This window comes from Bacillus sp. SJ-10 (assembly GCF_002843505.1).
Lineage (GTDB): Bacteria > Bacillota > Bacilli > Bacillales > Bacillaceae > Bacillus > Bacillus velezensis.
In genome coordinates this window covers 1,504,789-1,561,223 of sequence record NZ_CP025258.1, presented here as the reverse complement: position 1 = coordinate 1,561,223, position 56,435 = coordinate 1,504,789, and the positions used below count along the sequence as shown (strand labels likewise).

At 46.6% G+C, this 56,435-nt stretch carries 62 protein-coding genes, 2 pseudogenes and 1 riboswitch (2 of these 65 only partly in view); of the genes and pseudogenes, 20 read left to right on the top strand and 44 right to left on the bottom strand.

Annotated features, from left to right (window positions below; all coding sequences use genetic code 11):
* Positions 1-445 carry the 5' portion of a pyridoxal-phosphate-dependent aminotransferase family protein gene (locus CXL14_RS07915; RefSeq protein WP_014418808.1) on the bottom strand. The gene continues 809 nt to the left of window position 1, outside the view, so the window shows 445 of its 1,254 coding nt (coding positions 1-445); the start codon lies at positions 443-445; the stop codon falls past the left edge of the window.
* An 18-nt stretch (positions 446-463) separates the two neighbouring features.
* On the bottom strand, positions 464-1,705 hold the full coding sequence (gene allC / locus CXL14_RS07910; protein ID WP_014418809.1) for an allantoate deiminase: 1,242 nt from the start codon (positions 1,703-1,705) through the stop codon (positions 464-466).
* A gap of 195 nt (positions 1,706-1,900) precedes the next feature.
* Between allC and CXL14_RS07905 the strand changes: the two genes are divergently transcribed.
* Complete coding sequence (locus CXL14_RS07905) at positions 1,901-2,770, top strand: endonuclease I family protein (protein WP_014418810.1); 870 nt, start codon at positions 1,901-1,903, stop codon at positions 2,768-2,770.
* Between the two features lie 49 nt (positions 2,771-2,819).
* On the opposite strand, the gene CXL14_RS07900 is transcribed toward CXL14_RS07905, so the two are convergent.
* Positions 2,820-3,926, bottom strand: coding sequence for an ABC transporter ATP-binding protein (locus tag CXL14_RS07900; protein ID WP_014418811.1), 1,107 nt, complete (start codon positions 3,924-3,926; stop codon positions 2,820-2,822).
* 155 nt (positions 3,927-4,081) lie between these two features.
* Here CXL14_RS07900 and CXL14_RS07895 point away from each other — a divergent pair, with 155 nt between their 5' ends.
* The gene (locus tag CXL14_RS07895; RefSeq protein ID WP_014418812.1) at positions 4,082-4,810 is read left to right on the top strand and encodes a transcriptional regulator FrlR; all 729 of its coding nucleotides are present in this window, start codon (positions 4,082-4,084) and stop codon (positions 4,808-4,810) included.
* 24 nt (positions 4,811-4,834) lie between these two features.
* Here the strand turns inward: CXL14_RS07895 and CXL14_RS07890 are convergent, their stop codons facing one another.
* From CXL14_RS07890 to CXL14_RS07870, 5 genes are all read right to left on the bottom strand, one after another.
* Positions 4,835-5,689, bottom strand: coding sequence for a PfkB family carbohydrate kinase (locus CXL14_RS07890; protein WP_007613586.1), 855 nt, complete (start codon positions 5,687-5,689; stop codon positions 4,835-4,837).
* Between the two features lie 13 nt (positions 5,690-5,702).
* Entirely contained in the window at positions 5,703-6,587 is an 885-nt protein-coding gene (locus tag CXL14_RS07885; protein WP_003151895.1) for a carbohydrate ABC transporter permease, read from the bottom strand.
* A 3-nt stretch (positions 6,588-6,590) separates the two neighbouring features.
* Positions 6,591-7,481 (bottom strand): carbohydrate ABC transporter permease, encoded by an 891-nt coding sequence (locus CXL14_RS07880; protein WP_012118373.1) that lies wholly within the window; start codon positions 7,479-7,481, stop codon positions 6,591-6,593.
* A gap of 24 nt (positions 7,482-7,505) precedes the next feature.
* A complete protein-coding gene (locus CXL14_RS07875; RefSeq protein ID WP_025650319.1) occupies positions 7,506-8,771 on the bottom strand; it encodes an ABC transporter substrate-binding protein in 1,266 nt (421 codons plus the stop codon).
* Positions 8,772-8,844: 73 nt separating this feature from the next.
* On the bottom strand, positions 8,845-9,831 hold the full coding sequence (locus tag CXL14_RS07870) for an SIS domain-containing protein (protein WP_014418814.1): 987 nt from the start codon (positions 9,829-9,831) through the stop codon (positions 8,845-8,847).
* A 196-nt stretch (positions 9,832-10,027) separates the two neighbouring features.
* Here CXL14_RS07870 and CXL14_RS07865 point away from each other — a divergent pair, with 196 nt between their 5' ends.
* Positions 10,028-10,954 (top strand): MerR family transcriptional regulator, encoded by a 927-nt coding sequence (locus CXL14_RS07865; protein WP_014418815.1) that lies wholly within the window; start codon positions 10,028-10,030, stop codon positions 10,952-10,954.
* 33 nt (positions 10,955-10,987) lie between these two features.
* On the opposite strand, the gene CXL14_RS07860 is transcribed toward CXL14_RS07865, so the two are convergent.
* The 3 genes and pseudogenes from CXL14_RS07860 to CXL14_RS07850 all read right to left on the bottom strand — a co-directional run bounded on the left by CXL14_RS07860 (position 10,988) and on the right by CXL14_RS07850 (position 13,042).
* On the bottom strand, positions 10,988-11,578 hold the full coding sequence (locus tag CXL14_RS07860) for a sporulation delaying protein family toxin (protein ID WP_007410098.1): 591 nt from the start codon (positions 11,576-11,578) through the stop codon (positions 10,988-10,990).
* An 84-nt stretch (positions 11,579-11,662) separates the two neighbouring features.
* Positions 11,663-12,479 (bottom strand): annotated as a pseudogene (locus tag CXL14_RS07855) (sporulation-delaying protein SdpB family protein); the annotation flags it as partial.
* A gap of 32 nt (positions 12,480-12,511) precedes the next feature.
* A complete protein-coding gene (locus CXL14_RS07850; RefSeq protein ID WP_017418969.1) occupies positions 12,512-13,042 on the bottom strand; it encodes an SdpA family antimicrobial peptide system protein in 531 nt (176 codons plus the stop codon).
* A 122-nt stretch (positions 13,043-13,164) separates the two neighbouring features.
* Between CXL14_RS07850 and CXL14_RS07845 the strand changes: the two genes are divergently transcribed.
* Positions 13,165-13,437: a DUF1648 domain-containing protein gene (locus CXL14_RS07845; RefSeq protein WP_014418818.1), complete on the top strand. Its 273-nt coding sequence runs from the start codon at positions 13,165-13,167 to the stop codon at positions 13,435-13,437.
* Positions 13,438-13,475: 38 nt separating this feature from the next.
* Here the strand turns inward: CXL14_RS07845 and CXL14_RS07840 are convergent, their stop codons facing one another.
* From CXL14_RS07840 to CXL14_RS07825, 4 genes are all read right to left on the bottom strand, one after another.
* On the bottom strand, positions 13,476-13,850 hold the full coding sequence (locus CXL14_RS07840) for a nucleotide excision repair endonuclease (RefSeq protein WP_007410094.1): 375 nt from the start codon (positions 13,848-13,850) through the stop codon (positions 13,476-13,478).
* 66 nt (positions 13,851-13,916) lie between these two features.
* On the bottom strand, positions 13,917-15,032 hold the full coding sequence (locus tag CXL14_RS07835) for an NAD(P)/FAD-dependent oxidoreductase (RefSeq protein WP_014418819.1): 1,116 nt from the start codon (positions 15,030-15,032) through the stop codon (positions 13,917-13,919).
* 382 nt (positions 15,033-15,414) lie between these two features.
* Complete coding sequence (locus CXL14_RS07830) at positions 15,415-16,149, bottom strand: DUF6060 domain-containing protein (protein ID WP_014418820.1); 735 nt, start codon at positions 16,147-16,149, stop codon at positions 15,415-15,417.
* A gap of 70 nt (positions 16,150-16,219) precedes the next feature.
* Positions 16,220-16,720: a hypothetical protein gene (locus CXL14_RS07825; protein WP_014418821.1), complete on the bottom strand. Its 501-nt coding sequence runs from the start codon at positions 16,718-16,720 to the stop codon at positions 16,220-16,222.
* A gap of 128 nt (positions 16,721-16,848) precedes the next feature.
* Here CXL14_RS07825 and CXL14_RS07820 point away from each other — a divergent pair, with 128 nt between their 5' ends.
* Both CXL14_RS07820 and csn read left to right on the top strand, forming a co-directional pair.
* A complete protein-coding gene (locus CXL14_RS07820) occupies positions 16,849-17,313 on the top strand; it encodes a DUF2691 family protein (protein WP_014418822.1) in 465 nt (154 codons plus the stop codon).
* Between the two features lie 132 nt (positions 17,314-17,445).
* Entirely contained in the window at positions 17,446-18,282 is an 837-nt protein-coding gene (csn, locus tag CXL14_RS07815; protein ID WP_003151879.1) for a chitosanase, read from the top strand.
* Between the two features lie 35 nt (positions 18,283-18,317).
* On the opposite strand, the gene sufB is transcribed toward csn, so the two are convergent.
* The 19 genes from sufB to CXL14_RS07720 form a co-directional block, all read right to left on the bottom strand.
* The gene (sufB, locus tag CXL14_RS07810) at positions 18,318-19,715 is read right to left on the bottom strand and encodes a Fe-S cluster assembly protein SufB (RefSeq protein ID WP_007410090.1); all 1,398 of its coding nucleotides are present in this window, start codon (positions 19,713-19,715) and stop codon (positions 18,318-18,320) included.
* A 19-nt stretch (positions 19,716-19,734) separates the two neighbouring features.
* Entirely contained in the window at positions 19,735-20,178 is a 444-nt protein-coding gene (gene sufU / locus CXL14_RS07805; protein WP_003151877.1) for a Fe-S cluster assembly sulfur transfer protein SufU, read from the bottom strand.
* On the bottom strand, positions 20,168-21,388 hold the full coding sequence (gene sufS, locus CXL14_RS07800; RefSeq protein ID WP_014418823.1) for a cysteine desulfurase SufS: 1,221 nt from the start codon (positions 21,386-21,388) through the stop codon (positions 20,168-20,170). The genes sufU and sufS overlap by 11 nt, the downstream gene beginning before the upstream one ends.
* A complete protein-coding gene (gene sufD / locus CXL14_RS07795; RefSeq protein WP_014418824.1) occupies positions 21,388-22,701 on the bottom strand; it encodes a Fe-S cluster assembly protein SufD in 1,314 nt (437 codons plus the stop codon). Before sufD ends, sufS begins: the two co-directional genes overlap by 1 nt.
* 17 nt (positions 22,702-22,718) lie before the next feature.
* The gene (gene sufC / locus CXL14_RS07790; protein WP_003327022.1) at positions 22,719-23,504 is read right to left on the bottom strand and encodes a Fe-S cluster assembly ATPase SufC; all 786 of its coding nucleotides are present in this window, start codon (positions 23,502-23,504) and stop codon (positions 22,719-22,721) included.
* Between the two features lie 176 nt (positions 23,505-23,680).
* Complete coding sequence (locus tag CXL14_RS07785; protein ID WP_003151857.1) at positions 23,681-23,833, bottom strand: YuzK family famiily protein; 153 nt, start codon at positions 23,831-23,833, stop codon at positions 23,681-23,683.
* Between the two features lie 192 nt (positions 23,834-24,025).
* Positions 24,026-24,403: a carboxymuconolactone decarboxylase family protein gene (locus CXL14_RS07780; protein ID WP_029973602.1), complete on the bottom strand. Its 378-nt coding sequence runs from the start codon at positions 24,401-24,403 to the stop codon at positions 24,026-24,028.
* Between the two features lie 92 nt (positions 24,404-24,495).
* Positions 24,496-25,311, bottom strand: a complete 816-nt coding sequence (metQ, locus tag CXL14_RS07775) for a methionine ABC transporter substrate-binding lipoprotein MetQ (RefSeq protein WP_014418825.1) — start codon at positions 25,309-25,311, stop codon at positions 24,496-24,498.
* 13 nt (positions 25,312-25,324) lie between these two features.
* Positions 25,325-25,993, bottom strand: a complete 669-nt coding sequence (locus CXL14_RS07770; RefSeq protein WP_014418826.1) for a methionine ABC transporter permease — start codon at positions 25,991-25,993, stop codon at positions 25,325-25,327.
* The gene (gene metN / locus CXL14_RS07765; protein ID WP_003151850.1) at positions 25,986-27,011 is read right to left on the bottom strand and encodes a methionine ABC transporter ATP-binding protein MetN; all 1,026 of its coding nucleotides are present in this window, start codon (positions 27,009-27,011) and stop codon (positions 25,986-25,988) included. The genes CXL14_RS07770 and metN overlap by 8 nt, the downstream gene beginning before the upstream one ends.
* Positions 27,012-27,116: 105 nt before the next feature.
* Positions 27,117-27,223: riboswitch (SAM riboswitch) on the bottom strand.
* 111 nt (positions 27,224-27,334) lie between these two features.
* Complete coding sequence (locus CXL14_RS07760) at positions 27,335-27,685, bottom strand: SCP2 sterol-binding domain-containing protein (protein WP_007410085.1); 351 nt, start codon at positions 27,683-27,685, stop codon at positions 27,335-27,337.
* 96 nt (positions 27,686-27,781) lie between these two features.
* Entirely contained in the window at positions 27,782-28,102 is a 321-nt protein-coding gene (locus CXL14_RS07755) for a thioredoxin family protein (protein ID WP_003151847.1), read from the bottom strand.
* A 2-nt stretch (positions 28,103-28,104) separates the two neighbouring features.
* Positions 28,105-28,470: a toprim domain-containing protein gene (locus CXL14_RS07750; RefSeq protein WP_007410083.1), complete on the bottom strand. Its 366-nt coding sequence runs from the start codon at positions 28,468-28,470 to the stop codon at positions 28,105-28,107.
* 69 nt (positions 28,471-28,539) lie between these two features.
* Positions 28,540-28,776, bottom strand: a complete 237-nt coding sequence (locus CXL14_RS07745; RefSeq protein WP_003151845.1) for a YusG family protein — start codon at positions 28,774-28,776, stop codon at positions 28,540-28,542.
* A gap of 54 nt (positions 28,777-28,830) precedes the next feature.
* Positions 28,831-29,214 carry a glycine cleavage system protein GcvH gene (gene gcvH / locus CXL14_RS07740; protein ID WP_014418827.1) on the bottom strand — a complete coding sequence of 128 codons (384 nt, stop codon included), beginning with the start codon at positions 29,212-29,214 and terminating at the stop codon, positions 28,831-28,833.
* 59 nt (positions 29,215-29,273) lie between these two features.
* Positions 29,274-29,630 carry an arsenate reductase family protein gene (locus CXL14_RS07735; RefSeq protein ID WP_003151843.1) on the bottom strand — a complete coding sequence of 119 codons (357 nt, stop codon included), beginning with the start codon at positions 29,628-29,630 and terminating at the stop codon, positions 29,274-29,276.
* A 113-nt stretch (positions 29,631-29,743) separates the two neighbouring features.
* On the bottom strand, positions 29,744-31,528 hold the full coding sequence (locus CXL14_RS07730; protein WP_007613612.1) for an acyl-CoA dehydrogenase family protein: 1,785 nt from the start codon (positions 31,526-31,528) through the stop codon (positions 29,744-29,746).
* 19 nt (positions 31,529-31,547) lie between these two features.
* A complete protein-coding gene (locus CXL14_RS07725; protein ID WP_003151841.1) occupies positions 31,548-32,723 on the bottom strand; it encodes an acetyl-CoA C-acetyltransferase in 1,176 nt (391 codons plus the stop codon).
* A gap of 10 nt (positions 32,724-32,733) precedes the next feature.
* Positions 32,734-35,103, bottom strand: a complete 2,370-nt coding sequence (locus CXL14_RS07720) for a 3-hydroxyacyl-CoA dehydrogenase/enoyl-CoA hydratase family protein (RefSeq protein ID WP_014418828.1) — start codon at positions 35,101-35,103, stop codon at positions 32,734-32,736.
* Positions 35,104-35,293: 190 nt separating this feature from the next.
* On the opposite strand from CXL14_RS07720, the gene CXL14_RS07715 reads away from it, so the two are divergent.
* Positions 35,294-35,434 (top strand): YuzL family protein, encoded by a 141-nt coding sequence (locus tag CXL14_RS07715; RefSeq protein WP_003151836.1) that lies wholly within the window; start codon positions 35,294-35,296, stop codon positions 35,432-35,434.
* 29 nt (positions 35,435-35,463) lie between these two features.
* Here the strand turns inward: CXL14_RS07715 and CXL14_RS07710 are convergent, their stop codons facing one another.
* Positions 35,464-36,372: a proline dehydrogenase family protein gene (locus CXL14_RS07710; protein WP_014418829.1), complete on the bottom strand. Its 909-nt coding sequence runs from the start codon at positions 36,370-36,372 to the stop codon at positions 35,464-35,466.
* Positions 36,373-36,461: 89 nt separating this feature from the next.
* Here CXL14_RS07710 and CXL14_RS07705 point away from each other — a divergent pair, with 89 nt between their 5' ends.
* The 4 genes from CXL14_RS07705 (at position 36,462) to CXL14_RS07690 (ending at position 39,279) form a co-directional block, all read left to right on the top strand.
* On the top strand, positions 36,462-36,719 hold the full coding sequence (locus CXL14_RS07705) for a hypothetical protein (protein ID WP_015418171.1): 258 nt from the start codon (positions 36,462-36,464) through the stop codon (positions 36,717-36,719).
* An 11-nt stretch (positions 36,720-36,730) separates the two neighbouring features.
* The gene (locus CXL14_RS07700; protein ID WP_014418831.1) at positions 36,731-37,063 is read left to right on the top strand and encodes a spore coat protein; all 333 of its coding nucleotides are present in this window, start codon (positions 36,731-36,733) and stop codon (positions 37,061-37,063) included.
* 138 nt (positions 37,064-37,201) lie between these two features.
* Positions 37,202-37,663 (top strand): MarR family winged helix-turn-helix transcriptional regulator, encoded by a 462-nt coding sequence (locus tag CXL14_RS07695; RefSeq protein WP_003151828.1) that lies wholly within the window; start codon positions 37,202-37,204, stop codon positions 37,661-37,663.
* A gap of 20 nt (positions 37,664-37,683) precedes the next feature.
* Entirely contained in the window at positions 37,684-39,279 is a 1,596-nt protein-coding gene (locus CXL14_RS07690; RefSeq protein ID WP_007410079.1) for an MDR family MFS transporter, read from the top strand.
* Positions 39,280-39,391: 112 nt separating this feature from the next.
* Here CXL14_RS07690 and CXL14_RS07685 read toward each other — a convergent pair whose 3' ends face one another.
* Positions 39,392-40,279 carry a LysR family transcriptional regulator gene (locus tag CXL14_RS07685; RefSeq protein WP_014418832.1) on the bottom strand — a complete coding sequence of 296 codons (888 nt, stop codon included), beginning with the start codon at positions 40,277-40,279 and terminating at the stop codon, positions 39,392-39,394.
* A gap of 121 nt (positions 40,280-40,400) precedes the next feature.
* Here CXL14_RS07685 and CXL14_RS07680 point away from each other — a divergent pair, with 121 nt between their 5' ends.
* The gene (locus CXL14_RS07680; RefSeq protein WP_014418833.1) at positions 40,401-41,147 is read left to right on the top strand and encodes an acetoacetate decarboxylase; all 747 of its coding nucleotides are present in this window, start codon (positions 40,401-40,403) and stop codon (positions 41,145-41,147) included.
* A 13-nt stretch (positions 41,148-41,160) separates the two neighbouring features.
* Positions 41,161-42,201 (top strand): ketopantoate reductase family protein, encoded by a 1,041-nt coding sequence (locus CXL14_RS07675; RefSeq protein WP_014418834.1) that lies wholly within the window; start codon positions 41,161-41,163, stop codon positions 42,199-42,201.
* Between the two features lie 193 nt (positions 42,202-42,394).
* Here CXL14_RS07675 and CXL14_RS07670 read toward each other — a convergent pair.
* The 4 genes and pseudogenes from CXL14_RS07670 to CXL14_RS07655 all read right to left on the bottom strand — a co-directional run bounded on the left by CXL14_RS07670 (position 42,395) and on the right by CXL14_RS07655 (position 45,982).
* Positions 42,395-42,662: pseudogene (locus CXL14_RS07670) on the bottom strand (YusU family protein).
* A 2-nt stretch (positions 42,663-42,664) separates the two neighbouring features.
* Positions 42,665-43,489, bottom strand: a complete 825-nt coding sequence (locus tag CXL14_RS07665; RefSeq protein ID WP_014418835.1) for an ABC transporter ATP-binding protein — start codon at positions 43,487-43,489, stop codon at positions 42,665-42,667.
* A gap of 155 nt (positions 43,490-43,644) precedes the next feature.
* The gene (locus tag CXL14_RS07660; RefSeq protein ID WP_014418836.1) at positions 43,645-44,082 is read right to left on the bottom strand and encodes a YusW family protein; all 438 of its coding nucleotides are present in this window, start codon (positions 44,080-44,082) and stop codon (positions 43,645-43,647) included.
* A 118-nt stretch (positions 44,083-44,200) separates the two neighbouring features.
* On the bottom strand, positions 44,201-45,982 hold the full coding sequence (locus CXL14_RS07655; RefSeq protein WP_014418837.1) for a M3 family oligoendopeptidase: 1,782 nt from the start codon (positions 45,980-45,982) through the stop codon (positions 44,201-44,203).
* Between the two features lie 132 nt (positions 45,983-46,114).
* On the opposite strand from CXL14_RS07655, the gene CXL14_RS07650 reads away from it, so the two are divergent.
* Together CXL14_RS07650 and CXL14_RS07645 are read left to right on the top strand one after the other, a co-directional pair.
* Complete coding sequence (locus CXL14_RS07650; RefSeq protein WP_014418838.1) at positions 46,115-46,957, top strand: oxidoreductase; 843 nt, start codon at positions 46,115-46,117, stop codon at positions 46,955-46,957.
* 89 nt (positions 46,958-47,046) lie between these two features.
* Positions 47,047-47,511: a Dps family protein gene (locus CXL14_RS07645; RefSeq protein ID WP_007410071.1), complete on the top strand. Its 465-nt coding sequence runs from the start codon at positions 47,047-47,049 to the stop codon at positions 47,509-47,511.
* Positions 47,512-47,557: 46 nt separating this feature from the next.
* Here CXL14_RS07645 and CXL14_RS07640 read toward each other — a convergent pair whose 3' ends face one another.
* The gene (locus CXL14_RS07640; RefSeq protein ID WP_032863908.1) at positions 47,558-48,919 is read right to left on the bottom strand and encodes a S1C family serine protease; all 1,362 of its coding nucleotides are present in this window, start codon (positions 48,917-48,919) and stop codon (positions 47,558-47,560) included.
* A gap of 277 nt (positions 48,920-49,196) precedes the next feature.
* On the opposite strand from CXL14_RS07640, the gene CXL14_RS07635 reads away from it, so the two are divergent.
* Together CXL14_RS07635 and CXL14_RS07630 are read left to right on the top strand one after the other, a co-directional pair.
* On the top strand, positions 49,197-49,874 hold the full coding sequence (locus tag CXL14_RS07635) for a two-component system response regulator CssR (protein WP_014418841.1): 678 nt from the start codon (positions 49,197-49,199) through the stop codon (positions 49,872-49,874).
* On the top strand, positions 49,871-51,226 hold the full coding sequence (locus CXL14_RS07630; RefSeq protein ID WP_014418842.1) for a two-component system sensor histidine kinase CssS: 1,356 nt from the start codon (positions 49,871-49,873) through the stop codon (positions 51,224-51,226). Before CXL14_RS07635 ends, CXL14_RS07630 begins: the two co-directional genes overlap by 4 nt.
* A 27-nt stretch (positions 51,227-51,253) precedes the next feature.
* Here the strand turns inward: CXL14_RS07630 and spxO are convergent, their stop codons facing one another.
* Positions 51,254-51,418: an anti-adapter protein SpxO gene (gene spxO, locus CXL14_RS07625; protein WP_007410067.1), complete on the bottom strand. Its 165-nt coding sequence runs from the start codon at positions 51,416-51,418 to the stop codon at positions 51,254-51,256.
* Positions 51,419-51,596: 178 nt separating this feature from the next.
* On the opposite strand from spxO, the gene CXL14_RS07620 reads away from it, so the two are divergent.
* Entirely contained in the window at positions 51,597-52,472 is an 876-nt protein-coding gene (locus CXL14_RS07620) for a TetR/AcrR family transcriptional regulator (protein ID WP_014418843.1), read from the top strand.
* A 36-nt stretch (positions 52,473-52,508) separates the two neighbouring features.
* Here CXL14_RS07620 and fumC read toward each other — a convergent pair whose 3' ends face one another.
* Positions 52,509-53,897: a class II fumarate hydratase gene (fumC, locus tag CXL14_RS07615; RefSeq protein WP_014418844.1), complete on the bottom strand. Its 1,389-nt coding sequence runs from the start codon at positions 53,895-53,897 to the stop codon at positions 52,509-52,511.
* Positions 53,898-53,964: 67 nt separating this feature from the next.
* Positions 53,965-54,150 (bottom strand): YvzF family protein, encoded by a 186-nt coding sequence (locus tag CXL14_RS07610; protein ID WP_003151806.1) that lies wholly within the window; start codon positions 54,148-54,150, stop codon positions 53,965-53,967.
* 116 nt (positions 54,151-54,266) lie between these two features.
* Here CXL14_RS07610 and CXL14_RS07605 point away from each other — a divergent pair, with 116 nt between their 5' ends.
* Positions 54,267-55,709: a spore germination receptor protein GerAA gene (locus CXL14_RS07605; RefSeq protein WP_014418845.1), complete on the top strand. Its 1,443-nt coding sequence runs from the start codon at positions 54,267-54,269 to the stop codon at positions 55,707-55,709.
* A protein-coding gene (locus tag CXL14_RS07600; RefSeq protein WP_014418846.1) for a spore germination protein crosses the window boundary here: on the top strand, positions 55,684-56,435 show its 5' portion. Its footprint extends 349 nt past the window's final position; the window shows 752 of its 1,101 coding nt (coding positions 1-752); the start codon lies at positions 55,684-55,686; its stop codon lies off the right edge, out of view. Before CXL14_RS07605 ends, CXL14_RS07600 begins: the two co-directional genes overlap by 26 nt.

The window sequence follows — 56,435 nt, the reverse complement described above, 5'->3', positions numbered from 1 at the left end:
TTGATGTTTCTCCGTGCACCATAGCGACGATTTTCGGGGAAATCTTTTTCATCTCGCTGATAATCTCGTCAGGCCGGAAGACCGCTCCCCATTCACACTCGATCGTATGAACGTCCGCTCCGTACCGCTCGGCGATTTCAGTCAGCAGGTATCCGAAGCGTCCGTATATCGGAATGAGCACGCTGTCGCCCGGTTCTATCACACTTGCGAGAACAGCCTCAATCCCCGCTCTTGATGTGCCGTCAATCGGATAGGCCCAGCGGTTTTCCGTTTGAAACAATTCACGGAGCATTTGCATCGTTTCGTTCATGATGCCGGTAAATGCCGGGTCAAACTGGCCGATGATCGGAGCGCCCATCGCCCTCAGCACTCTCGGTTCAGCTTCTGTCGGTCCCGGTGTCATAATCGTTCTTTGCGGAATGCACAATTCTTTTCTGGTCGGCATGCCGATTCCCCCTTTACGTTAATAGGCAAGTTTATGTAATACATTCGCCAGCGTAAGGACGCCGGTTTCAAGCTGATGTGCGGATGTGAATTCAAGCGGCGAGTGGCTGATCCCGCCACGGCTCGGCACAAACAGCATGCAGGCCGGAAAGGTTCTGCCGAGCATCTGGGCGTCATGTCCCGCTCCGCTTACGATTTTCTCCGGGTCCGCCCCCTGTTCTTTTGCAGCCTCCGCTGCGGTTCGCGTCAGTTTCTGATCCATTTGAACCGGCTCTATCCTCATATATTCATCAATAAAGGGTCTGACTCCTTTGCTGCGGCTGATGTTTTCAACAATCGATACCAGTTTCTGATGGAAGGCTGCCAGCACGTCTTCCTGCCGGTGGCGAATATCAACGGAAAACTGGATACGGCCCGGAATGACATTCGCCATATTCGGCTCAACCGTCATTTTCCCGCACGTCAGGCGGAGCTCTTCCGGCTGTCTTTCCGCTGAGAGCATGAGTTCATGGATGATGCTGCTTCCCGCCGCGAGCGGATCTTTCCGCCATTTCATTGAAGTGGTCCCCGCATGGTTGCATTCACCGTCAAGCGTAACGGTATAGCGTCTCTGTCCGGCAATCCCGGTGACAATCCCGATATCCTTTCCCGATCGTTCAAGCGTTTGCCCCTGTTCTATATGAATTTCCAGAAAGGCACTAATATCAGTGCGCAGCGGCGCCGGATAACGGCCTGCACCGAAGCCGTTATGCCGCATGGCTTCTTTCAGAGAAATGCCGGACGCGTCTTTCGGCGTTTCCGCATCTGAAAGTGAGAAAGCACCGGTGATATTGCCTGAGCCCCAATAGGTGATGGGAAAACGGCTCCCTTCCTCTTCACAGAGCGACACAGCTTCCAGCGTTTTTTTCGGACGCCCGCACGTCTCATGCAAATGCCGGATCGCCAGCATGCCCGCCAGCACGCCGAACGCACCGTCATATTTGCCGCCGTCAATAACAGTGTCAATATGCGACCCGGTCAGAATCACCTCATCAGGCGATTCTGTGCCGTTCAGCCGGCCGAATACGTTACCGACATCGTCAAATGCCGTTTCCAGCCCGAACGCCTCCATTTTCTTTTTGACGGCAAGCTGGGCGTCCATCCATTCTTTCGTATATAAAAGCCTCGTCACTCCGCCGGAAGCGGAAGCGCCGAATTGAGACAGCCATTGTATATCATCGGAAATCCCGATATTCGCCGCCGAAAGCTGCTGGTGTTCCATACACGCCCTCCTTTTTAAACTGCTGACAAGATGATCTTCATTATAGAAGGAGCGCATAACGAGTTCATTATCATATCTTCCAAAAAATCAATGATTTTCCGGATACTTTGACCAATAAGCCGAAGGAACCATTTTTCAAAAAAGATAGAATATTAGATTTATTTTTTGGATAATAGAGGTAAAGGAGGGCAAGTCATGACAAAAAAACTTTGGTTTCTGCCGATTGTCTGCCTGTTTTTCATTTTTGGATGGGCCGCGCCGTCAGCCTCTGCGGGCGCGCCGGCTGACACGAATCTGTACAGCCGGATGGCGGTTTCAACTGCCGGCGGCACAACTCTTTTTCCGCAAACTGCCTCAGCTGTCATCACTCCGTCTGCGGATACGGACACATATTACAAAGAAGCTTCCGGAAAAAGCGGAACAGCCTTAAAGAGCGCCCTGCACCGCATCATCAGCGGACATACAAAGCTGTCTTACAGCCAAGTATGGAATGCATTGAAGGAAACTGACGAAGATCCGGCAAATCCGAACAATGTCATCTTGCTCTACACCCAAGAATCACGGGCCAAAAGTAAAAACGGCGGCAGCGGCGGAGACTGGAACCGTGAACACGTATGGGCAAAGTCACACGGAAACTTCGGAACAGCTGCCGGCCCCGGGACGGACATTCATCATCTGCGCCCTGCAGACGTCCAGGTGAACAGTGCCAGAGGAAACATGGATTTTGATAACGGCGGCTCAGAATACCCGAAAGCGCCGGGCAATTATTACGACGGTGATTCCTGGGAACCGCGCGATGAGGTCAAAGGAGATGTCGCCCGCATGCTGTTTTACATGGCGGTGCGTTATGAAGGAGAAGACGGGTATCCTGACCTTGAGCTGAATGATAAAACCGGAAACGGCTCAGCTCCTTACATGGGAAAACTGTCCGTTTTGCTCAAATGGAATCAACAAGACCCCGTCGACAGTAAGGAAAAACGGCGGAACGAAATCATTTACGAAGACTATCAGCATAACCGCAATCCGTTTATCGACCATCCGGAATGGGCGGACGAAATCTGGTAATCGTATCATAAGAAGTGATAAGGGAGCCCCGATCATCAGGCTCCCTTTTTCAATATACGGCGTTTTTAGTGTCGGCATCAAAAAAGACGGCCCGGTTCATATTGACCGCAAGCAGAATGGCATCGCCGGGTTTCACCTGTGAAGCGCCGTCAAGACGGATCGTCATGCGGTTATTTCCGCTCACCGCATGAACGTACATCTCCGCGCCTAAGTTTTCACATACTTCCGCCACAGCGCGGCACACCGCTTCAGGCGGGTGCTCTGATTGTCCGGCAAGCGTCAATTGCTCCGGACGCAGCCCCGCAATCATCTCCTTACCGCTGTATCCTTTCTGCACAAGAACGGCCGCTTTTTCTTTCGGAATGGGCAGACGAACGGACGAACCGGCAAAATACCATTGCCCGTGACTTTCTTCAATGAGGCCTTTTATAAAATTCATACTCGGAGAACCGATAAAACCCGCCACAAACATATTCGCCGGATAATGATAAATCTCATGGGGGCTTGCGGCCTGCTGAATATCTCCTTCATTCATCACGACAATCCGGTCGCCCATTGTCATCGCTTCCGTCTGATCATGCGTCACATAAACGATGGTCGCTTTCAAACGCTGATGGAGCTTGCTGATTTCGGCGCGCATCGTCACTCGCAATTTCGCATCTAAGTTGGAAAGCGGCTCGTCCATCAGAAACACTTTCGGCTCCCGCACGATCGACCGGCCGAGCGCAACCCGCTGTTGCTGCCCGCCTGAGAGAGCCTTCGGTTTCCGCTTGAGCAGATGCCCGATTTCCAAAATATCAGCGGCCGTCCGGACTCGCTCTGCGATTTCTTTTTTCGGCAGCTTTCTGAGCTTCAAACCGAACGCCATATTGTCAAACACCGTCATGTGGGGATACAGCGCGTAATTCTGAAAAACCATCGCGATATCACGATCCTTCGGGGGCAGATCGTTTACCGCGTCTCCGTCGATATAAAGCTTCCCCTCAGAAATGCTCTCCAGTCCGGCAATCATTCTGAGTGTCGTAGATTTGCCGCAGCCGGAGGGACCGACAAGCACCAAAAGCTCCTCATCTTTTACATCTAAGTGAAAATCCTTCACTGCCGCCGATTGGGCGCCGTATGTTTTTTTGATATGGTCAAATGTTAATGATGCCATTCGAAACCTCCTCCAATACTGGAAACCGCCACATCTTTCTGTTATGTTAAAAATGTTCGGGGTTTCTGACAGATTCATAAATCAAAAGCAAATTTGTATTATAACGTCATAATACATATAATAGTACTACTACTTGACAAAGGAGGTCCGTCCCATTGTTAAATAACGGGAGCTCGAAACCTTTATATATTCAGCTGAAACAAATTATCGCGGACGATATCAAGAAGGGCGTTTATTCGCCGTCCGTAAAACTGCCGACTGAAAATGAGCTGTGCGAAACGTACAACGTGAGCCGCATAACGGTCAGGAAGGCCATCCTTGATCTTGTGGAAGAAGGCTGGCTCGTCCGGCAGCAGGGAAAGGGAACGTTCGTTAAAAGCCCTAAACTGAAGCGGGAGCTCATCGCGGTCAACGGCTACTCTGAATTTATGGAATCAACGGGGAAAAAACCGAAACACCAGATCCTTTCTCATGAAATCATTGAAGCGCCTAAATCCATCGCCCAAAAACTTCGCGTCGATTCCGAAAGTCCCGTTCTTGAATTAAAACGCATTTTATTTCACGACGACCAGCCGCTCTCATTCGAAATCGCCCACTATCCGCTCAGTTTATTTCCCGACATCGGCAAGCATATTAAAGGCGGCGTGTCGATGCATGACATTTTGAAACAGCACTATCAGGTGGTGCCAACCCATAATACGAAGCTGTTAAATGTCGTATATGCCAAGCAGGAAGAAAGCCGCTATCTGGCTTGTGATATCGGGGATGCGCTTTTTGAAATTGACAAAACCGCTTTTATGTCAAAAGACCAGCCGATATACAGCTCGCTGTTTGTAATGCATACCGACCGCGTCACGTTTACCATTAACAGTCCCTATGCGTAACAAGTATAAAAAACGAGACAATGCTTATCGTATTCTCGTTTTTTCACTGCTTTTCCCGCCGCCCGGCCTGTAGGGATGCCCGTAACCGAACGCTCCGAACCCTCCGCATGTTTTGGCAGCCGTCCCGGCGGCCGCAGTAAGCGCTCGCCGAATATCCTGGTGCTCGAAGAAATCGGTAAGAAACCCGGCGATAAAAGAATCACCCGCGCCCAATGTATCTATTATATCAGCTCTTACCACCGGCTGATGATAGACGCGTTCCCCATCCGATAACACCGCGCCATATTCCCCCCTTGTCAGACAGACGATTTTCGCTCCGAAACCGCGGGCTTTTTCGGCAAGCCGCACACATTCACTTTCACTCAAATCACTCCCGGAAAAAAACGCATACGTCACGTACGGACAGACTGCTTCTAAATAGGCTTCGTCACGTTTTACAGAGAAGTCAAAGGAAATCGGCACATGGCCGCTCAGCATCGGAAGGTCACGTTCTATCCTGCTGTATACGCTCGTATGAAGCAGATCATGTCCGGCGATAAATGAGATGTCATTCTCCTGAAAAGCGAGCGTCAGACGCGATTGCACGCCGCCTTTATTTGATCCGGCAAATATCCTGTCCCCTCTTTCATCAAGCGTGACGACCGCCATCCCGTTTTCTCCGTATGCCCGGCGGATCAGATCGGCATTCACCTTTTCCAATTTCAGCACATTCAATACGTGATCCGCCGCTTCATCACTGCCGAGAATCCCGATATAAGAAGTTTCGTGGCCTAAGCGCCGGGCAAGCACGGCTACATTTAACGCATTTCCGCCCGGGTAAAACGTCTCCTGATCCTGATAATAATCTACTACATTATCTCCGGCCGCTATCAGTTTCATCTTTTCATCCCCCTTATCCTTTCACGCTTCCCGCTGCAATGCCGCGGATAAAATATCTCTGCATCAATAAAAACAACGCGATGATCGGAGCAGCAGAAATCGTCAGCCCGGCCAGCAGCACGCCCCAATCCGTCTGCAGCGCATCTCTGAACTGCATCAGCCCGGCCGGAATCGTCCGTAAATTTTCATCATCGATAAAAATAATCGCAAACATAAACTCATTCCATGTATGGTAAGCCGTCAAAATGCCTGATGTCACAAGAATCGGCACGCTCATAGGTAAGAATATTCTGAAAAATATTCCGAAACTTGTACATCCATCCAGATAGGCAGCTTCCTCAAGCTCTTTGGAAATCGACAAAAAATAGGAACGGATCAGAATCACGGTAAACGGAATACGATAGGCGGCGTACGGAAGAATCAATGCCCAATACGTATTGTACAGTCCCAATGACTGGATAATGGAGTACAGCGGCACAAGACTGACCTGCGGCGTCAGCATCAAGCCGCCAAGACAAATGATCAGCACAAACCCTTTTCCTTTAAATTGAAAACGGGCCAGCCCGTATGCCGCCCAGGCGCTCACAAATACGGTGATGAGACAAGTCAGCACGGTCACAATGACGCTGTTCATAAAATAAGCGGAAATCCCTTGGTTCCATGCGGATACGAAGTTTTCGGGATGCCAGACAGAGGGCAGCGACCAGCTGTGCTCAAAAATCTCATCCGAGCTTTTAAAGGCGCTGACCGCCATCCATAACAGCGGATAAGCAACGGCAATGAGGTAGATAAAGAGAAACAGCCACACAGACGTTTCCCCGACATACCATTTTCTCGGTTTTCCGCCTGTTCTGACGGCCTGACGGGCATGACGCAAGTCTGTCTTTTCAGGAAGCATCGGCTACTCCTCCTTTCCGGTCTTAAAGAATTTCATCTGAATAAGCGACAGAGCAAGCGTCAGCAAAAGCACCACCGTCGCGATCGCAGAAGCGTAGCCCATCATATCCTTTGTAAAAGCGCTCTTATACAAAAATGTGCTCAGCACTTCTGAAGCATTGCCCGGCCCTCCGCCGGTCAGAATATACGGTTCATTAAATACGGTAAATGCGCCGGTCAGCGTCATCACCACGGCAACAAACGACATTTCTTTCGTCTGCGGCACCGTAATGTGAAAAAACTGCTGGATTTTTCCGGCTCCGTCCAGCTGCGCCGATTCATATAATTCAGCGGGAATGCTCTGAATCGAGACAATGTACAGCATGGCGATGTAACCGACAGACTGCCATTGAGACACAAAAATGACAGACAGCATAGCGGTGTTTTCATCGCCCAGCCACGCCCGGGTCAGTTCATCAAGTCCGACGGCTTCCAGCAGCTGATTCAAGAGACCGATTTCCGGGTTATAAATAAAATCAAACAACAGCGCAATAACGGTCATGGAAATAACGACCGGAAGAAAAAAGACCGTGCGGAAAAACGGCGACCATTTTCTTACCAATCTGTCTTCCAGCACGGCCGCCAGAATTAAGCCGCCGCCAACCTGGCAAATCAGCGATATGACCGCATACAGCACATTGTTGCGGAGTGCTGTAAAAAACACGGGATCGTGAAACAGGTCAATATAATTTTTCAAACCGATAAACGTCTTTTCGGGTTGAAATGAGCTCCATTCAAACAGACTGAAAAACACATTCTCAATAATCGGAATGTAAACGAACAGCAGAAAAATCAGCGCGGGCGCGAGAAACAGATACGGAATGAAACGTTTTCGGCTGACCAAGGAAATCCTCATCTCCTTTCTCCAAAGAAATCTGTTCTATTCAGATGACGCTCTGACCTGACGCGCCGCTTTCTGCACGGAATTCATCACCTCGCGCGGTGTCATTGTGCCGCCGAGCATCTGCTGAACGCCTGCCGCATACACATCGGCGATTTCAACGTCAACGTCCATATCAAACCACGGCACCATTGATTCGGCGCGGACGATATCCTGCACGGCTTCGCGCTGGATCGGGGCGGAATTGTTTTCTGTCGCCGTTCCTTGAACCGCGCTGTATTTACCGACGTCTTTTATCAGCTTCTCTCCCATTTTTTTCGAGGTTAAAAACTGAAGAAATTCCATGGCTTCTTTCGGGTGCTTCGTTTTTGAGGAAATCATAAATCCTTCCGGAGATCCGGTCAGTGCACGGGGAGATCCCTTTTCGCCGCTGATTTTCGGGAAAGGAAACAAGCCCAGATTGACCGGTTCGACGAGCTTAATTTCTGCCGTTTCCGCATAAATCATCGCCGCTTTGCCGCTTGTAAACTGCTGGCGCACGTATTCGTGATCAACGGAGTTCACGTGCTTTGTAAAGTACGGCAGAAGTTCCTGAAGCTTTTCAAGCGCTTTGACATAGCCTTCGTCTGTAAACTCCCCGGTTTCCGGGCTGTAATCCTTCGCCCGCGTTTTTTCATCCACCATACGCTGGTTCAGCGTCCCGATATAATGAGAAATCGTCCAAGGCGCTTTTGTGCCGAAACTGATCGGAATATATCCGTTCTCTTTCAATTTCTCAGAGACTGTGATCAGTTCATCCCATGTCGCCGGGGGCTTCAAATGTAATGTATGAAAAATGTCCTTATTATAAAAGAATGATTTAGCGTCCATTTGCCACGGAACACCGTACTGTTTTCCGTCATGAGTAAAGGGTTTGATTTGTGACTGCACAAGCTGTGAGGACCAATCTTTATCCTGCTGATAGTAAGACGACAGATCGAGGGCTTTATCTCCTTTGATGAATTTATAAGCAAACCGGTCGCTCCATGAAAAGAAAATATCAGGGGGGCTCGTTGTTCCGAGCATGACTTTCACCTTGTCTTTATAAGAATCGTTTAAGACCGCTTCCGTTTGGATATGAATATCCGGATGAGCGGCTTCAAATTCTTTGACCGCTTCTTCAAAATAGCTTTTTTCCGGCTCCTTCGGCCACCTGTGAAAAAACTTCAAGGTCACTTTTCCGTCAGAGGAACTGCTTTGGCTTGAACAGGCGGCGGCTGACAGACATACGGCTAACAGAACGAACAGGCAGATGAGCTTTTTCAGATGCTTTTCCTCCTTTGTCACCGGACTATAACGTTATATGTCATTATAGTCCGGTGAAATATAATGCGCGTTCTTAATATTCGACTTTCCACATGTAACGCCGCTGGCTTAACGGATGGTTCCTTGCTTCCGCCAGCGCATCCGCATAGCTTCTGAGCACCCGGTTTAATACGAGAGGAGCCAGATAGCCTTTTACAGAATCGTCAATTCCGGAAAAATCATATGCTGCCGCATCAAGCACAGTCAGTTTTTTGCCGTATCTTTTTGAGAAGGAAAGCGCCCGCTCTTCAAGGGGTCTTGTTTCGTCTAAGCCGAGCAGGATAATAAATGGAACGGATTCATCAATGATTTCGAACGGTCCGTGAAAATATTCTCCGGCATGAATGGCGTGGGAATGAATCCATTGCATTTCCATGAGAATGCAGATGCTGTAGGAGTAAGCGACGCCGTAGTTCGCACCGCTTGCCATCGTGTAAATGATATCTTCTTTTTCGTGGGCTTTCGCGAATGCCTTTGCGTGATCCGCTTCTTGTTTAAGCGCTTTGTCATATACGGTCTGGAGCTTATTGAGTCCGTCGATCGCCTGCTCAAACGCGGGATGGTTTTCCAGCACGTGTAAAGCGCCGAACACGATTTGATACAGAACCCCGTAATTCGTATTTATCGCCTGTGCGTTCTCACCCCAGTCATAAACCGCGACATATTCGGCTTCTTTCGCTAACGGCGAATCAGGCTCATAGGTCATCGCAATTGTAAGCGCGCCTTTTTTTCTGGCGAAACCGGCGGCTTTCACCGTTTCCGGCGTATTGCCTGAATGAGAACATAAAATCACGAGAGAGTTCTCTCCGAGCTGAACGGGATTGCGCTGAATAAATTCATTTGAACTGTAGAGATCAGAGCTGATGGCTTTCGCCTCTCTGTCAAACACGTACTTGCTCGGATACATAATGGCTGAAGAACCCCCGCAAGCGACGAAAAAGACGTGGTCAATCGTTTTTCCTTTCAGATCATCCAAGAAAGCCTGAACCTTGTGATTCACTTGTGCGGCAGTTTGACTCAAATCCTTCACTCCTCAGTGTTTTATTATATAACGTTATATAACATTATATAACGTTATATTAATCGCAACAAAGGTGCGTTGTCAATCATATTTTCTGAAATTTCTAAAATATAAAATAAACCCGCCTTATTTCCCGCCCTCTCTTGACCTGACCCTTAGAGACACGTTTAGAATGAAAAGCAGGGAGTGATTCAGAATGAATATAAAAGAAGCCGCCAGGCAGACGGGTCTCACGAAAAAAGCCATCAAATATTATGAGCAGGAAGGTTTAATCACCGTCAGCAAAAACCCTGATAACGGATACCGTGAGTATTCCGCTCAGAACGTGAATACGCTGAAAATGATTGCCGCCCTCCGAATGCTGGCACTGTCTGTAAGCGATATTAAAGCGTTCCTCTTAGAGGGCAGCAGTCTGCATGATATACTGCGCCAGCAGCATCAAAAGCTCAGCCGGCAGATTGAAGAGCTTGAGCAGGAACGGAAACTGACTGAAATGCTGATCAAGCGCGTGGAAGATGAGGAAAATGTCGATTCAATTTTGCATGATATCGGCGAGGTCAAAATAGATGAACCGAAGTATATGGGACTTCAGCTGAAAAAACTGTTCCCGGGAGATTTCGGAGAATTTATCGCCGCGCTGTTTGAACCGTTCCTCGACTTTTCTATTGATACAGATGAGAAAAAAGCGATATGGGCGGAGCTTATTAAAGTATTGGATGATATGGAAGAAGTTCCGGCTGCACACCCGATGATGCAGCTGGTCGGCAAGGAGGATCCGGCTCAGCTCCAGCAGCACAAAGTCCAGCATGACCAATTTATCGAGCGGATTTTGGAGAGAGACCCCGCCACTTGGGACACTCATAAAAACATCATCATTCAGCTTGTGAAAAGAGTGCAGACAGATGAAGAATACAGAGAAAGCCTGATCAAGGTCGGAGAATCCGCTTCTGATCTGCCCGCGCTGAAGGCGGGATCGCCTTTCAGCAATCTTCTTCAAAAGCTCAGCCCGAAATATGACACGTACGTGCGACTTCAGCTTGAACTGAAAAAAGAAGCCGACGAGGAACTCGGCTTTGATTCAGAAGCATATTTAAAACAGATGCTTCAATCAAAAAAACGCTAAGGTTCGTCTCCTTAGCGTTTTCTTTCTTCAGCCTCAGTGCTGCGCGTTAATGCGGTCAACGACATTAGCGATGAGCTGCTCTTTTCCTAAGTCGGAATCTTCGTCAACGCTTGCTACTGTCAAAATGATGGCCGCTACCGCAAGAGCGATCGTCTCAATGGCGGCCGCCGCGTTTAAAAATACCCATACAGCCGTTGCGCATTGGCCGATGGCCGTTGATTTTCCTTTGTCCATGCTCTTTTTGTCAAACTCTTCTTTCAGCACTTTCGCCATAATCTGCGAACCTTGATCAATGACGCTGTTCACTTTCTCATAATCGCCGCTGTAGACCGCCGCTTTCAACTCTTTAAAATAATCCGGCGATGACTTTTTAATATCAGCGATCACCTGATCGGAAACTTGCTTTAATTCATCCTGATCAATCTTTTTGACAGCCTTGGTATCCCATACTTCAGGAAGGAGCTTTGCGACCTCACCTTGTCCGAAAAAGATGCCGGAAAAAATGTCTTCACCCGAATAAGAGACGGATGGCTCAGTTTTCGCCGCGGCATGCGGGCCGACTAATGCAACCATTAAAACAAACACCAGCATCATGGCAGCTGCGGACTTCTTGCTTTTAACCATATAATTTCCTCCTTTTCCTTTTATTGAAAAAAATGTATCTGATAAAAAGGGGATTGTAATGGTTCAAAGCTACTGTTTTCTCTGCCGGCACCAAAAACAGGACCAAAATACCAGCCACCGTAATGGAAAACGAGGTAAGCCCCAGCATAACGGCAAAGATTTCGTGCATAAAAATGGATATAAACAATATCAGACGCCAATATGTTTTCGGAGCGAACAAAGCGCAGAACATAATGGTTTGCACAATAAGCGTGCCCCAAGTCGGGATGATGACAAGCTTGGACTGCAGGATAAAGTCAAACAGACCGTGAAGCGCATCCGGCAGACCCAGCATCGGATCGTTCAAATAGTAATAAACGGCAGTTCCGTTCTGCCACTCTTCTTCCATCAGTTTGGCAATGACGGAGTTAAAATACAGCATTGCGACCTGTATTCTGATGATTGTCAGCGTCGCCCAGCACAAGGAGCGGTAATAAGGCTCAAGCGGCCTTTTCTCAAAAGACGCCTCGTACGGAGACCAGTGCCATTTCCGCGGATCGGTTAACGTCAGCGGGAGCAGCAGCAGTGTAAAAACGGCAGCCACCTGATCTCCTCCGTCAAGGGTAACGGCGGAGTTTTGGAAGCTGTACGAAATCCACCAGTGAAAAAAACCGGTGATTCGCGGCCGCCAGCCAATGACGACAAGGATTAACATACAGATACAAACGGCTTTGACGATCTCAATGTAACGGAAATCGGGAAACAGCAGAAACAGGCTGAACGTGTCGGAAAAACTGAGCATTTGATTTTGCGTTTTGAAGAAGACAGATGCCGGATTGAACAGCAATGTCAGCAGCGTGCCGAGGGCGATTAAGCTTCTGGCAAGCCCGTACACATTTGTCCAAGGCGGATTCTTCATCATCCATAAGGTGAGCTGCTTTTTTGCATCCTGAATCAATTGACATCCACTCCGATGTATTTTTTGATGGTTCTTTTCGTTTCGGTATGCTGGCTCCATGCCCATGGGGTAATGCGTTCATATGTAATGATCATTTTCCCTTTCAGCCTTGGGGAGGGGGACTCATTTTTCATTTTCAGAAATGTGGTATCCTTAAAGTCTTGACCAGCCGAAAAGTCATTCCACTTCTCTTTGGAAGGCAGCTTTTCCAGCATAAGGCCGAGCTCTATCCCTTGCGTCCGCCCGTAGCGGTTTAAACCGATCACATTTTTCAGAGAATTATTCGGCCATCTGAGCTCCTCATCGGCATCAAGAAGATAGATGTTCAAGCTGTCTTCTCTCGGATCTTTACTGAAAAATCCCCAGCTTTGCGGATAAATCATGGAAACGGTTTTGGATTGATGCTTGGTTAATTGGATGGCGGAGCTTGGCAGTGCCGCGATGACGGTAAAAAACAAAACGATGATCCAGGCGGCCATGATAAAAAGAAAGAATGAAAACATGCTGGTTTGCTTCTTGTCAGTCAATTGAAACCCTCCTAGCGTATGGAAATTTCATTGACATGATTATACACCAATCAACAGGTAAAATATTGATAAATTAGATTTTTCGAACTAATATACTATTATATGTAAAAAGGAGTGTTCATATGTTTTTGATGAATGATAAAGTGCTGTGGGGAGCTGTGGTTCTCGCCTTTATTCTGTCGATTGTGTTTTATCCGTTTCTTCCTGCTGATATGGCCATTCACTATGACGTGTCAAACCGTCCGAATACATCAATCAATAAAACGGCCGGCGTCCTGATTTTTCCTGTGCTCATGATGATCTGCATGTTATTCAGAAAAAAGGCCGTCCAGCTATTCCTCGTCGTTTACTGTCTGCTGATCGTGCATATTGCCGTGATGTGGCTGGCACTGTAAACATAAAGAAAACCGGAGCCCTTAAGCTCCGGTTTTTCTTATTTATAAAATACTTTCTCAATGTTGTATTTCGACTGAAGGGTATTGATCGCGTACGTTTCGTAAATCTCCCTTTCCATCGGATCATTTACGACACATACTTCAATTTTATACACTTCGTCCCTGTGATGTTTAACAGGCGACACATTGTCTTCAAAATGCTTTTTGATTCTTTGTCTTAATTTACGGGCTTTCCCGACAAACAGCAGCTCATCATGAATGTTATAAAACATAAATATGCCGCCTTTGTCTCTCGGAATTTGGTGAAAATCAATGAAACCGTAAATCGCTTTAATCGCCGGTTCATTCTCCGACGGTGACTGCTGCCGTTCCGTAATGGTTACATCAGGAGCAGGAAGGTTTATTTTTATCAAAATGGGTCACGTCCTCTTATTCATTAAAGCTCCATCCTATCATAAGAATGCGCCAAAAGCTATTTTTTATTCAAGCGCCCCGGCCGGATCATAAAGGCTTAAATCAATTTCCGTCTGCTGACCGAGCGCGAGTTTCGCCAGTTCAGCCCCCAGATACGGCCCGCTCGTCAGTCCTGAGGCGCCCAGCCCGTTGGCAACGAGGAGTCCGCTGATATTCGGCACTTTGCCGATGACAGGAAGAAAGCCGGGAGTAAACGGCCTGAAACCGACTCTTGTCTCTATTACAGTACTGTCTGAAAGGCCCGGCGCCACGGTTAATGCTTTGTCAAAAATCTCGCGGAGGCCGCCGGCCGTCACCCGCAAATCCATGCCGGTATCGTTTTCATGAGTCGCACCCGCTATGATTCTGCCGCTGTCAAAGGCGAGAATGTATTGATCGTTTGGGGGCATGACGACGGGCCAGCCGCCCGTATCCTCTCCCTGAAGCTCTAAATGAACGATCTGCGCCTTTTGGTATGATACTGAAAAACGGATGCCGAGCGGCTCAAGCAGCTCTCTCGCCCAAGCGCCGGCCGTTACGAGAACCTGGCCGGCAGTAAGCGTGCGTTCTGCGGTTTTCACACCGATGACGGCACCGTCCTCAGTCAATATTGACGCTTCTTCATTGTAAACAGCCGCGCCGTGCTTAACGGCCGCACTTAACAGCGCCTTACGAAGCGCCCTCCCGTTCACCCGGGCCGCGCCGCTGACATGAACTGCCCCGAATTCCTCCGACAGCGCGGGGAACAGCGCCTTCGTTTCTGCCGGTGTCAGTCTTGTAATGTCACCGATTTCAGGGGCGTCTTCTCTTCTTTTATAAGCTCTTTCCTCCATTTGGCTGAGCTTTTTTTCATCTGTATGGAGGCTGACGGCACCGACCTTTTGATAACCGGTTTCTGTTTCTCCGTCCGCTTCAAGCTGCTGTATCAATCGTTCATAATAACGGGCGCCGCCTTTTGCGATCGCATACCATGCCTGATTGCGCCGCTGCGACAGCCACGGGCAAACGATCCCCGCCGCGGCGTCAGTCGCCTGCCCCGGGTGTTTCCGGTCAATGACCGTTACATCCGCCCCGGCCTTTGCGAGATGATAAGCCGCGGACGCACCGAGAATGCCGGCCCCGATAATCATATAAGACTTCATGTGTAACACCTTTTCTATCTGTTTTGTCTTATTTATTTTAACAAATGGAGCGCTTTGCTTCGACCTTTTGCCCCCATATGAAAAAGCAGAAGGTCGACCAATCTCTTCGCTCTCCTATCAAAGATTCCATCTATCAATAGAGAAAAGGTGATGTCTTAAACGTAAATCATCATGGATGTGAAGAAAACACAGACCCTAAATCGACAATCGCAAGCTTTCAAACAGCAGCCAGTATCAATTCAAAAGTCATAATCAACGTATATACAGATCAAGAACAAAAGAGAACATCAAAGAACGCGGCTAAGTATCAAGCCCCGTCCTTATTGAGAGGATAAAGGCATTATCACTATTATCCTTCCACTATATAAACTGATCTATCATACTATTTTTTAGTAAAAACAAAAGTATAGTATCCATCAGCTTCTCCGGTTTTCATCTTAATCGCTGATCTTCCATAGGCTGATTTACTGCTGATTTTACCATGCATTGTAGAATACTGCGTTAGGGTACCTGTAGACTTTCTTTTGTATGGTTTAAAGGCTATATATCCAGATTGGCCTTTTTTGAGCGTAAAGGAATATGTAGTAGAATAAGATTTTGCTGACGTAAAATTAAAACTAGCTCCATAGTTTATAGCTTGAATTTCTGATGAAGCATTAACACTGTAAGACTTAGATACAGTAGCTTGCGTCTGTTTATCTACTCTGCACGATGATGTAGTACACTTAATTGTTGCTGAAACTTTAATAGGGTCACCATAATATTTAGTGGCTGATTTTTCTTTATATCTCCAATATCTAAGATCAACGTCAGCATAGGGCTTAAATTCTAATTCGTCATTACTTTCCTCAGAAACAACAAACTCATTCTCTAAATCTTCGTTTTCTTTTATTTCAGTCGTTTTTTCATATTCATCTTTTGAAACAGGTACAAGCCCATGTTCTGACGCTTTGAATGGTGCGATTACTGCACCTTGTTCCTCATCATAAAATTTTTCTACATTTGAATCAGATAGATTAATGGTATATTGCTCGACAGCGAATCCTTTCGAGGGATTTCCAAAAACCATCAAAAATACCACGAAAACTGCAATCAAAAGCGTAACTTTCTTTTTCATATACACCCTCCTTATTTTATGACACATCAAAATATTACCAGAGAAGTATATTTTTGTAAACTAGGTGTGATTAATTTATACTAGGAATTAACAAATAATATATTCCAGATTTCTTATCCACATGAGGGGTTACATTATTATCTGTCTGAGTTTCAATTTTCAGATTTTTCGTTTTGTTAAATCCAGCATATAACTTATATTTTTTACCTGAATAAGACTTTACATCAAATGAAATATCTGTCTTATTATTCTGATTTTTAAGCGCTACACCATTTCCATTCTTTACCCATATAACTTTTTTATCTTTCCATGCCAATGTTCCTGTTCCTATACCCATTTGTTTATTTTCTTCAAATTTGTATATCACAACTTTTTCATTGTCAATTTCCTTTGTTTCATATATAAAATCAGTGATATAAGGTGATTCTTGTTTAGCATACTGTAAAGCTTCATGTTCAGTATTAAATTTTTTCGCTGAATCAGGAGTTTCATTATTCTTAATAAAAAACAAACTGATTATGAAAATAATACAGATGACCAATAAACAAATAATGATCTTTTTCCCCTTCATAACAATAGTCCTCCAATTTAGAAACATATTAGCTATTATTATAGCAATTTTACAGTAATAAAATAAAGCTCCTATGGATTTAATTTCAAAATAGTCAGTCATTAGTTATTCGATTTCCTCATTTTATTATGAAACGCGGCATTACATTTAACATCCCAAATGAGTTCGGACGGTTTGCGGCAGATATATTACAACCGTTCCCGATCTCTCCCTATACGTGGTTTATCGGTGATGGAGAGGCGTATATTGAGTTCAAAGAAGACACCGATACAGACCTGTTTCCACAAAATCAGCGCATCATTCAGGGTCAAGAACTCCGTCAGCGTCTGGAAGGAAACCCTTATTATATGATTTTTGCTGAATTGAAAGCTTTCCCGGGCGGGATGGTAACGGAAATCAATACGTATGAGGAATATTTGGAGAGTTCCTGTGAGCTTGTGCTTCTCATTGCAGATTGCTCGTATGTAACGTTATATTGCAAAGATCCGGTTATGCTCGAAGCCCTTTATCAGCAGGCTGTACAATGCGGGTTTCACCGCGTTGACTATGTTACAGATGAGAATGACGCAAGAACGGGATTGTCTGTCTGGTGAAGGTCGTTCTTTTTATGAAGCGCCGGATAGGGCTTAGGATTCAAAATATTGACAAATTCGTGTGTTTTCAACAAAAAAACAACCCCCTCATGTATACTGAGTGCGTAACTTACATATGAAAGGGGTATGGCAATGAAAATCAGCTTGAAGAAAAAAGCAGGTTTTTGGAAGAAGACGGCGGTTTCATCTCTTATTTTCACCATGTTTTTTACCCTGATGATGAGCGGTACGGTTTTTGCGGCCGGGCTGAATAAGGATCAGAAGCGCCGGGCGGAACAGCTGACCAGCATCTTTGAAAACGGAAAGACGGAAATCCAATACGGATATGTTGAAGCGTTGGATGACGGAAGAGGTTACACTTGCGGGCGGGCCGGCTTTACGACGGCTACCGGAGATGCGCTGGAAGTAGTCGAAGTCTACACGAAAGCGGTGCCGAATAACAAATTGAAAAAGTATTTGCCTGAATTGCGTCGTCTTGCGAAGGACGAAAGCGATGACATCAGCAATCTGAAAGGATTCGCTTCTGCCTGGCGCTCACTTGGCAATGATAAAGCCTTCCGCGCTGCCCAAGATAAGGTAAATGACAGCTTGTATTATCAGCCGGCGATGAAACGTTCAGAAAATGCCGGACTGAAAACGGCCTTGGCAAAAGCAGTGATGTACGATACGGTGATTCAGCATGGCGACGGCGATGATCCGGACTCCTTTTATGCCCTGATTAAACGCACGAACAAAAAAATGGGCGGGTCACCGAAAGACGGAACTGACGAGAAGAAATGGCTCAATAAATTCTTGGATGTGCGCTATGACGATCTGATGAATCCGTCAGATGAGGACACTCAGGATGAATGGAGAGAATCGGTTGCCCGTGTCGACGTTTTCCGCGATATTGTCAAAGAGAAGAACTACAATTTAAACGGGCCGATTCATGTCCGGTCAAGCGAATACGGTAATTTCACTATTCAATAAAGAAAAAAACCCCGCCACATGGCGGGGTTTTACTATTAACCGATGGAACCTTCCATTTCGAATTTAATCAAACGGTTCATTTCAACTGCGTATTCCATCGGAAGTTCTTTTGTGAACGGCTCGATGAAGCCCATAACGATCATTTCTGTTGCTTCTTCTTCAGAAATACCGCGGCTCATCAAGTAGAAAAGCTGTTCTTCAGAAACTTTTGATACTTTCGCTTCGTGCTCCAATGAAATGTTGTCGTTCAGGATTTCATTGTAAGGGATTGTATCAGAAGTTGATTTGTTATCCATAATGAGCGTATCACACTCGATGTTTGAACGGGCGCCGTCCGCTTTTCGTCCGAAGTGGACGATACCGCGGTATGTTACTTTTCCGCCCTGTTTGGAAATCGATTTTGATACGATTGTGGATGACGTATTCGGTGCAAGGTGAATCATTTTCGCACCCGCGTCCTGATGCTGTCCTTTGCCCGCAAGAGCGATAGAAAGCGTCATGCCGCGCGCGCCTTCACCTTTCAGAATGACAGCCGGATATTTCATCGTCAATTTAGAACCGATGTTTCCGTCAACCCATTCCATCGTCGCGTTTTCTTCACAAACCGTACGTTTCGTTACTAGGTTGTAAACGTTGTTCGCCCAGTTTTGAATTGTTGTATAACGGCAGTAGCCGCCTTTTTTGACGATGATTTCAACAACCGCGCTGTGAAGCGAGTTTGTTGTGTACACAGGAGCCGTACAGCCCTCTACGTAATGAACGCTTGCTTCTTCGTCAACGATGATCAGCGTACGTTCGAACTGACCCATGTTTTCGGAGTTGATGCGGAAGTAAGCTTGAAGCGGTGTTTCAACCTTCACGCCTTTAGGCACGTAGATGAAAGATCCGCCGGACCAAACAGCTGAGTTCAGCGCCGCAAACTTGTTATCAGTCGGCGGGATAACTTTCGCCCAGTGCTCGCGGAAAATGTCTTCATTTTCTTTCAGCGCGCTGTCTGTGTCTTTGAAGACGATGCCTTGCTCTTCAAGATCTTCTTTCATATTGTGGTACACAACTTCGGATTCGTACTGTGCAGAAACACCGGCAAGGTATTTTTGCTCAGCTTCAGGAATACCGAGTTTGTCGAATGTCTGTTTAATTTCCTCAGGCACTTCATCCCAAGAACGCTCTGAACGCTCAGACGGCTTTACGTAATACGTAATTTCGTCAAAGTTTAAAGAGTTTAAATCCCCGCCCCACTGCGGCATCGGCATGTTGTAGAAATGCTCAAGAGATTTCAGGCGGAAATCAAGCATCCATTGAGGCTCTTCTTTCATGCGTGAAATTTCTTCTACGATTTCTTTTGTCAATCCGCGCTCTGAACGGAAAATGGAAACGTCCTTATCGTGAAAACCGTACTTGTATTCACCAATTTCAGGCATTTTTTTAGCCATCCATTTTCACTCCAATCTTTTAATTGCCGCCTTTTTCGCCAGCGACTCCTTTTTCAAGTGCTTTCCATGAAAGGGTGGCACATTTAATCCGGGCCGGGAATTTCGAAACGCCTTGAAGGGCTTCAATATCCCCGAGATCTATTGAGTCGTCATACTCTTTCCCTTGCATCATGTCTGAGAAAATCTTAGACATGGAAAGGGCGGTATCAATATCTTTTCCTTTAATCGCCTGCGTCATCATGGAAGCTGAAGCCATGGAGATGGAGCAGCCTTCTCCTTCAAACTTCGCTTCCTGAACGGTATCGCCGTCAAGCTTCATTGTCAGTCTGATCCGGTCGCCGCAAGTCGGGTTGTTCATATCGACGACGATGCTGTCATCCAAAACCCCTTTGTTGCGCGGATTTTTGTAATGATCCATGATCACTTGTCTGTATAATGTATCTAAATTTGCATTAAAAGACATTTGTAAAGTACTCCTTTGTCTTTTGGAGGGCTTCCGCGAGCTTATCGATCTCTTCCTCTGTATTATACAGATAAAAACTCGCTCTCGCAGTAGCAGATACATCCAGCCATTTCATGAGCGGCTGGGCGCAATGATGGCCGGCTCTGACCGCAATGCCCTCAGCATCGAGGACAGTCGCGACATCATGAGGGTGAACCTCATCAAGATTAAATGTCACAAGTCCCGCCCGCTCTTTCGGACCGTATACCGTCACGCCGTCTAGCTGCTCGAAACGGTCAAGCGCATAGGCTGCAAGCTTATGCTCATGCCGGGAAATCTCGTCGAGTCCGATCTCTTCAAGAAAATCAATCGCGGCTCCCAATCCGATCGCGCCTGCAATGATCGGCGTGCCTGCTTCAAATTTCCACGGAAGCTCTTTCCAAGTTGATTCATAAAGCCCTACAAAGTCGATCATCTCGCCGCCAAATTCGGCCGGCTCCATATTCTCAAGCAGTTCTTTCTTGCCGTACAGCACGCCGATTCCCGTCGGGCCGCACATTTTATGGGAAGAAAGCGCGAAGAAGTCGCAATCCAAGTCCTGAACGTCGATTTTCATGTGCGGTGTGCTTTGCGCCCCGTCCACCACGATGACCGCGCCATTGTCATGAGCGATTTTGGCGATCTCTTTAATCGGGTTGATCGTGCCGAGCACGTTTGACACATGAGCGACTGCCACGATCTTCGTATGGCTTGTGACAGTCTGCCGGACGTCGTCCAACGAAAGCGTGCCGTCTTCCTGCATCGGGATATATTTTAAAGTCGCGCCGGTTGCTTTGACAGCCTGCTGCCATGGAATGATATTCGCATGATGCTCCATTTGGGTGATGACCACTTCATCACCGGGTTTTAAGCTGGCGCGGGCATAGCTCAGCGCCACCATATTCAGTGAAGTTGTCGTGCCTTTTGTGAAAATGACCTCAGCCATTGACTTCGCATTGATAAACTTACGGACTTTTTCACGCGCACCTTCATAGCCGTCTGTCGCTCTCGTGCCAAGAGTATGAACGCCTCTGTGGACATTGGAGTTGTATTTGTTGTAATACTGATCCACTGCTTCAATGACAGCACGCGGCTTCTGGGAAGTCGCCGCGCTGTCAAGGTACACGAGGTCATGTCCGTTCACTTGCTGATGAAGGATCGGGAACTGTTCACGAATATCGGTGATATTCATTATTTTACTTTCCTTTCGATGACGGAGACGAGCTGTTTCTTAACTCCTTCAATCGGAAGCTCTTTTACCACCGGAGCAAGGAATCCGTAAATGACTAAGCGCTCCGCTTCTTCTTTCGGAATTCCGCGGCTCATTAAGTAGTAAAGCTGGATCGGGTCCACACGGCCGACAGATGCCGCATGTCCTGCAGTTACATCGTCTTCATCAATTAAAAGAATCGGGTTTGCATCTCCGCGTGCTTTTTCACTCAGCATCAGAACGCGGGATTCCTGTTCAGCGTTTGCTTTAGACGCGCCGTGCTCGATTTTGCCGATTCCGTTAAAGATGGAAGATGCGGCATCTTTCATGACTCCGTGCTTCAGGATATAGCCTTCAGAAGCCTTACCGAAGTGGATGATCTGCGTCGTAAAGTTTTCCGTCTGTTCTCCTCTTCCGACAACTACGGTTTTCGTATCGCCGTATGTGCCGTCACCGTAGAGGTTTGTCGTGTTTTCAGAAATCGTGTCGCCGTCGTTCATCAGTCCGAGCGCCCACTCGATTTTGCTGTCGCGTCCGCGCGCGGCTCCGCGGCGGTTGACGTATGTTGTGACGCCTGCTGACAGGTTGTCAACGGCGCCGTACGTCACGCTGGCATTATCAGCTGTGACCACTTCACTGATAATGTTGAATACAGCTTCTTTCGGATTCACCGTGCTGATGTAGTTCTCAACGTAAGTGACGGAGCTGTGATCTTCAGCGACAATCAGCACGTGGTTGAACAATGCCGTGTCATTGCTTTCATGAACGTAAACGGCCTGAACAGGCGTCTCCACCTGAACGTTTTTAGGAACATAAAGGAATGCCCCGCCGTTCATTAATGCTGCATGAAGCGCAGTCAGTTTATGTTCGTCGACCTTAACGCCGTCTTTCATGAAATACTTCTCAACAAGGTCGCTGTGCTCACGGGCAGCCGTTAAGATGTCCGTAAAGATGACGCCTTTGTCTTTCAGTTCTTTAGAAAGAGAAAGAAAAGCGGGCGTTTGGTCACGCTGCACGTATAACGTTTTGTCTTCGTTTTCGATATCGATCAGCGCTTTTGCTTCATCAGCTAAATCTTCTAAAGAAGCAAGCGGCGCATTTTCTACTGTATGCTTGTTGAACTTTGTAAAGTTCCAATTTGTGATTTTTGTTTTATCAGGCTTAGGCAGCGGCAGATCTTCAGCTTTTTCAAGAGCCTGTAAGCGCAGGTTTTTCAGCCAGGCAGGTTCTTGATGCTTTTCGGAAAAGCCTTTGACATATTCCTGATCTACGGATAGTTTCGTTTCCAATGTCATGATTATCCCCCTAACGCTTACGCTTCTTGGCCTACAGTTTCGTCTTCAATGCCTAGTTCTTGTTTAATCCAGTCATAACCTTCCGCTTCAAGGCGCTGTGCAAGCTCCGCGCCGCCGGATTTCACTACGCGTCCCTGCATCATAACGTGAACGACATCAGGCGTGATGTAGTTCAGAAGGCGCTGGTAGTGAGTGATCATTAAGCAGCCGAAGTTTTCGCTGCGCATTCTGTTAATTCCTTTAGAAACGACTTTAAGCGCATCGATATCAAGACCTGAATCGATCTCGTCAAGAATGGCGATTTTCGGCTCGATCATCATAAGCTGAAGGATTTCGTTGCGTTTTTTCTCCCCGCCTGAGAAACCTTCGTTCAGGTAACGCTGCGCCATTTCAGGGTCCATTTCAAGGAACTCCATGTTTTCGTCCATTTTGCGGATGAATTTCATAAGAGAAATTTCATCGCCTTCTTCACGGCGGGCGTTAATCGCAGAGCGAAGGAAATCGGCATTTGTCACACCGCTGATTTCGCTTGGGTACTGCATCGCAAGGAAAAGACCCGCCTGAGCGCGCTCGTCCACTTCCATTTCCAGTACATCCTTGCCGTCAAGCGTGATGCTGCCTTTTGTAACTTCGTATTTCGGGTGTCCCATAATCGCTGCTGAGAGCGTGGATTTACCGGTACCGTTCGGCCCCATGACAGCGTGGAATTCGCCGCCTTTTATTTCAAGGTTTACACCTTTTAAGATCTCTTTTCCTTCGATTTCAACGTGAAGATCCTTGATCGTTAATGTTGAAGCAGCCATATCTATACCTCCAAAATATATAATCATTATTCTCAATTTATTCTCATTCTAATTTTATAACAAATGAAAAGTAAATACAACTTTTTATATTACCCGGAACATTCCTAAAGTTTATCAAAGATCAAGGCGTAATTAAAGCTGTTTGAAACAGAAAAAGGGCGGAAATCCACCCTTTTTTACTGACCGATTTTCTCATTAAGCTGCGCTGCGAGGAACTTGCTTTTTTGATATTCAAGCTCCCTCTGCCGTTCGACTTCCATCCTTTTTGAAAGACGCCGTCCGTATTCCTCGTAGCCGATGCCGTGTGACTTCTGCATCGCTTTTTCCATTTCAGGCGTATAGTCAAGGTCCAGTCTCTCGTGGCTGGTGCAGATAATGAATCAATCCCTTCATATATTTGTTTCTATTGTAACAATGATCCCCTGCTCCGGCCAAAGAGAGTGTGCCCCTGAATCCTTTCGAATGTGCCGAAAACCGGCGCTCGCTTTATCTGAAAAACGGTATTCACACGATTGCTCTTTCTAATGCGTCGTATGTCCGAATTCCTGAATGCACTGCTGCACGAGGGTCACTCCCTGACTGAGAGCCGCGCCGCCCCCGAATGCCGCCGCGACGCCGATGACCTCAAGGATGTTTTCTTCTGTCGCCCCTTGGTCAAGGCAGCCCTTCGTATGATAAATCATGCAAAATTCATCTTGAGCGCTGATGCTGATGCCCAGAGCGATTAATTGTTTCTCTTTTTCAGTTAATGAATCCGCAGAGAAACACTGTTCAGTAAATTCATTAAACTTCCGCCCCATCATCGGCATTTTTTGCTCGAATATGCCTAAACCTTCTTTATATTGTTTCAATGCGTCATGCACGCTTTTCCCATTATCCTGGTATTGGGCCACTGCCATTCCCTCCAATCGTTAACCTTCCTTTTTATTATGGACAGTTCTCCGATTAATACCCGAAAAAAACCCCGGATGATTCATCCGGGGTTTTCGCTTTATTCAGATACGGGAAGCACGGCTCCGTCGTATTTTTTCTCAATAAAGTCTTTGATTTTCTTAGAGTGAAGCACTTCCATAAGCGCTTTGATTTTCTCTGATTTTTCGTCACCTTTGCGTACGGCGATGATGTTTGCGTACGGGTTGTTTTTCGTTGATTCCACTTCAATCGCATCTTTTAACGGATTCAGTTTGTTTTGAATCGCATAGTTGACGTTAATGAAGACTGCATCGCCTTCTTCTTCATTATATGCTTTCGCCGTTAATTCAGGGGCGATTTTTTTGAATGTCAGGTTTTTCGGGTTTTTCGTAATGTTTTTCGTAGTGGCTTCAATCGTTTTTACCTTCGGATCAAGTGTGATCAGTCCGGCTTTTTCAAGCATCGCCAGCATACGGCCTTGTTCAGCGACATTGTTCGTCATGATGATGGTCGCGCCTTTAGGCAGGTCTTTCAGTGATTTGTATTTTTTCGTGTAAATTCCGAATGGCTCAAGGTGAACGGCTCCGGCATTCACGAGTTTGTAATCTTTATTTTCTTTCATTTCCTGTTCAAGGTAAGGAACGTGCTGGAAGAAGTTCGCATCCACTTCATTATCAGCTAACGCTTTGTTGTACATTTTGTAATCATTCAGCACTTTTACTTTTAATGTGTAGCCTTTTTCCTTCAAGAGCGGTTCCGCTTCTTTTAAGATTTCAGCATGCGGTGTTTTTGTCGCGGCGACGACGATTTCCTTTTTATTCGAGCCGTTTGATCCGCAGGCGGCCAAAACTCCCGCGAACACAAGCAGCAGCGCACTTAATACAATCTTTTTCAATGTAAATCCTCCCTTATCTTTTGTCTATTATATTTGTAATTACATCACCGATAATCTGAATGATAAAGACGATGATGAGTATAAATACTGTCGCTACAAACGTTACATCCGTATTATTGGACTGGTAGCCTTCTACATATGCAAGGTTTCCGAGTCCGCCTGAACCGATGGCGCCGGCAATGGCGGTAGATCCGATCAGGGCGATGGCCGTAACGGTGATGCCTGAAATTAACGCAGGCATTGATTCAGGAATCAGCACTTTGAAGATAATCGTCGATGTCTTTGCTCCCATTGATCTGGCAGCTTCGATGACTCCTTTATCGACTTCCCGCAGCGCAATTTCCGCAAGACGGGCGTAAAACGGCGCGGAGCCGATAATCAGCGCCGGCAATGCGGCGTTCGGTCCTAAAATCGATCCGACCAAAATCTTAGTAAAACCGAGAAGCAGAATAATTAAAATAAGAAACGGAATAGACCTGAAAATATTAACGACCGCCGCAATCACGGTGTTAATGAGTTTATTTTCCCATAAACTTCCCTTGCCCGTTAAAAAGAGCAGAAGACCGAGAATCGCTCCGATGATAAATGAAAAAACTAATGCGATGACCGTCATATAAAGGGTCTCGTATGTGGCCGTCCACAGCTCTGTTATATCAACGTTCGGGAACCATTTTTCAAACATTTGTGATCACCTCTGCTTCTACCTGTTTGTCTTTGATGAACCGGATCACGTTTTCTACTTCTTTTTCCTGACCGTCAATATGAATGAATAAAGAACCGTAGGCTCCGTCCTTCGTCTGTGAAATTTTCCCCTGCAGAATATTGACGTCCACATCAAAGTTTCGGATCATTTCCGTAATGAGGGGCTGCTCGGCGGCCTGCCCGACAAATGAAAGCTGAATCGTTTTTCCTGTCGCTGTTTCCTGCAGAAAATGCTGGATGGTTTCTTTCGTCTCCTCCGGTTCTGTCACCTGCTGAACGAAACGCTTGGTCATCGGTTCGCGCGGGTTTCTGAAAACTTGGAGTACTTCGCCTTCTTCAACGACTTTCCCGTTTTCCATGACGGCGACTCTGTTGCAGATTTTTCGGATGACGTGCATTTCATGGGTAATGAGCACGATCGTCAGACCGAGTCTGTCATTTATATCGGATAAAAGATCCAAAATTGAATCGGTCGTCTGCGGATCGAGCGCTGATGTCGCTTCATCGCACAGAAGGACTTTCGGATTATTGGCGAGCGCCCGGGCGATGCCGACACGCTGCTTTTGACCGCCGCTCAGCTGCGACGGATAAGATTTTTCTTTCCCCTCTAATCCGACCAGTTTAATCAATTCATCAGCGCGGCGGACCCGTTCGCTTTTTTTCACGCCGGCGATTTCCAGCGGGAACATAATGTTCTCCCGGACGGTGCGTGACCACAGAAGGTTAAAATGCTGGAAGATCATGCTGATTTCCTGGCGCGCTTTTCTCAGCCCGCGGCTGCTTACTTTATTTAATTCCGTCCCCGCGACTTCCACGGTTCCCGACGTCGGCTTTTCAAGGCCGTTCAGGAGACGGATTAAGGAACTTTTACCAGCTCCGCTATATCCTATAATTCCAAATATTTCGCCCTTTTTGATATCAAGAGTGACATCTTGGACAGCATTGACATCCCCATGCTTCGCTTTGTAAATTTTTGAAACATTTTGAAGATGGATCAAAGCAATCACCCGCCTTACACTATTCTAAGAAATCTTCCGGGTTTCTCCGCAAAAGAAAAGCCTTTCTGCAAAAATGAGCAGAAAGGCTTATTGAAAAAGGCCTTTCTCTCATCTTTCAAAGCAGACCGCTTCGAGTGAATTGGCACCATTTCAACATCGTTGATGGTTGCCGGGCTTCATAGGGCACTTCCCTCCACCTCTCTTGATAAGAGAAAACATATCGTATTTTCGTCCGGAAATTCTTACTGTAGAATAGCACGGCGAATGATAAAAAGTCAATAAAATAAATATTGGAAGCTATTGTCACATAGTAGATTGGCAGTTTAAGGCCGTTTACTGATCGCCTGAAAAAATCCGTTTGTCAGCCAGAGGATGGCCTCCAGCTTCAGCAGAGCTCTGAATGATCCTTTCACTTTGAGTTTTCCGCTTTGGATAAGCTTTTGCAAAGAGACATCACCATGAAGGAGATGGATGATTTCTGTCTGGTTTCCGTAGAAGGTCAAATTAGATTTTTCCTTTGAAACCGACGTTTTTCTCATTTCTCCCTGTCCGTTAATTGAGACCGTTAAGGCTTCTGTTTCTCCTTGGAATGTAATCAGCAGAGTTGAGGCGTTTAATAGCGGTTTCAAAAACAGATGCTGTCCGTCATTCTCTGAAACTTCTATTTTCTCCACTCGTATAACCTCCCGTTTTAATGGCCATACATACACTTTCTCTTTTTAACGGACAGAACCCTTTATAAACCGCACGACATTTTCCTGTAAATATTGTCACATCGGGAACGTTTGCGATGTTTTTTGTTTAATCAGCTCATATAAATAGGAAACGGAGCGGAAGGCGTATCCTTTCTCAACAAGCTCTCCGCCTTTAAACAGCAAAAAGCACGGAACGCTTTCAATCTGATAGGCTTTGGCGAATGCGGGGGAATAATTCACGTTGTTTTTATAGAAGGCAGCGCCGGGCAGCATTTCTTCAACGACAGTAAGCATTTTGGACGCCAGCTGGCATGTGCCGCAAAACGGGGTGTACAAATACAGGAGATAAACGTCATCCTGAATCGATTCGAGTTCATTTTCTTGGAGTTCTTTCATGATTACCACCTCAGGTCGTTCTTTTTCAAAAATACAGTGTCAGCATCAAAGCCGGCTCTGATCAGCACAGATGCGAGATGATGGCCCGGGCATGACTCGACTTGCCTGTATGTTCTGTCTATATAAATATGGCGCGCTTCGGGAAGCTCCCGTTTCAGCTGTTTTCTTAATTTTTCTCCGGAGTCATCTGCGTCCGTTAAAATATAGACGTCTCTGTCAAACAGGCGGTCCGCCAAATCTTCCAGTTCGGTTTGGCCGATTGTTCCGTTAGTACAGACGATTTCCGCGGGTTCGATGAGCACTTCCCTGACTTTGATTTTATCAGATTTTCCTTCTACGATAATGACCTTTTCATCTCCGTTGTACATAAGCGCGTCACCTGCCGATTGTTTTAGCGTCAGATTGAAAAAGAAGGCAGTGAAATTCACCGCCAACTGTTAACACCAGCCATTCTCATAATCGCAATCGACATATTTCGGATCGCTGCCGTTTATGACATCGGCTGTTTTATAAAATTTTTGATTTTCAAATGAAAAGCCCTGTTTGAGCTCGTACTGGTCCATGCCTGTCATCTCGCCGATGGCTTCATTTTCATGAAACAAGGAAAACCGGCCGTTTTGAAAGCGGCCCGTAACGTTCTCCGTCACATCGACCTTTTGTTTATCAAAAGCCATTTTAGACACCTCCCGTTACAGATAGAATGTCCAAATGGCCCCTTTGCTATCCGATCAGTCTTCCTGTGTCATTTCGTCATATTGCTCGGAAGTCATGAGGTTTTCGATTTCTTCAGCATCAGCCGGTTCCACGACGATCATCCACGCTTTTTCATACGGAGACTCGTTTACGAATTCAGGACTGTCATCAAGGTCTTCGTTCACTTCCGTCACCGTTCCGTTAATCGGTGCGTACAGTTCGGATACGGTTTTGACGGATTCCACGCTGCCGAATGGCTCGTCCGCTTTAATTTCGGCGCCGACTTCCGGAAGCTCGACAAAGACGATGTCGCCAAGTTCGGCTTGCGCGAAATGTGTAATCCCGATACGGGCTTTTCCGTCCTCAACTTTGACCCATTCGTGCTCTTTGGAATAACGCATTTCTTTCGGTGTGCTCATCTAAATCCCTCCATTTTTTTCTTATAATAAGAAGATACCATAATTCTTTGAACCTGGCATTACATCCAATATTTTTCGAATTGGTCTTCTTTAAAGCCGACAGTGACTTTTTCGCCGTCTGTCGTAATCGGGCGTTTCAGGAGCATACCGTCTGATGCCAGGAGTTCAAGCTGTTCGTCCTCTGACATATGGTACAGTTTTTCCTTTAAGTTCAGCTCGCGGTATTTCATTCCGCTCGTGTTGAAAAACTTTTTGAGCTCAAGACCGCTCTTCTCATAGAGGTCTTTAATTTCTTCTTTCGACGGAGTTTCCTCCGCGATATGTATTTCGTTTATTTCCTTACCGCGGTCTTCCAGCCATTTTTTCGCATTACGGCACGTTCCGCATTTAGGGTACCAGTAAAAATTTAACGACATCTTCTTCACCCCTTGTAAATGATCGTCGTTATTTTAACACAATCACTTGTAAAAACCTATAACGTTGCTTCATGAAAAAGCGCCCCTGATGAAGGAGCGCTTTCAGCATGTGATCAGACCGTATATTTTTCTTCACGGAAGACGGCGGCTGCCGCTTCACGTTTTTTCTGAATGAGGTTTTTCGGCGTCAGGCGCGTCAGTTTGCGCAGCACGGAAAGCATCATGCGGAGGGAATCTCCTTCCTCCATGGCGATCAGTGATTCTTTGGCGTGCGCTTCAATGTTCTGAAGGGCTTCCTGAGCAAAGATTTCCGTATATAACAGCTTCTGCGCGGCTTTTTCGGCACCGTCCGCCGCAATTGCTTTTTCCGTTCTGAGGACGGCAGATTCCAAAGCGTAAAGCGCGCTGACAATATCGGCAATGTTCACCATGATTTCCTGCTCGCCTTCGATCTCTTTGCCGTATTTCTGCGCCGCGAGACCCGCTGTCAAGAGGGCGATCTTTTTCGCCTGTCTGACAATGTATTTTTCCTGTTCAAGAGGTTCTGAGCCCGGCTCTTCAGGCATCAGCATCATGAGTTCTTCTTGGAGCGCTTTTGCTTTTTCAAAGAGCGGCAGCTGACCTTTTACGGCTTTTTTCAGGAACGTGCTCGTTACGATCAGGCGGTTGATTTCATTTGTGCCTTCAAAAATTCTGTTGATTCTTGAGTCGCGATAAGCGCGCTCCACTTCATATTCCTGCATAAATCCGTAACCGCCGTGAATTTGAACGCCTTCATCGGCAATGTAATCAAGCGTTTCAGAACCGCACATTTTGTTGAGCGAGCATTCAATCGCGTACTCGGCGATTGACTTCGCGACTTCGCGTCCGTCTTTTTGCTCCTCTTCCGTCAGTCTGCTCATATTATCTTCGAATAAGCCCACTGTTCTGTATACAGAGCTCTCCATGGCGTAAAGCCGCGCTGACATCGTCGCAAGCTTTTCCTGAGTGAGCGTGAAGCTTGAGATCGGCGTTTTAAATTGCCGGCGCTGGTTTGCATAAGCGGCGGACAGCTCAATCACCCGTTTTGAAGCGCCGATTGTGCCGACGGCAAGCTTGTAGCGCCCGATATTCAGGATATTAAAGGCGATGACATGGCCTTTTCCGATTTCGCCTAGAAGGTTTTCTTTCGGGACTTCCGCCTGATCTAAAATCAGCGTTCTTGTCGACGAACCCTTAATCCCCATTTTTTTCTCTTCCGGTCCCGTTGACACGCCCGGATAGTTCTTTTCTACGATAAATGCGGAAAACTTATCTCCGTCCACTTTAGCGTAGACGACAAAGACATCTGCAAAGGCGGAGTTTGTAATCCATTGCTTTTCTCCGTTAAGAATATAGTGTGTGCCCGCTTCATTCAAAACAGCCGTCGTTTTCGCGCCGAGGGCATCTGAACCTGAACCGGGCTCAGTTAAGGCGTATGCCGCGATTCTTTGTCCTGAAGCCAAGTCCGGCAAATAGGTTTTTTTCTGTTCTTCCGTTCCGAAGAACACGATCGGCAATGAGCCGATCCCGACGTGAGCGCCGTAAGACAGCGAAAAGCTGCCGGCACGTGAAAACTTTTCCGTAATGAAGGCTGAACTGATTTTATCCAGGCCGATGCCGCCGTACTCTTCAGGCACGTCTGCTCCGAGGAGGCCGAGATCTCCGGCTTTTTTCAGCAGTCTGACCGAATGCTCGAACTGATGATTTTCAATTTCATCAATATAAGGAAGCACATCGTTTACGACGTAGTCTTCTGTCGTTTTTCCGATCATTTTATGTTCGTCTGTAAAGTCCTCCGGAGTGAATATTTGATCATATCCCGTCTCTTCAATCAGAAAGCTGCCGCCTTTTTTGACGTTGACCGTTTCCTGTTTCATGCTTCGTTTCCCCCTTGTTTTAAATGAGCTCAAATACGCCGGCAGCGCCCATGCCGCCTCCGATGCACATCGTCACCACGCCGAATTGCTCGTTTCTCCGTTTCATTTCATGAATGAGTGACAGGGTCAGCTTCGTTCCCGTGCATCCGAGCGGATGTCCGAGCGCGATGGCGCCTCCGTTGACGTTCACCTTTTCTTCATCTATCCCAAGCGATCTGATGACTTGAATGGCCTGTGAAGCAAAGGCCTCATTCAATTCAAAAAGCCCGATATCCTGTAATTCGAGTCCGGCAAGCTTGAGCGCCCGCGGAATGGCTTCAATCGGACCGATCCCCATTACCTCAGGCGGAACGCCGCCTACGGCAAAGGAACGGAATTTGACAAGCGGCGCCAACCCGAGCGACGATGCTTTTTCGCGATCCATCAGCATGACAGCCGCCGCGCCGTCACTTGTTTGTGAAGAGTTCCCGGCCGTCACGGTTCCCGTTTTAGAAAAAGCCGGACGGAGCTTCGCCAAGACGTCAGCCGATGTGCCGGGACGAACGCCTTCATCTTGTGAAAAGGTAAATTGTTTTTTCCGCGGCTTATGGTCATCACCGACTTCTGTCAGCGATACTTCAACCGGCACGATTTCGTCATTGAATTTGCCTTCTTTAAGGGCTTTTGCGGCATTCTGATGGCTGCGGACGGCAAATGCATCTTGGTCTTCTCTGGATACGCCGTACGTTTCGGCGACCTGCTCCGCTGTGTGCCCCATGCTCATGTAATACTCAGGCGCATGCTCCGCCAAAGCGATATTCGGCCGTGTCACATGCCCCATCATCGGAACTTGCGACATGGATTCCGCACCGCCCGCAATGACGGTGTCACCCGCGCCGATCATGATTTTTTCAGCACCGTAAGCGATGGATTGGAGCCCGGAAGAGCAGTAGCGGTTCACCGTAATGGCCGGCACCGTATGAGGAAGCCCCGCCAGCGCACCGATATTCCGCGCCATATTTAATCCTTGTTCGGCTTCAGGTGTTGCGCATCCGATAATTAAGTCATCGATATTTCCTTCATAGCCGCCTGCCCGTTTCAGCGTTTCTTTTACACAAAGCGCGCCTAAATCATCAGGACGAACGGCTGCAAGCGATCCTTTTTTCGCTTTACCGACCGGGGTTCTCGCACCGGCCACAATGACTGCTTCTCTCATAAACACCCTCCTAGTTCCGTAAAGGTTTGCCTTTGACGAGCATATGCTGCATTCTCGCTTGAGATTTCGCCTCGCCAGCGAGGCTTAAAAAGGCTTCTCTTTCAATCTCGAGTAAATATTCTTCTGAAACCTCCGTGCCGAACGGGACTCTTCCGCCGGCAATGACATGGGCCAGCTTCTTCGCAATCTTCATATCGTGATCGGATAAATAACCCGACCGTCTCATTTGGTCTGCTCCGAGCAGTAATGCCGCACAGCCGGTTTCTCCGGTGACTTTCACTTTTTTGCGGGCAGGCGGGCGGTATCCGCTGTCATATAAGGAAGCAGCCAGCTGTTTCGCATCGTGCAGCAGGTGATCCTGATTCATGCTGACACGGTCTGCCGCGGACAAAATCTGCATATCACGGGCTTCGTGTGCCGAACCGGACACTTTGGCAAGCGCGATTGTTTCGAAGGTTTTAATGGCCGCGTCCATCAGTTCACTTCCGCCGTTCAAATAATTCATGTACAGCTCTTTGTTTCCTCCGCCGCCCGGAATAAGGCCGACGCCGGTTTCAACAAGACCCATATACGATTCGCTCGCCGCCTGAACGCGTGCCGCCGGGAGACAGACTTCCGTGCCGCCGCCGAGTGTCATCCCGAATGGCGCCGCGACAACGGGTTTAGCGCTGTATTTGATGTTCAGCATCGTCTGCTGAAAACGGCGGATGACAAAATCGACTTCCATGAAGTTATCATCCTGAGCTTCCATCAAAATCATCGCAAGGTTTGCCCCCGCGCAGAAATGTCTGCCTTGGTTTCCGATGACAAGTCCTTTATAATTCCGCTCGGTTTCCTCAAGCGCATTGTCAATCATCTGAATAATGTCTAAGCCGATCGCGTTGCTTTTCGTATGAAATTCCAGCAGCGCGACATCATCGCCGAGATCAATCAGACTTGCGCCGCTGTTTTTAGTGATAACGCCTTTTGTTTCTTTTAACGTTTGCAGGCTGATCCGTTTCGGATTTTCTTTCACAGCCCTGTATTGGCCGTCTGAATAGTAAAATGGTGTTCCGTTTTCCTTCATATAAAATGTTTCATGGCCCTGATCAAGCATATCTTTCACCCAGCCGGGGATTTCTGCGCCTTCTTCTTCGAGCCGCTCCGCTGATTTTCTGACGCCGATGGCATCCCACATCTCAAACGGGCCGAGCTCCCATCCGAAGCCCCATTTCATGGCGTCGTCAATCGCTTTGATATCATCAGCGATCTCACCTAAAAGCCGGGCTGAGTATAAGAGTGTTTGCGATGTAATATTCCAAAGCAGGCGTCCGGCGCGGTCATCGGAGTATATAAGCGCTTTCATTTTGCCTTTGGCACCCTTTGCCTGTTTGGCGGCTTCTAAAGCGGGCGTCTTCATTTTCGAGCGCTCACCGTATGTCATGGTCAGCGGATCGAGTTCATATATTGTTTTACCTTCTTTTTTGTAAAAACCTTGGCCTGATTTGCTGCCCAGCCAATTGTTTTTCAGCATGTCATTCATAAATTCAGGCAGCTTAAACATGTCTTTTTCAGCGCCGTCGGCTTTATCATACACATTTTTTGCCACATGGGCGAAAGTATCAAGCCCCACAACGTCAAGGGTTCTGAAGGTCGCGCTTTTCGGTCTGCCGATCAAAGGCCCGGTCACCGTGTCCACCTCGCCGATGCGGCAGCCGGAAGAAAGCATTTCTCTTACCGTGACCAGCAGGCCGTACGTACCGATGCGGTTGGCGATAAAGTTAGGCGTGTCTTTCGCGATGACGACACCTTTCCCGAGCGTGTTTTCTGCAAATGAAGTCATAAACTCCAGCACGTCAGGATCTGTTTCCTGAATCGGAATGATTTCCAGAAGCTTTAAGTAGCGGGCCGGATTAAAGAAATGGGTTCCTAAGAAATGGGCTTTAAAATCGGCAGATCGGCCTTCCGCCATTTTTGTGACGGAGATACCGGACGTATTGCTCGACACGATGCTTCCCGGTTTCCGGTATTCATCAACGAGTGAGAAAATCTGTTTTTTTACGTCAAGATTTTCGACGACGACTTCAATAATCCAATCAGCATCCTTTAATTGAGCTGCGTCATCTTCCAAATTCCCCGCAGTTATATAGTCGAGATTGGCAGCCGAAGTCAGCGGCGCCGGTTTTTGCTTCAGCAGCTTTTGCATGGCCGATCGGCTCAGCCTGCTGCGGACCTCCGGGCTTTCTAATGTCAGCCCTTTTTTCATCTCATCCTTTGTCAGCTCGTTTGGCACAATATCAAGCAGCAGGACGGGAATTCCGATGTTAGCCAAGTGCGCGGCAATTCCGGACCCCATGACGCCTGATCCGAGAACGGCTGCTTTCTTTATAAACTTGTGCATGAGTCATCCCCCTTGAACTTTGAATGAATAGTCATTCATTTTTTCGGCAAAAAAAATGAAACCCTTTTCTTCTTTCATCTTAAAAGATTTTCAGGATGACTTCAATAGCAAATATGGAATTTTTTTAAATTTTTCGGCTTCCGCATGTTCCATGGCGCGGGCGGGAAACTTAAACCCGGAGGTGAAGGGAATGGTGCGAGGGAGAAAAGATCCGTCTTCTGCCGCAGTGAGCGCGGCCAGCATGAAAGGAAATGCGGGACCGAAGCAAAAATACGGCGGCGGCAAACGGACGAGCCAAAATCAGCAATATAAAAAAGACAACATGGAATAACATGCTGCGGCTGCTTTTTGGAGCAGCCGTTATTTTTTGAAGATCCCTTTCAGCACAAACGCCGCGTTTGCCGGGCGCTCGGCGATTCTTCTCATCAGGTACCCGTACCAATCGGTTCCGTACGGGACATACACCCTCATCCTGTATCCTTCTTCGGCAAGCTCCTTCTGGCGCTCCGTTCTGATGCCGTACAGCATTTGGAATTCAAACTGCTCCCGGGGAATTTGATGTTCGCTTATGAGTGTTTTCGTATAAGAAATGATGTCATCGTCATGAGTCGCCATCGCCGTTTCATGGCCGCTCAAAAGCTGCAGCTTAATCAGCTGCTGAAAATGAAGATCGGTTGCTTTTTTATCAGGGAATGCAACGGCCGCCGATTCTTTATAAGCGCCTTTTACAAGCCTGAGCCGCGGCTTGTATGGCATCAGACCGCTGATGTCTTCAGCTGCCCGGTACAAATAAGCCTGAATGACGGTGCCGAGCATCGGGAAATCCGGCTTGCACCGCTTATACAGCTCGAGTGTACGGCCGCATCTTGAATAGTCCTCCATATCAATCGTTACAGGCACGCAGCGTTCTTTTGCCTCCGTCAATATGTCTCTGACATGCTGTTCCGCGAGCTTCTCGGAAATATCCAGACCGATGGATGTTAATTTCAGAGACAGCTCACAATCCAGTTGATTCTCGGCAATCGCCCTGATTGCTTTTTTACATTCTTCCGCCGTCCTTTTCGCATCCTTCTCTGAACCCGCATATTCACCTAGATAATCAATCGAAGCCGACAGCCCTTTTTGGTTCAGCCGCTTTACCGTTTTCACAGCTTCTGTGAGTGTTTCCCCTGCAACGAACCTTCCCGCGCCGAAGCGGATTCCGTAAGCCTGGGCGAATTTTGTAAGCATTTTATTTTTCGACAAAAATAAACATATGTTCCGCAGCAAGGATGAACTCCCTCCTTTTTCTTTTATTCGTGTATGAAATCCTGATCGCAGAGAAAGCTAAAAAGAACAGAATTGAAGGAGGCGTTTATATGAACAACCAAGAGCAGCACGGAAACTTGCCGCCTGCCGTCATCTCAACGAAAGACCATTTGTATCTTGAGGACATGCTGAACTGGAATCTGCTTGCCATGAAAAAAGCGCATTTTATGGCGGAACATTGCCAGAATCAGACGTTAAAACAAGAGCTTGATCAGATCGGCCGGATGCATCAGAAGCATTATCAGCACATATTGGGCCGCTTGAACCCCGATCAAGGCGGACAGACAACAACAGGCTATATGCAATAGGAGGACAATACATGGAACAGCAAAATCAAAAAATCACGAATCCGCAAACGCCCGTGCCCAATACGGCGCAAATGAATGACAGAGACTTGGTGAATGAGCTGCTGACGACGGAAAAATACATCACGTCTTCATATTGCACAGCCCTGCACGAGTTCAGCCACGAGTCTCTTTATCAAGATATTCAGGCGATTTTCGATGAGTCACAAAAAGCGCAAAGAAGATTATACGATGTGATGTTTCAAAATGGCTGGTATTCCATTGAAGCAGCCGATACCCAAAAGCTTCAGCAATCGTATGAGAAGTTCCGGCAGACCATTCAGCAGCAGTCTCCCTATCAGCAGTAAAACGAAGAAGGATTTGATGTTTTCGACAAGCATCAATCCTTTTTTTATTTTTGCACAAAAAGATTGACTTATCATTAATCCTTATTTATATTTAACTAATGTTAATTATTTTCTCAAGGAACAAGATGAGGAGGAGTTATGAAAAACGCGGATCAATATGTGTCTGACATCCAGAAATCTCTTCAGACGCTGCTGCAAAACATACAGCCTGAAATGGTGGAAAGCATGGCAAAACACGAGGTGACGCCTGCCCAATTATTTGTTTTAGCCAGCCTGAAAAAACACGGGAGCTGCAAAGTTTCCGAAATTGCGGAACGCATGGAGGTAAAACCGAGCGCAGTGACGCTGATGGCCGACCGCCTCGAGCAAAAAGGACTTATCGTCCGCAAACATAACCAGCAGGACAGACGCGTCATCGACATCAGCCTCACCAAAAAAGGCGAAACAAAATTCGAAGATGTTGTGGAAGGACGGAAAGCGATACTGGCGCGAAACCTGTCCGTTCTGACTGACGATGAACTGATTCAGTCCGTGAACATCATCCGCAAAGTAGCGGAAGCCGCCGAGAAATACGCGGCTGATCAAAAAGAAAACGAATAGAATAGAGGAGCTGCCGAAACATGAGCATTGAAAAGAAAGATCCAAAACGCACATTATTGATAACCGGCTTAATCATCGCCATGTTTTTCTCAGCCCTTGACGGCACCATCGTAGGAACGGCGATTCCTAAAATCGTGGGTGACCTCGGGGGATTAAGCATGATGACGTGGCTGACCACGGCATATCTTTTAACTTCGACGACGATCGTTCCGATTGCGGGGAAACTTGCAGATTTATTGGGACGCCGCGTCGTCTATGTGTCAGGTTTATTGATTTTTATGGGAGCTTCCGCACTGTGCGGAATGGCCAGCAACATGACGGAACTGATTATTTTCCGCGGACTTCAGGGAATCGGCGGCGGTGTCATGATGCCGATGGCTATGATCGTCATCGGGGATTTGTTCACAGGAAAACAGCGTGCCAAGTTCCAAGGGCTTTTCGGGGCGATTTACGGGCTTGCTTCCGTGATCGGCCCGCAAATCGGGGGCTGGATTGTTGACTCATTAAATTGGAAATGGGTTTTCTATATCAACCTGCCTGTCGGAATTTTAGCCGTGATCTTTATCGCAAGAGGACTTCAAGGCAGAAAACAGACTGGGCCGATTAACTTTGACATCGCCGGCATTTTCACAATGATCGTCGGAATCGTCAGCCTCCTCCTCGCGCTCAGCTTCGGAGGAAAGGATTACGCATGGGGCTCTTGGCAGATTCTCGGTCTCTTTGCGCTTGCGCTTGCCGGGATTGTCGGATTCATTTTCGCTGAAATCAAAGCAAAGGAGCCGATTCTGCCGATGTACCTGTTTAAAAACAGAACGTTTACCGTACTGAATCTGATCGGCTTTTTCATGAGTATCGGCATGTTCGGCGCCGTTACGTTCGTTCCTTTCTTTATGCAGGGAATTATCGGAGTCAGCGCCACCGCGTCCGGAACGATTATGACGCCGATGATGGTATCTATGATTATCACAAGTATTATCGGAGGCCAGCTGGTTTATAAGATCGGTATTAAACCGCAAATCATGATCGGCATGCTGATCATGGCCGTCGGCTTCTTCTTATTAACGACATTGCAGCTGGATACAAGCAAGCTCGCGGCGACGTGCTATATGGCCGTGATCGGTCTGGGAATGGGGCTCGTCATGCCGCTTCTCACACTCGCTCTGCAAGAAACGTTTTCAAAAGAAGAGCTGGGTGTTGTGACCTCTTCAAGCCAATTTTTCCGGATGATCGGGGGAACGTTCGGCATTACGGTGCTCGGCGCTGTCATGAATGCCAGATCAGGAAGCCTTTTAACCGACAGACTGGTGCCTTACTTAGACTCACTGCCGAAACAGGCAAGTGCCTTTGCCGCCCAGTTTAAAGGTATGATTGACAAGAATCCTGAAGGGCTGCTTCAATCCCTGTTCAGCCAGGAATCGATTAAGCAGATTCCGGCCGCATTTTCTTCCCATATCGTGCCGGTTTTGAAAACGTCACTGATGGATTCGCTTCACAGCGTGTTTTTCACAGGCCTGGCCTTTATCGCTGCCGGATTGATCCTCACGCTGTTTGTTAAATCAATTAAACTGACAAACAAAAAGACAGGCAAACAAGAAGAAAAGGCGAAAGCCGTTTAACAAAGAAAAATCCCGCGGATGCCGCGGGATTTTTTTATATCATCTGGGAATGGCCAGTCTTCCGCCTCATTGGAATTGGGGGAAAAATTCAAAAAAATAATGATGAAACCCTTTAATAAACCTTAAACATTTCATAGTTATCTTTATAGTACGACATAATAAAGTCACGAAAATTTCTTATCGAAGAAGATAACAGCTTATGTCTTAACCAAGATAAGCCGACTGGATATGAAGCAGAGTGATCAGTCACTTTTATAAAATTCAGCCCCAATGTTCTGCAAACTGAAATAGGAAGCAACGCAACACCTTGATCCAGCTTTATAATCTCGACCAGTAAATGAGAATCTGCCTCAAATGCAATATTTGGGGTGAAACCGGCTTTCTCACAAAGCGAGGCTGTAAAACCGCTGTACTCTTCATTATTAGCAAGGGTAATAAATGGTTCATCGGCGGCAAGACGTAAAGAAATTTCTGTTTTACCCGTAAATCGGTGGTTTGAGGGCAAAGCCAGAACAATATCTTCATTTACCAGCACACAACTCTCTATCTCTTCATCTTGAATCGGATGACCTGTTATTCCTAAATCAATGTCCCCTTTTTTTAAACTTGTTATGATCTCGCTTTTAACTCCGATTGCTTGGAGAATTTTTGATTGAGGGGAGCGGTTGATATATTCACTCATCAGTCCTGCAAGGAATCTTGGATTGGAAATAGATATTCTGATGGTGTCAGACATTTGATGTTCCTCCAATTGAATTTCCGTTTGTGCATTTTCAATCTCAGTAAAAATCCTGTTTACATGTTTTAAAAGAATTTTCCCTGCTGAACTCAGCTTAATATTTCTGCCTTTTCTCTCAAACAAGGTTGTTCCCAGTTCATTCTCAAGTCTTTTTATAGTGAGACTTAAAGAAGGCTGGGCAATCTTTAATTGTTCTGCTGCTTTAGAAATATGTTCAGTATAGGCAACTGTCTGAAAGTATTTTAGCTGCAGCAATTCCATCTGTCTGCACCCCTCTCATTTATTTCAATAAATATATATATACCTTATTATGTATTAGATTAAATGTAAATGCGGATGTAAGATAATAGCATAGTTAAAGAAAAGGAAAGGGTGTCATTCAATGAAAATTGATGTGAAAGATATAGCAAAAAATTTAAATACGCCACTAACGGCTCCTGCTTATCCTATCCCAACCTATAAATTTGTTAACCGGGAATATCTTAATATTATTTACCGAACGGATGAAAAAGCTTTACGTGCGGCAGTGCCGGAACCTCTTGAAATTACTGAACCTTTAGTGAAATTCGAAGTGATGTGGATGCCCGATGTTTCCGGACTTGGTGCCTATACAGAGGCGGGACAAGTCATCCCTGTCAGCTTTAATGGTGAAGAAGGAGATTATGTTCATTCTATGTATGTAGACAATTTCCCGGCTATTGCAAGCGGACGGGAACTTACTGCATATCCAAAGAAATTGGGTGCCCCTAAGCTGTATATAGACTCTGATACTCTTGTTGGCACATTGGATTATGGCAGTCTTCGTGTGGCAGCTGCGACTATGGGATATAAACATTTCGAAATGGACAAGGAAAAAGCGAAAAGGGAAATTTGCCGACCTAATTTTATGGTGAAGATTGCTACTGATTACAATGGTGATTTAAGGGTTTGTGATTTGGTGAGAACGCAAATAACGAATATAGAAGTTAAAGGTGCCTGGACTGGACCGGCGCGGCTTCAATTATTTGAACATGCTCTGGCACCGCTTGCAGATTTGCCTGTACTAGAAGTTGTTTCAGCATCTCATATTATTACGGATTTAACCTTAAATGCAGCACAGCCGGTTTATAACTACTTAGAGGAAAAATAAGGAGACGTTTACAATGAGAATTGCAGTTTTAGGAGCAGGTTCTTTAGGAACCATTGTTGGAGCATATCTGTCTGCTGGCGGAATGGATGTCGAATTGATTGATTCATACAAAGAACATGTAGATACTTTAAATCAAATAGGTGCTAAAGTAGTTGGTACAACGGAATTTCAAGCAAAGGTGAAAGCCATTACCCCTGAAAACAAGTCAGGCAAGTATGATTTCATATTACTTCTGACGAAACAATTATATAATGACTCCATTCTTAAGGAGTTACTGCCTTTTTTAAAGGATGACAGTGTAGTATGTTCCTTGCAAAACGGTATACCTGAACAGAAAGTCGCTTCGATCGTTGGTGATGAACGTGTTATTGCAGGTTCTGTTGAATTTGGTGCTACGTTTATTGAACCGGGCGTATCCAGACTTACAACTGAGTATACTCAATTTAAAGAGTACGCTTTTCAAATTGGAGAATTACATGGTGAAACAACAGAAAGAATCCAGCGTATTAAATCGGTTTTAGACCTTATCGGCGGAACACATATTTCCGATAATTTAGTTGGAACGAAGTGGTCAAAATTACTTATCAATAATGCATTCAGTGGTTTATCGGCAGCATTAAACGGAGAATACGGAGACATTCTTGACCATGAAATCGGCATTGTTAGTGCAGTTCATATCGCAGATGAGACGATTAAGGTTGGACACGCCAATGGTGTCAAATTTGCGAAAATGGGCGGCCTTGATTTAGAATCTTTGGAATTAAGAAGCGAAAATGATATTCCTGAACGTATCCAAACATTTAGGTCAGCCATGGAACCATCTAGGCTGCTAAGAGCAAGTATGCTTCAGGATCTTGAGAAAAAACGCAAAACTGAAATTGATTATATTAATGGAGTTATTCCCAAAATGGCAGAAGGTACTGGCATTTCAACACCTTTTCATGATTTGGTTGTAGCACAAGTCAAATGTGCCGAGGAATCTCAAACAGTGCCCAATTTTGATACAAATATAAAAGCATTTGAAGAGTTATTACGTATCCGAAAGGAAATGTGATATATAGGAAAGAGAGAAAGGGATTGCTGCGGCGGTCCTTTTTTCTTGGTTCAGCAAGCGGAAGAAATATACGTTAACAAACGGGTGCGTTAGTTACATTAAAGTTCTTCGCTATGAATTGAACGGGCGCCTTTATTGATTCCTTTTCAGCAAAAAAAGCTTCCGGCACCTCTCTTTGATGCCGAAAGCTTTTTTATTGTTTTTTTCTGTGTGCTTCATTGAGCTGTTTAATGTGCTGTATCGCAGCTTTGATGCCCTCTTTGGCGTCCGGGTAGGATTGATTCCAATGTTTGACGAGCGGAGGCATGCTTTTTGCGATATGTGTATACAAAATCCACTGCCTGACTTCTTCCTTTACATCCGGGTTTGTTTCGCCAAGCAATAGTTCCGTGTATTTTTCAAGCAGGCCGTCCAGCTGCTGCTGCAGTTTCTCTTCCATACCGTTCCCTTCCCTTTTTCATGATTATGACAATCGGGCGGTGAGGGCCGCTTCCTGCACGATACATCTGCCGCGTCCGTGCGGAATGCAAAGCGGCGTGCCGAACAGCGGGTCTTGCGTTACCTGGCAGTTCATCGCAAAGACCTGCTGTACAAGCTCGCAAGTGATGACTTCTTCGGGACGGCCCTCTGCGTAAATCTGTTTATCCTTAATGGCGACCAGATAATGGGCATAACGGCATGCCAGATTGAGGTCGTGCAGCACCATGACGATTGTGCGTTTTTCTTTTTCATTTAATTCAAACAGCAAATCAAGAATTTCAATTTGATGCGTCATGTCGAGATAGGTTGTCGGCTCGTCAAGCAGAATGATATCTGTATCCTGAGCGAGTGTCATCGCAATCCATGCGCGCTGGCGCTGTCCGCCTGACAAGGAATCTACCGGACGGTCGGCCATTTCCTCAAGCTTCGTCGCTTTAAGCGCGTTTGCCACTGCGTCTTCGTCCTCTTTAGACCATTGCTTCAGCCAGCTTTGATAAGGGTATCTTCCCTGCTTCACAAGCTGATGCACCGTCAGGCCTTCGGGAGCTGACGGACTCTGCGGCAAAATAGCGAGCTCTCTTGCCACTTCCTTCGTCGGAAGCTTAGCGATGGCTTTTCCTTCTAAAAGCACAGAACCGCCCCTCGGTTTCATAAGCCGGGCCAATGAACGTAAAAGCGTCGATTTTCCGCAGCCGTTGCTTCCGATCAATACAGTTATTTCGCCTTTTGGAATCGCGACATCCAATTCGTCAATGATAACAGTTTCTCCGTACCCTAAGCTCAGCGTCTCTGTAGAAATTGCACTCATACCGCTAACCGCTCCTTTTTTGAGTTTCCCAACACTATGTATATAAACAAATTGCCTAAACATTCAACGTGAGATCATGATTATATTGTAACAGAAATTAATGACTCTGAATATCATTATCAATTAGTTTTGGGCAAAAAAGCAGCGGACGGCGGTTATTTTTTTATTTCTGTCATTTCTCCGTTGTTCTTTTTCAGTTTCAGATAAAAATGGTCATAGCGGCTGTCCAAATTAAAAGCCGAGAGCACCTGCCGGACGACCTCGCTTTCCTGCATCCGGCTGTTTACGGCAAGTTCTCCGAGGATCATCTTCATTTCATCAAGCGCTTCCTCGCCCTCTCTGTGAACCCCTGAGAGCTTGTCCCGGATGTCCGCCTTTTCATGACCGCTTTTTCTTTCATACAAACCTTCATAGCGGTTATGCTCTCCGGCTCCGTAGCTGACGCGCAGGGAAAAGCTGCTGTAAGGAACCTGCTTCGCAGATGACACGGGTGTGCTGTCTTGTTCCGCTTCCCGTTTTTCTTCAATCAATCGGCAGCCGGCAATCAGCATCAGCGTAAGACATAAAACGCCCGCCGTCCTGAACCATTTCATGCGATTCACTCCCATTCCATTCCGATCGTTTTTAGGTATTTCCAAGGGAGGCGGCTGTCATTCATGGAACAAAAAAGAACCGGAGCGGTAACACTCCGGCCGGTTCATCTCCAGATTATCATTCAGTCAGCTCTAAAAATTCCTGCACATCCTGTACGGCAAGGCGGACCGCGTCTTCCCAAAACGACCGTTCCGTCAGATCCGCTCCAAGGTGCTTCATCGCCAAATCCTCAACGGTCATCGAAGCCGTGTCACACAAAAGCGCGATATATTTTTCTTCAAAATCCGCTTTTTCCCGAAGAGCTCTTGCGTATATTCCAAGCGAAAATAAATAACCGAACGTATACGGAAAGTTGTAAAACGGCACTCCTGTAATATGAAAATGCAGTTTTGAAGCCCAGAAATGAGGGTGGTATTCCCCTAATGAATCGCAAAACGCTTCTTTCTGCGCCGCTTCCATCAGTTCATTCAGTTTCTCAGCCGGAACGACGCCCTGCTTCCGTTCTTCATAAAAACGCGTTTCAAATAAAAATCTCGCATGAATATTCATAAACATGGCTACGCTTCTTTGAATTTTATCTTCAAGCAAGAACAGCTTTTCATCCTTTGTCTCCGCTTGTTTCAAAGCGGCGTCGGCGACGATCATTTCCGCAAAGGTCGAGGCTGTTTCAGCCACATTCATGGCGTAGGCCCTGTTCAGCTGCCGCACTTGAAGCATGGCCTCCTGATGGAACGCGTGACCGAGCTCATGCGCCAGCGTCGATACATTCGAAGCGCTTCCGGAAAATGTCATGAAAATCCGGGATTCTCCGCTGTCGGGGAAACTGGTGCAGAAACCGCCGACCCGTTTGCCGCTGCGGTCTTCCGCTTCTATCCACCGATCACGAAACGCTTTTTCCGTAAATGCGGACAGCTTTTTGCCAAACGTCGAAAATTGGCTGACGATCAGATTGGCCGCTTCATCAAATGTGTATTCTTTCGGAGCCTCGCCGATCGGCGCGCCCACATCATACCAGTTCAGCCGCTCAAGCCCTAAAAGAGATGCCTTTCGATTCAGGTATTCGGCAAAAGGCTTTTTATGATCGGTAATGACCTGCCACATGACATCCAGCGTTTCTTTTTTCATTCGGTTGATCGCAAGCGGCTCTTCCAAAGCGCTTTTCCAGCCCCGCGCTTTATAGATTTCCGTGCGGAAGCCGGCCAGATGGTTCAGCGTGCTGCCGAAAAGCTCCTCTTCTCCTTTCCAGGCTTCATTAAGCTCTTTGAACACTTGACGTCTGATGCGGCGGTCCGGGTGCGCCATCATATTTTCCGCTTGGCCGACCGACAGCTCTTTATCCTCAAACGGAATCTTCATTCTGCCGACAGCCGCATTATACAGGTCGCCCCATGCGTGATAGCCGTCAACGGCCAGGCCTTCAATCAGTCTTTCTTCTGAAGCGCTGAGCTTCTCCTTGACACGGTCTCTTCTCTCATTTAAAACATATGTGAGATCCTGAAGTTCCGGTTTTTGCAGCAGCTCCTCCCAAACCCGCTCGTCAATCCGGGCAAGTGTATCGTCAAGGGTGACCAGAGCGGATTTAAAATCACTGCTCAGCTGATTAATCCGCGCCCTCCATTCATTCGCTTTCTGATCATGAGTGTTCTGAGCCTGAAGACAGCCGACGAACGCTCCCGCCTGCCTGATCATGATCGCTGACCGTTCAAACCTATCGATCAGATTGATCAGGTCCCGGCTTTCATCCGCATGCGCCGGAACTGTAAACGCTTCAACCGCATGTTGAAAGACGCTTAGATGCTTTTTGAGCTCTTGTATGTATTGCTGAAACTCTTCCGACCGGCTCCCGCCCTCAAAAATCGAGTTTAAATCCCATGTTTCCTTCAATCCCTCTAATGCCATCTTTTCTTTACCCCTTTCTATCCGAAGCTGACTCCATTATAAAACAATTCTGACATATTTCCGAACGATTTCTCCTTCTTTCCGCGAGATGTTATACACTATGAGATAAGAACAAACGGGGAGGATTATAAGATGAACAGAAAAATTGCCATTGTAACCGGCGCGACGAGCGGATTCGGGCTGCTGACAGCGCTGAAGCTCGCCCGGTCTTATCACGTCATCGCAACAGCCAGACAGCCGGAGAAAGCTGAAATACTGAAAGAGGCCGCCGCTCAAGCGGGTGCATCCGATCATGTTACGGTCGTTTCTTTAGATGTGACAAATGAGCAGTCGGTGTCTGACTTCGGGAACACCATCAGCGGTTTCGGACCGATTGACCTGCTCGTCAATAACGCCGGCTCTGCGTACGGGGGGTTTATTGACGATGTGCTGATGGAACATTACAGACAGCAGTATGAAACAAATGTATTCGGTCTGATTCACGTCACAAAAACCGTGCTGCCTTATATGCGAAAACATGGCGGGGCGAAAATCTTCAATATCAGCAGTATCAGCGGACTGACCGGTTTCCCGGCTCTATCTCCGTACGTCTCTTCCAAATTCGCGGTTGAAGGATTTACAGAGTGTCTGCGCCTCGAACTGCTGCCTTTAGGAATTGATGCAGCTTTAATAGAACCGGGCTCCTATAAAACGTCTATTTGGAAGACGTCTCTCTCCAATCATCTTACGGCACCCGCCAAAGATTCGCCCTATTACCGCTATTATCAGCAAATCGAAGCTTACTTCAAAGCCAACGCATCCAAAAGCGGCGATCCTGATGACGTAGCGGAGCTGATTTATCAATTGGCACAAAGGAAACGGCTGAAGAAACTGCGGTATCCGATCGGCAGGGGCGTTAAGCTGGCATTGGCTTTCCGCTCACTCTTCTCGTGGTCCGCCTGGGAATCTGTTGTGAAGAAAAAGCTGTTCACTTAAACCTAAATTATAATTATTATAATTTAGTATTGATTTTTATTTGATATGTGGTATAATTAAATTAACAGATCACAGGGAGGACGATGAATATGAATACACAAAACGCGAAAAAAACTGAAACTCTTGTTGAGAAATCAATGAACACACAATTATCAAACTGGTTTATCCTTTACTCTAAACTGCACCGCTTCCATTGGTATGTAAAAGGCCCTCACTTCTTTACGCTTCATGAAAAATTTGAAGAACTGTATAACGAAGCGGCGGAAACGGCGGATGCCATCGCAGAGCGTCTTCTGGCCATCGGCGGACAGCCTGCGGCGACTTTACACACTTATCTTGAACAAGCTTCCATTACGGATGAAGGCCAAGAAAAAACGGCTTCTGAAATGGTGGAATCACTGGTTCAAGACTATAAACAAATCAGCCGCGAATCAAAATTTGTCATCGGCATCGCCGAGGAACAAAATGACCCGTCAACTGCCGACCTGTTTGTCGGATTAGTTGAAGAAGCGGACAAGCATGTGTGGATGCTGTCAGCCTACTTGGGAGAATGACGAAAAAAGCTGAACCTCAGTTGAAGGTTCAGCTTTTTTTATGCGTTCAGCTTGCGCTTTCGGTTTGTTTCGTTAATGTGACGTTCAGCGTCTTTTTGCTTCCGCTTCTGAGAACTTGAACAGTCGTTTTATCGCCGATTTTCAGCTGGTTATATAAGATCTGTCTGATATCGGCGCTGCTGCCGACATCTTTGCCGTTCAATTGTACAATGACGTCATTGGATTTGATGCCCGCTTTCGCAGCCGGTGAGCCGGATTGCACTTCTTTTACGTAAACACCCTTAGACAGCTGGTCGCCGAACAGTCCGAGCGTGTTTTCCTGATAGGTTTCCGGCACTTGCGACATATCAATCATCTGCACACCTAAAAACGGGCGCTCGACTTTTCCTTTTGCAAGCAGCTGGTCGACTATCGGTTCTACATCATTGCTCGGAATGGCAAAGCCGAGTGACTCCACGCCGCTTTCACTGACTTTCATGCTGTTGATCCCGATAACCTGGCCGCTTGAGTTGATTAACGGGCCGCCGCTGTTTCCGGGGTTAATCGCCGCATCCGTCTGAATCACGTTCATTTCCACCGTGCCTTGGGATGTATCGGCGTCTACCGTTCTGTTCAGCCCGCTGATGACACCTTGTGTGACGGTGCCGGAAAACTGCTGGCCGAGCGGGTTGCCGATGGCAATCACTTTATCGGCAATGCGGAGCTTGGAGGAATCCCCGAAGCTGGCCGCTTTTTTGACATTGGACGAGCTGATTTCCAACACAGCCAAGTCACTGATGGCATCCTTTCCGACAAGCTTTGCCGTTTCGGTTTTCCCATTGTAAAGAGTGACCGACAGTTTGTTCGCCCCTTCTACGACATGATTGTTTGTAATGATGTACGCTTTTTCGCCGTCTTTTTTGAAGATGACGCCTGACCCCGTGCCGCTTTCCGTTTCAGAGCTTGAACCGCCGTCAAGTCCGAACTGGCTGCTTTGCGAAGCTTGGTAGTTGGACACTCCCACAATCGCAGGCTCCAAATCTTCTACCATATCCGCTACGCTTGAGGTATTTTTCAAAGGCGTTGACGTAAAATTCGAAGACTGAACTTGTTTCGTATCAGAAACGGCTTCTGTCTTATGCTGCTCACTCGGCAGGTTCGGCACAATGCCAAGCACGAGGCCTCCGCCGATAATACCGCCTAAAATCGGGCTCAGCCAAGCGGCTCTCCGTTTTTTTTCTTTTTTCACGGCAGCCGTTTTTTCAAATTCCGCGCCGGCGGCCGTCTCGTTTTCCGCTTCTTTCGAGACGGGCCCTTCGAGCAGCTCCGGCTCCTGATGGCTGATCCGCTGCTGTTCATTTCTGTTTTGTTCCGTATGTGAAAGATCTGACTGATCGCGGCTTCTGCCGTCATCTCGATGATCATTCATATTCACGCACACTCCTTTTAGCATGTTTTCATTCTATCGATTACATATTCATCGCATGTACAAGTTCTATTGTCCCAATAATAAGGAGAAAAGCAAAGCTCCAAAACAAAATGTGTTTAAACATGTTATCTTCCCCGCTTTTTTTCTTCCTTTCTTCCCTTATACACATCATAAACAAACATTGTGGGATAAAAATGAAAAGAATATGTGAAATTATGAAAATGCGGCTTGAGTGTGTTAAAACTAGTATAATGACGTTGAAAGGATGTGAAATGCCTTGTCATACACCATTTATCTAGTTGAAGATGAGGATAACCTGAATGAACTGCTCACAAAATATTTAGAGAATGAAGGCTGGAACATTACATCTTTCACAAAAGGCGAAGATGCCAGAAAGCAGATGCAGCCGTCTCCCCACTTGTGGATTCTCGACATCATGCTTCCGGATACGGACGGCTATACATTGATAAAAGAAATAAAAGAAAAAGATCCCGATGTGCCCGTCATTTTCATTTCCGCGCGGGATGCCGATATTGACAGAGTCCTCGGGTTAGAGCTTGGAAGCAATGATTATGTCGCCAAGCCTTTTTTGCCGAGAGAGCTCATTATACGGGTTCAGAAGCTGCTGGAGCTCGTGTATAAAGAACAGCCCGCCGCAAAGAAAACCGGCATCACCGTTTCTTCCTACAATGTGATCGAAGATGCCCGAGAGGTTTATGATGAAACCGGCAGCCTGGTCAATTTGACGTCTAAGGAATTTGATCTGCTGCTTTTATTTCTTCACCATAAAGGACACCCCTTTTCCAGGGAAGATATTCTGCTGAAAATATGGGGCCATGATTATTTCGGCACTGACCGGGTGGTCGATGATCTTGTGCGGAGGCTGCGGAAAAAAATGCCGGAATTAAAGGTTGAGACCATTTACGGATTCGGCTACAGGATGATGACGTCATGAAAAATAAGCCGCTTGCTTTTCAAATATGGGTGGTCATCTCAGGCATCCTCTTAGCCATTTCGATTCTGCTGCTCGTGCTGTTCTCAAATACGCTGCGTAATTTTTTCACGGATGAAACGTATACGACCATTGAAAATGAACAGCATGTACTGACGGAGTACCGGCTGCCCGGATCGATCGAGCGTGGATATTACAGCGAGGATGCGACCGCTCCGACGACTTTCCGATCCGTTCAGCACGTTCTTCTGCCGGAACGGGAGGAATCGGCCAGTGACAAAGACTTGAACTACTTTTCTTCTTCCTTTATCCATAAGGTGTACAAGCTCGCGGGCCGCCAGCACAGCGTCACGAAACGATACAGCGCGGACATCAGCGGTGAAAAAGTATTTTTCGTCATTAAAAAAGGCCTCACCATTAACGGCCAGGATGCGATGATGCTGTCTTACGCCCTTGATTCTTATCGTGATGATCTGGCATTCACCCTGTTCAAGCAGCTGCTCTTTATCATTGCCGGCGTGATTTTGTTAAGCTGGATTCCGGCGATTTGGCTTGCCAAATATCTCTCGCGCCCGCTCGTTTCCTTAGAGAAGCATGTCAAACGGATTTCAAAACAGGATTGGGATGATCCGGTCATCGTTGACAGGAAAGACGAAATCGGAAAATTAGGCCATACCATTGAAGACATGCGGAGCAAGCTGGTGCAAAAGGATGAAACGGAAAGAACGCTCCTGCAAAATATCTCTCATGATTTAAAAACGCCTGTCATGGTGATAAGGGGCTATACTCAATCAATAAAGGACGGGATTTTTCCTAAGGGGGATCTGGAAACCACAATTGATGTCATTGAAGGCGAAGCAGAAAAACTTGAGAAGAAAATTAAGGATTTATTATATTTAACGAAGCTTGATTATTTAATGAAGCAGCGGGTGCACCATGAGACATTTGACATTGTGAAGGTCACGGAAGAAGTCATTGAACGGCTCAAATGGGCCCGGAAGGAATTATCGTGGACCGTTGAAACAGAAGATGCATTAATGATGCCCGGTGATCCGGAACAATGGAGCAAACTTCTTGAAAACATTCTCGAAAATCAAATCCGCTATGCAGAAACGGCGATTCACATTCGGATCAGCCAAAATCAGCAGCAGATTGTCATGACGGTTAAAAATGACGGGCCTCCGATTGAGGATGAGATGCTATCCAGCTTGTACGAGCCTTTTAATAAAGGGAAGAAAGGCGAGTTCGGCATAGGACTCAGCATCGTAAAACGGATTTTAACCCTGCATAAAGCATCAATTTCAATTGAAAATGGCCAATCGGGTGTAATCTACCGAATTATCGTACCAAAGTAGACTGTAGTGTTTCATTGCAGTCTTTTTTTATGTGAAGGAGTAGCCGTTAAAATCTCTGTAGTTTGTTTTCAGCGGTTTTTGGCATTGATGAACCCATTTCTTTTCACAAATTGTCTTTTTCGGATATTTCACCTTTTCGACTTTAATTCCTCTGTTTCGCAAGCGGCTGATCATTTCATCTAATTCTTTCATTTTCAGATTCACCCTTTCGCCAGAACTTTGACCATTCGGTCAGCTCACTTTATAATATAAATAAAACAAAACAAAAAAACAAGTTACAATCAGGTTAAATTTACGGAATATCAATGTGACCATATAGTCATACATAAGAAGCACAAGCCAGCCTCCTGGCTCCGAAAGGGTGGAACCATTGAAGGAAAAAGAAAAGCTGATCATTGAAGCAGCAATTAAACTGTTTGCCCGAAAAGGGTACAAATCTACATCGGTTCAGGAAATCGCCGATGAATGCAAAATCTCAAAAGGCGCTTTTTATCTATACTTTCCTTCCAAAGAAGCACTGCTTCTATCCATGCTGAATTACTACTATGATAAAACGTTTACCCGAATCACGACGATCCAAACGGAGGGTGACAGTCCGAGAGCCGCTTATCAAAAACAGCTTGCGGTGTTTTACGAATCGATTCTCGCCCATCAGGATTTTATTACCATGCAGATGAAAGACGGTTCACTTCCTTATACCGAAGAAGCGGCGCAGTGCGGAAAGAGAATCCGCCGGTCGATCCTGCAGTTTCATATCGACAGTCTTCTTGCTATTTACGGAGAAAAAGCTGAACCATACACAGCCGAGCTTTGTTTTTTAATAGAAGGAATCAGTCAGATGTATCTTGAATATCTCATTCTGACCGGCCGGTCCGTACAGCCTTCGCTTCTGGCAAATACCGTGATTCACAGAATTGATGACATCGTAAACGGAATGGCGGACAGACATGATGAAGCGTTTATTTCTCTTGATGAGGCAAGCTCACTGTTTGGGCCCCTTCATAACGGGCAGCCCGATCCTTTAAGCCAATCGATCTTGCAGACCCTCCGCACGCGCATCGGCACGATGGACAAGGCGCAAGCATCTGAATTCACCGGGAGCTTGGATATTCTGGAAGCGGAAATGAAGAAAAAGTCGCCGAAACCGGCAATCATCAAAGGAATGATTTTGAATTTGAAGGAATCCGACCTGCTGGCTGAAGATGCAGAACAGCTCAGATTTTTACTGAAACAGCAGTTTATTTAGAAGAACGGCCGCAATGACTGCAGCCGTTCTTTCTTTTTATGCTTTCGGGTGCACCATATCTTCCGGACGCACCATTTCATTAAATTGTTCTTCTGTCAGAAGGTTCAGCTGTAATGCCGCTTCTTTCAGCGTCAGGCCTTCTTTGTGGGCAAGCTTGGCGATTTTCGCGGCGTTTTCATAACCGATGTGCGGGTTAAGCGCCGTAACAAGCATTAATGAGTTAGAGAGATTTTCCTGAATCGTCTCTTGGTTCGGCTCAATACCGACAGCGCATTTGTCATGGAAGGAATTCATTCCGTCACTGAGCAGCTGCACGGTCTGCAGGAAGTTATAAATAATAACCGGTTTGAAGACATTCAGCTCGAAGTTTCCTTGGCTGGCCGCAAATCCGATTGTCGCGTCATTTCCCATCACTTGCGCGGCGATCATTGTCAGCGCCTCACTTTGCGTCGGGTTGACTTTACCCGGCATGATAGAGCTTCCCGGCTCATTTTCAGGAATGACGATTTCGCCGATTCCGCAGCGCGGGCCGCTGGCCAGCCATCTGACATCGTTGGCAATCTTCATCAGGTCGGCAGCCAATGCTTTTAACGCGCCGTGAACGTAAGTGATTTCATCATGGCTTGTGAGCGCATGGAATTTGTTAGGCGAACTCTTGAATGTCTGCCCCGTTACTTTTGTGATTTCTTCCGCGACGAATTCACCGAACTGCGGATGGGCGTTGATTCCCGTGCCGACTGCCGTGCCTCCGATGGCAAGCGCGCGGATTTTTTCCGTTGACTCAAGAATCATTTCTTTCGATCGGTCAAGCATGTATACCCAGCCGCTGATTTCCTGTCCGAGCGTCAGCGGAGTGGCGTCCTGCAAATGCGTGCGTCCGATTTTCACAATATCCTGATAAGCTTTCGCTTTTTCATCAAGCGTCGCGCGCAGCTGATCAAGCGCCGGAACGAGCTGCTCATATACGGCAAGAACCGCCGCAACGTGCATCGCCGTCGGGAATGTATCGTTTGAGCTTTGGCTGCGGTTAACGTCATCATTCGGATGAATCTTAAGCTCGGAATTTTTTTCTTTCAATAAAGCAGTCGCGCGGTTGGCCACCACTTCATTCATGTTCATGTTGCTTTGCGTGCCGCTTCCCGTCTGCCAGACAACGAGCGGAAAGTTATCGTCGTATTTGCCGTTTAAAACATCGTCACATACAGCGGCAATCGCCTGGGCTTTTTCAGACTCTAAGTTGCCGAGGCGTTCGTTGGCGATCGCTGTGCTTCTTTTTAATATTGCAAACGCCTTCACAACACGCTGAGGCATTTTTTCTGAACCGATTTTGAAGTTCTCTTTGCTGCGCTGTGTCTGAGCGCCCCAAAATTTATCTGCCGGAACTTTAACTTCTCCCATGGTGTCTTTTTCAATTCTGTAGTCCATTTATGTATCCCTCCATAACAGTTGCTTCACCCTGAGTATTATTCGCCAGTAACAGATGAAACCCTTTTTATTTTTCGGCCTTGGCCGTTTTTAATTTCAGCTCAAGATAGACGCGCGAATCCTTTGAGTATTTATACTTCGGATTTGTTTTACGGTATTCTTTCGACGTGTAAGCCACTTCGTAATGCGCTTCAAATGATTTGATGAGCTGTTCAATTTCTTCGGCATTTCCTGCCAGTCTGACTTGTGCCACATCTCTCCTCCGCTTTCATAAAAAAACTTGTACCATTAAATACTTTATCATAGTATATCATTTTTTTAACAGGAAAAGATAACCTCAATTAAGGATTGGAAGGCGGGTGACTGTCGATGACGCAATCGGAATTCAAGGAATACATACACGTTAATCTGGCACTGGTGCTTCCCCACGTAGAGCAGAATGATGACCTGGTTCAAAATAAAAAGATGCTTCCGAACGGGCTTGTTTTTTATTATATGTATCTGAGTGAAATGAACGACGAAGACAAAATAAAAGAGGCGATGGAAACGCTGCTTCGGGAGGAAGACACCCTGACGCTGGATACGGTGGCGAAACGTCTTGATAAGATCGACGCCCGTCCCGTCTTTACGTCGAAGGAAGCCGTCATCTCCATTCTGCGAGGAAAATGCGCCGTGTTTATTAACGGACTTGACAGCGTATACATTTTGTCCACGGGAAAAAGAGAAAAAAGAAGCGTGAATGAACCCACATCCGAAAAGGTCGTAAGAGGTCCGAAAGTCGCCTTCATAGAAGATTCTGATACAAACGTCGCCATGATCAGGCAGCGCACGAACCATCCGAAGCTGAAAACGAAAAAGGTTCCGATCGGAGAAAACAAGTTAAAATACGCTACTGTCATGTACATAGATGATGAGGCGGACCCGTCTGTCGTCAGCGATGTTGTAAAGCGCCTCAGCGAAGTGAAGATGGACGACATCCAGGATTCCGGAACGCTTGAGGAGCTTATTGAGGATAATAAGTATTCGCCCTTTCCGCAAATACAAAATACGGAACGGCCTGATAAAGTCTCTTCCGCCTTGTTCAACGGCCGCGTCGCCATCCTTGTCGACAACTCGCCGTTTGCGCTGGTGGTCCCGGCTTCTTTAGGAATTTTAATGCAGTCTCCCGATGATTATTATGAACGGTGGATTTCCGCCTCGCTCATCCGGGCGCTGCGGTTTACGTCTATTTTTATTACGCTGTTTTTTTCGTCCATTTATATCGCCCTCGTTTCGTTTCACCAAGGGCTGCTGCCGACGACGCTTGCAGTCACCATCGCGGCGAACAGAGAAAACGTTCCCTTCCCGCCTATCATTGAAGCGATGGTAATGGAAATTACGATAGAGCTGCTGAGAGAAGCGGGCTTGAGGCTTCCCAGCCCGCTCGGCCAGACGATCGGATTGGTGGGCGGAGTTGTCATCGGCCAGGCGGCCGTTGAAGCGAATATTGTCAGCTCCATCATGGTCATCGTGGTCAGCATTGTCGCGCTCGCTTCATTTACGGTGCCGCAGTACGGGATGGGTCTGTCGTTCCGTGTGCTCCGTTTCATTTCGATGTTTACCGCGGCAGCTTTCGGGCTGTACGGCATGATTTTATTTATGCTGACGATCTACACGCATTTATCGAGACAGCGAAGCTTCGGTTCTCCGTATTTCTCGCCGAATGGATTTTTCAGCTTAAAAAACGCAAACGACTCTATTCTCCGTCTCCCTATTAAAAATCAACCAAAAGAGGCGAAAAACGTAAATGAGCCAGAAAACAACTCACAATAAGCTTACAAGCTATCAAGGGACAGCGTTGATTTCAAACACGATGCTCGGCGCGGGACTCCTCACCATGCCGCGGGCGCTGTCATCAAGGGCAAATTCGCCGGACGGCTGGATCGCGTTATGTCTGGAAGGCGTCATCTTTATCTTTTTGATTTATCTCAATACGCTCATTATGAAAAAGCATCAGTACGGATCATTATTTGATTATATGAATGAAGGACTCGGCAAATGGGCGGGAAATATCGTCAATCTTATGATCTGTCTCTATTTTATAGGAGTCGCCAGCTTCGAAGCCAGGGCGATGGCGGAAATGGTCAAGTTTTTTTTATTGGAAAGAACGCCCGTGCCGGTCACGCTGTTTATCTTTATCGCCTGTTCCGTTTATTTAATTATCGGCGGCATGAGCGATATCGGCAGGCTCTTTCCTTTCTATTTAACGATTACGATCATTATTTTGCTGGTGGTGTTTTCTTTCAGCTTTAAAATATTTGATCTGGACAACCTGCGGCCGGTGCTCGGGCAGGGGTTTTCTCCCGTTATGGCTTCCTTGACCGTCGTTTCTGTTTCCTTCTTGGGAATTGAGATTATGCTGTTTCTCCCCGAGTACCTCAAAAATAAAAAGCACACATTCCGCGTATCGGCCATGGGCTTTGGCATCCCGATTATTTTATACATCATTACCTACGTACTCGTCGTCGGCGCCTTAACCACCCAAGATGTCAAAACAAT

Coding starts and splice junctions, on each gene's coding strand:
- CXL14_RS07905 (WP_014418810.1), top strand. CDS start 1,901: ATGACAAAAAAACTTTGGTTTCTGCCGATTGTCTGCCTGTTTTTCATT.
- CXL14_RS07665 (WP_014418835.1), bottom strand. CDS start 43,489: ATGAGTGCAATTTCTACAGAGACGCTGAGCTTAGGGTACGGAGAAACT.
- CXL14_RS07890 (WP_007613586.1), bottom strand. CDS start 5,689: ATGAAACTGATAGCGGCCGGAGATAATGTAGTAGATTATTATCAGGAT.
- CXL14_RS07700 (WP_014418831.1), top strand. CDS start 36,731: ATGGAACAGCAAAATCAAAAAATCACGAATCCGCAAACGCCCGTGCCC.
- CXL14_RS07655 (WP_014418837.1), bottom strand. CDS start 45,982: ATGGCATTAGAGGGATTGAAGGAAACATGGGATTTAAACTCGATTTTT.
- gcvH (WP_014418827.1), bottom strand. CDS start 29,214: ATGAGCACACCGAAAGAAATGCGTTATTCCAAAGAGCACGAATGGGTC.
- CXL14_RS07860 (WP_007410098.1), bottom strand. CDS start 11,578: ATGGTTAAAAGCAAGAAGTCCGCAGCTGCCATGATGCTGGTGTTTGTT.
- CXL14_RS07690 (WP_007410079.1), top strand. CDS start 37,684: ATGAGCATTGAAAAGAAAGATCCAAAACGCACATTATTGATAACCGGC.
- CXL14_RS07825 (WP_014418821.1), bottom strand. CDS start 16,720: ATGAAGGGGAAAAAGATCATTATTTGTTTATTGGTCATCTGTATTATT.
- CXL14_RS07675 (WP_014418834.1), top strand. CDS start 41,161: ATGAGAATTGCAGTTTTAGGAGCAGGTTCTTTAGGAACCATTGTTGGA.
- CXL14_RS07685 (WP_014418832.1), bottom strand. CDS start 40,279: ATGGAATTGCTGCAGCTAAAATACTTTCAGACAGTTGCCTATACTGAA.
- CXL14_RS07640 (WP_032863908.1), bottom strand. CDS start 48,919: ATGAATGATCATCGAGATGACGGCAGAAGCCGCGATCAGTCAGATCTT.
- sufD (WP_014418824.1), bottom strand. CDS start 22,701: ATGACATTGGAAACGAAACTATCCGTAGATCAGGAATATGTCAAAGGC.
- CXL14_RS07845 (WP_014418818.1), top strand. CDS start 13,165: ATGTTTTTGATGAATGATAAAGTGCTGTGGGGAGCTGTGGTTCTCGCC.
- sufB (WP_007410090.1), bottom strand. CDS start 19,715: ATGGCTAAAAAAATGCCTGAAATTGGTGAATACAAGTACGGTTTTCAC.
- CXL14_RS07785 (WP_003151857.1), bottom strand. CDS start 23,833: ATGGAAAAAGCGATGCAGAAGTCACACGGCATCGGCTACGAGGAATAC.
- CXL14_RS07645 (WP_007410071.1), top strand. CDS start 47,047: ATGAATACACAAAACGCGAAAAAAACTGAAACTCTTGTTGAGAAATCA.
- CXL14_RS07730 (WP_007613612.1), bottom strand. CDS start 31,528: ATGAAACAGGAAACGGTCAACGTCAAAAAAGGCGGCAGCTTTCTGATT.
- CXL14_RS07885 (WP_003151895.1), bottom strand. CDS start 6,587: ATGCTTCCTGAAAAGACAGACTTGCGTCATGCCCGTCAGGCCGTCAGA.
- CXL14_RS07720 (WP_014418828.1), bottom strand. CDS start 35,103: ATGCACAAGTTTATAAAGAAAGCAGCCGTTCTCGGATCAGGCGTCATG.
- CXL14_RS07705 (WP_015418171.1), top strand. CDS start 36,462: ATGAACAACCAAGAGCAGCACGGAAACTTGCCGCCTGCCGTCATCTCA.
- CXL14_RS07605 (WP_014418845.1), top strand. CDS start 54,267: ATGACGCAATCGGAATTCAAGGAATACATACACGTTAATCTGGCACTG.
- CXL14_RS07835 (WP_014418819.1), bottom strand. CDS start 15,032: ATGAAGTCTTATATGATTATCGGGGCCGGCATTCTCGGTGCGTCCGCG.
- CXL14_RS07755 (WP_003151847.1), bottom strand. CDS start 28,102: ATGAAAGAACTCCAAGAAAATGAACTCGAATCGATTCAGGATGACGTT.
- csn (WP_003151879.1), top strand. CDS start 17,446: ATGAAAATCAGCTTGAAGAAAAAAGCAGGTTTTTGGAAGAAGACGGCG.
- CXL14_RS07695 (WP_003151828.1), top strand. CDS start 37,202: ATGAAAAACGCGGATCAATATGTGTCTGACATCCAGAAATCTCTTCAG.
- CXL14_RS07770 (WP_014418826.1), bottom strand. CDS start 25,993: ATGTTTGAAAAATGGTTCCCGAACGTTGATATAACAGAGCTGTGGACG.
- CXL14_RS07780 (WP_029973602.1), bottom strand. CDS start 24,403: ATGGCAGTGGCCCAATACCAGGATAATGGGAAAAGCGTGCATGACGCA.
- CXL14_RS07880 (WP_012118373.1), bottom strand. CDS start 7,481: ATGAGGATTTCCTTGGTCAGCCGAAAACGTTTCATTCCGTATCTGTTT.
- allC (WP_014418809.1), bottom strand. CDS start 1,705: ATGGAACACCAGCAGCTTTCGGCGGCGAATATCGGGATTTCCGATGAT.
- sufU (WP_003151877.1), bottom strand. CDS start 20,178: ATGTCTTTTAATGCAAATTTAGATACATTATACAGACAAGTGATCATG.
- CXL14_RS07715 (WP_003151836.1), top strand. CDS start 35,294: ATGGTGCGAGGGAGAAAAGATCCGTCTTCTGCCGCAGTGAGCGCGGCC.
- spxO (WP_007410067.1), bottom strand. CDS start 51,418: ATGAAAGAATTAGATGAAATGATCAGCCGCTTGCGAAACAGAGGAATT.
- sufC (WP_003327022.1), bottom strand. CDS start 23,504: ATGGCTGCTTCAACATTAACGATCAAGGATCTTCACGTTGAAATCGAA.
- CXL14_RS07820 (WP_014418822.1), top strand. CDS start 16,849: ATGAAACGCGGCATTACATTTAACATCCCAAATGAGTTCGGACGGTTT.
- CXL14_RS07735 (WP_003151843.1), bottom strand. CDS start 29,630: ATGTCGTTAAATTTTTACTGGTACCCTAAATGCGGAACGTGCCGTAAT.
- CXL14_RS07660 (WP_014418836.1), bottom strand. CDS start 44,082: ATGAAATGGTTCAGGACGGCGGGCGTTTTATGTCTTACGCTGATGCTG.
- CXL14_RS07750 (WP_007410083.1), bottom strand. CDS start 28,470: ATGTACAACGGAGATGAAAAGGTCATTATCGTAGAAGGAAAATCTGAT.
- CXL14_RS07830 (WP_014418820.1), bottom strand. CDS start 16,149: ATGAAAAAGAAAGTTACGCTTTTGATTGCAGTTTTCGTGGTATTTTTG.
- CXL14_RS07900 (WP_014418811.1), bottom strand. CDS start 3,926: ATGGCATCATTAACATTTGACCATATCAAAAAAACATACGGCGCCCAA.
- sufS (WP_014418823.1), bottom strand. CDS start 21,388: ATGAATATCACCGATATTCGTGAACAGTTCCCGATCCTTCATCAGCAA.
- CXL14_RS07650 (WP_014418838.1), top strand. CDS start 46,115: ATGAACAGAAAAATTGCCATTGTAACCGGCGCGACGAGCGGATTCGGG.
- CXL14_RS07630 (WP_014418842.1), top strand. CDS start 49,871: ATGAAAAATAAGCCGCTTGCTTTTCAAATATGGGTGGTCATCTCAGGC.
- fumC (WP_014418844.1), bottom strand. CDS start 53,897: ATGGACTACAGAATTGAAAAAGACACCATGGGAGAAGTTAAAGTTCCG.
- CXL14_RS07745 (WP_003151845.1), bottom strand. CDS start 28,776: ATGGCTTTTGATAAACAAAAGGTCGATGTGACGGAGAACGTTACGGGC.
- CXL14_RS07865 (WP_014418815.1), top strand. CDS start 10,028: ATGAATATAAAAGAAGCCGCCAGGCAGACGGGTCTCACGAAAAAAGCC.
- CXL14_RS07680 (WP_014418833.1), top strand. CDS start 40,401: ATGAAAATTGATGTGAAAGATATAGCAAAAAATTTAAATACGCCACTA.
- CXL14_RS07725 (WP_003151841.1), bottom strand. CDS start 32,723: ATGAGAGAAGCAGTCATTGTGGCCGGTGCGAGAACCCCGGTCGGTAAA.